The organism is Paenibacillus larvae subsp. larvae, assembly GCF_002003265.1.
Lineage (GTDB): Bacteria > Bacillota > Bacilli > Paenibacillales > NBRC-103111 > Paenibacillus_H > Paenibacillus_H larvae.
The window spans coordinates 3060001-3117671 of record NZ_CP019687.1 but is presented as its reverse complement, the minus strand read 5'-3'; the positions used below and the strand labels follow the sequence as shown (position 1 = coordinate 3117671).

Annotated in this window: 48 protein-coding genes and 2 pseudogenes (2 of these 50 only partly in view); 44 read left to right on the top strand and 6 right to left on the bottom strand. The window is 46.1% G+C overall.

Features of this window, described 5'->3' with window-relative positions; all coding sequences use genetic code 11:
- From fliD to argH, 17 genes are all read left to right on the top strand, one after another.
- Nucleotides 1–1093 carry the 3' portion of a flagellar filament capping protein FliD gene (fliD, locus tag BXP28_RS16190; RefSeq protein WP_024092916.1) on the top strand. Its footprint begins 425 nt before the window's first position, so only the last 1093 of its 1518 coding nucleotides appear in the window; the start codon falls outside the window, past its left edge; its stop codon occupies nt 1091–1093.
- 13 nt (nt 1094–1106) lie between these two features.
- A complete protein-coding gene (gene fliS / locus BXP28_RS16185) occupies nt 1107–1505 on the top strand; it encodes a flagellar export chaperone FliS (protein ID WP_036655736.1) in 399 nt (132 codons plus the stop codon).
- Nucleotides 1498–1851 (top strand): flagellar protein FliT, encoded by a 354-nt coding sequence (gene fliT / locus BXP28_RS16180; protein ID WP_036655737.1) that lies wholly within the window; start codon nt 1498–1500, stop codon nt 1849–1851. Before fliS ends, fliT begins: the two co-directional genes overlap by 8 nt.
- A gap of 347 nt (nt 1852–2198) precedes the next feature.
- Nucleotides 2199–2396, top strand: coding sequence for a cold shock domain-containing protein (locus tag BXP28_RS16175; RefSeq protein WP_023485092.1), 198 nt, complete (start codon nt 2199–2201; stop codon nt 2394–2396).
- A 322-nt stretch (nt 2397–2718) separates the two neighbouring features.
- On the top strand, nt 2719–3267 hold the full coding sequence (gene hpf / locus BXP28_RS16170) for a ribosome hibernation-promoting factor, HPF/YfiA family (protein WP_023485093.1): 549 nt from the start codon (nt 2719–2721) through the stop codon (nt 3265–3267).
- A gap of 384 nt (nt 3268–3651) precedes the next feature.
- The gene (locus BXP28_RS24470; protein ID WP_235430674.1) at nt 3652–3789 is read left to right on the top strand and encodes a hypothetical protein; all 138 of its coding nucleotides are present in this window, start codon (nt 3652–3654) and stop codon (nt 3787–3789) included.
- A gap of 147 nt (nt 3790–3936) precedes the next feature.
- Nucleotides 3937–4233, top strand: coding sequence for an S-layer homology domain-containing protein (locus BXP28_RS24465; protein ID WP_024092921.1), 297 nt, complete (start codon nt 3937–3939; stop codon nt 4231–4233).
- A gap of 755 nt (nt 4234–4988) precedes the next feature.
- A complete protein-coding gene (gene secA, locus BXP28_RS16155; RefSeq protein WP_023483152.1) occupies nt 4989–7496 on the top strand; it encodes a preprotein translocase subunit SecA in 2508 nt (835 codons plus the stop codon).
- A 43-nt stretch (nt 7497–7539) separates the two neighbouring features.
- Nucleotides 7540–8656, top strand: a protein-coding gene (gene prfB, locus BXP28_RS16150; protein WP_096761233.1) for a peptide chain release factor 2 whose coding sequence is annotated in 2 segments (ribosomal slippage) — nt 7540–7611 and nt 7613–8656 — 1116 coding nt in all. Because the reading frame shifts where the segments join, the coding sequence is not laid out codon by codon here.
- Between the two features lie 132 nt (nt 8657–8788).
- Nucleotides 8789–9604, top strand: a complete 816-nt coding sequence (locus BXP28_RS16145; protein WP_042119400.1) for a YitT family protein — start codon at nt 8789–8791, stop codon at nt 9602–9604.
- A gap of 229 nt (nt 9605–9833) precedes the next feature.
- Nucleotides 9834–10895, top strand: coding sequence for an N-acetyl-gamma-glutamyl-phosphate reductase (argC, locus tag BXP28_RS16140; RefSeq protein ID WP_257125646.1), 1062 nt, complete (start codon nt 9834–9836; stop codon nt 10893–10895).
- Nucleotides 10896–10968: 73 nt separating this feature from the next.
- On the top strand, nt 10969–12195 hold the full coding sequence (gene argJ / locus BXP28_RS16135) for a bifunctional glutamate N-acetyltransferase/amino-acid acetyltransferase ArgJ (RefSeq protein WP_036655745.1): 1227 nt from the start codon (nt 10969–10971) through the stop codon (nt 12193–12195).
- A gap of 57 nt (nt 12196–12252) precedes the next feature.
- Entirely contained in the window at nt 12253–13047 is a 795-nt protein-coding gene (gene argB, locus BXP28_RS16130; RefSeq protein ID WP_036657325.1) for an acetylglutamate kinase, read from the top strand.
- 53 nt (nt 13048–13100) lie between these two features.
- A complete protein-coding gene (gene argD / locus BXP28_RS16125; protein WP_036655748.1) occupies nt 13101–14300 on the top strand; it encodes an acetylornithine transaminase in 1200 nt (399 codons plus the stop codon).
- Nucleotides 14301–14318: 18 nt separating this feature from the next.
- A complete protein-coding gene (gene argF / locus BXP28_RS16120; RefSeq protein WP_023483145.1) occupies nt 14319–15278 on the top strand; it encodes an ornithine carbamoyltransferase in 960 nt (319 codons plus the stop codon).
- A gap of 25 nt (nt 15279–15303) precedes the next feature.
- The gene (locus tag BXP28_RS16115; protein WP_023483144.1) at nt 15304–16530 is read left to right on the top strand and encodes an argininosuccinate synthase; all 1227 of its coding nucleotides are present in this window, start codon (nt 15304–15306) and stop codon (nt 16528–16530) included.
- Between the two features lie 90 nt (nt 16531–16620).
- Nucleotides 16621–18030, top strand: coding sequence for an argininosuccinate lyase (gene argH / locus BXP28_RS16110; RefSeq protein ID WP_036655751.1), 1410 nt, complete (start codon nt 16621–16623; stop codon nt 18028–18030).
- Between the two features lie 174 nt (nt 18031–18204).
- Here argH and BXP28_RS16105 read toward each other — a convergent pair whose 3' ends face one another.
- Together BXP28_RS16105 and BXP28_RS16100 are read right to left on the bottom strand one after the other, a co-directional pair.
- Nucleotides 18205–19185 (bottom strand): VanW family protein, encoded by a 981-nt coding sequence (locus tag BXP28_RS16105; protein ID WP_023483142.1) that lies wholly within the window; start codon nt 19183–19185, stop codon nt 18205–18207.
- Between the two features lie 39 nt (nt 19186–19224).
- Nucleotides 19225–19656 carry a hypothetical protein gene (locus BXP28_RS16100; protein WP_144029608.1) on the bottom strand — a complete coding sequence of 144 codons (432 nt, stop codon included), beginning with the start codon at nt 19654–19656 and terminating at the stop codon, nt 19225–19227.
- Between the two features lie 417 nt (nt 19657–20073).
- Here BXP28_RS16100 and ftsE point away from each other — a divergent pair, with 417 nt between their 5' ends.
- The 5 genes from ftsE (at nt 20074) to BXP28_RS16075 (ending at nt 26053) form a co-directional block, all read left to right on the top strand.
- Nucleotides 20074–20760 carry a cell division ATP-binding protein FtsE gene (gene ftsE / locus BXP28_RS16095; RefSeq protein WP_036655753.1) on the top strand — a complete coding sequence of 229 codons (687 nt, stop codon included), beginning with the start codon at nt 20074–20076 and terminating at the stop codon, nt 20758–20760.
- Nucleotides 20750–21670 carry a permease-like cell division protein FtsX gene (ftsX, locus tag BXP28_RS16090; protein WP_036655756.1) on the top strand — a complete coding sequence of 307 codons (921 nt, stop codon included), beginning with the start codon at nt 20750–20752 and terminating at the stop codon, nt 21668–21670. Before ftsE ends, ftsX begins: the two co-directional genes overlap by 11 nt.
- Before the next feature lie 152 nt (nt 21671–21822).
- Nucleotides 21823–23094 (top strand): murein hydrolase activator EnvC family protein, encoded by a 1272-nt coding sequence (locus BXP28_RS16085; RefSeq protein WP_023483138.1) that lies wholly within the window; start codon nt 21823–21825, stop codon nt 23092–23094.
- 100 nt (nt 23095–23194) lie between these two features.
- Nucleotides 23195–24628, top strand: coding sequence for a S41 family peptidase (locus tag BXP28_RS16080; RefSeq protein WP_036657328.1), 1434 nt, complete (start codon nt 23195–23197; stop codon nt 24626–24628).
- A gap of 138 nt (nt 24629–24766) precedes the next feature.
- Entirely contained in the window at nt 24767–26053 is a 1287-nt protein-coding gene (locus BXP28_RS16075) for a PDZ domain-containing protein (RefSeq protein ID WP_036655759.1), read from the top strand.
- A gap of 648 nt (nt 26054–26701) precedes the next feature.
- Here the strand turns inward: BXP28_RS16075 and BXP28_RS16065 are convergent.
- Together BXP28_RS16065 and BXP28_RS16060 are read right to left on the bottom strand one after the other, a co-directional pair.
- On the bottom strand, nt 26702–27475 hold the full coding sequence (locus BXP28_RS16065; protein ID WP_309555316.1) for a flagellar motor protein MotB: 774 nt from the start codon (nt 27473–27475) through the stop codon (nt 26702–26704).
- Complete coding sequence (locus tag BXP28_RS16060; RefSeq protein WP_024092935.1) at nt 27450–28247, bottom strand: flagellar motor protein; 798 nt, start codon at nt 28245–28247, stop codon at nt 27450–27452. Before BXP28_RS16060 ends, BXP28_RS16065 begins: the two co-directional genes overlap by 26 nt.
- Before the next feature lie 251 nt (nt 28248–28498).
- On the opposite strand from BXP28_RS16060, the gene uvrB reads away from it, so the two are divergent.
- The 3 genes from uvrB to BXP28_RS16045 all read left to right on the top strand — a co-directional run bounded on the left by uvrB (nt 28499) and on the right by BXP28_RS16045 (nt 34269).
- Nucleotides 28499–30493: an excinuclease ABC subunit UvrB gene (gene uvrB / locus BXP28_RS16055; protein ID WP_023483133.1), complete on the top strand. Its 1995-nt coding sequence runs from the start codon at nt 28499–28501 to the stop codon at nt 30491–30493.
- A gap of 185 nt (nt 30494–30678) precedes the next feature.
- A complete protein-coding gene (uvrA, locus tag BXP28_RS16050) occupies nt 30679–33561 on the top strand; it encodes an excinuclease ABC subunit UvrA (protein WP_023483132.1) in 2883 nt (960 codons plus the stop codon).
- A gap of 198 nt (nt 33562–33759) precedes the next feature.
- Entirely contained in the window at nt 33760–34269 is a 510-nt protein-coding gene (locus BXP28_RS16045) for a hypothetical protein (RefSeq protein WP_023483131.1), read from the top strand.
- A gap of 91 nt (nt 34270–34360) precedes the next feature.
- On the opposite strand, the gene BXP28_RS16040 is transcribed toward BXP28_RS16045, so the two are convergent.
- The gene (locus BXP28_RS16040; RefSeq protein ID WP_023483130.1) at nt 34361–35977 is read right to left on the bottom strand and encodes a nitrite/sulfite reductase; all 1617 of its coding nucleotides are present in this window, start codon (nt 35975–35977) and stop codon (nt 34361–34363) included.
- 242 nt (nt 35978–36219) lie between these two features.
- Between BXP28_RS16040 and BXP28_RS16035 the strand changes: the two genes are divergently transcribed.
- The gene (locus BXP28_RS16035; protein ID WP_036655768.1) at nt 36220–36420 is read left to right on the top strand and encodes a hypothetical protein; all 201 of its coding nucleotides are present in this window, start codon (nt 36220–36222) and stop codon (nt 36418–36420) included.
- 191 nt (nt 36421–36611) lie between these two features.
- Here the strand turns inward: BXP28_RS16035 and BXP28_RS16030 are convergent.
- Nucleotides 36612–37569: pseudogene (locus BXP28_RS16030) on the bottom strand (sugar phosphate isomerase/epimerase family protein).
- A gap of 274 nt (nt 37570–37843) precedes the next feature.
- Here BXP28_RS16030 and BXP28_RS16025 point away from each other — a divergent pair.
- The 18 genes and pseudogenes from BXP28_RS16025 to ligA all read left to right on the top strand — a co-directional run.
- Nucleotides 37844–39157 carry a cache domain-containing protein gene (locus tag BXP28_RS16025; RefSeq protein ID WP_052752959.1) on the top strand — a complete coding sequence of 438 codons (1314 nt, stop codon included), beginning with the start codon at nt 37844–37846 and terminating at the stop codon, nt 39155–39157.
- Nucleotides 39158–39286: 129 nt separating this feature from the next.
- Nucleotides 39287–40021 (top strand): methyl-accepting chemotaxis protein, encoded by a 735-nt coding sequence (locus BXP28_RS16020; protein ID WP_051427963.1) that lies wholly within the window; start codon nt 39287–39289, stop codon nt 40019–40021.
- Between the two features lie 145 nt (nt 40022–40166).
- A pseudogene (locus BXP28_RS16015) lies at nt 40167–42708 on the top strand (U32 family peptidase).
- Nucleotides 42709–42862: 154 nt separating this feature from the next.
- Nucleotides 42863–43333, top strand: a complete 471-nt coding sequence (locus BXP28_RS16010; RefSeq protein ID WP_077585132.1) for a DUF4879 domain-containing protein — start codon at nt 42863–42865, stop codon at nt 43331–43333.
- Nucleotides 43334–43345: 12 nt separating this feature from the next.
- On the top strand, nt 43346–43672 hold the full coding sequence (locus tag BXP28_RS16005; RefSeq protein WP_023483122.1) for a YolB family phage-derived protein: 327 nt from the start codon (nt 43346–43348) through the stop codon (nt 43670–43672).
- 368 nt (nt 43673–44040) lie between these two features.
- Complete coding sequence (locus tag BXP28_RS16000) at nt 44041–44883, top strand: ABC transporter ATP-binding protein (protein ID WP_023483121.1); 843 nt, start codon at nt 44041–44043, stop codon at nt 44881–44883.
- Nucleotides 44884–45156: 273 nt separating this feature from the next.
- A complete protein-coding gene (locus BXP28_RS15995) occupies nt 45157–46254 on the top strand; it encodes an ABC transporter ATP-binding protein (RefSeq protein ID WP_023483120.1) in 1098 nt (365 codons plus the stop codon).
- Nucleotides 46254–46970, top strand: a complete 717-nt coding sequence (locus BXP28_RS15990; RefSeq protein ID WP_024095521.1) for an ABC transporter permease subunit — start codon at nt 46254–46256, stop codon at nt 46968–46970. Before BXP28_RS15995 ends, BXP28_RS15990 begins: the two co-directional genes overlap by 1 nt.
- Before the next feature lie 5 nt (nt 46971–46975).
- A complete protein-coding gene (locus BXP28_RS15985) occupies nt 46976–48364 on the top strand; it encodes a GldG family protein (protein ID WP_023483118.1) in 1389 nt (462 codons plus the stop codon).
- On the top strand, nt 48361–49362 hold the full coding sequence (locus tag BXP28_RS15980; protein ID WP_023483117.1) for a DUF4340 domain-containing protein: 1002 nt from the start codon (nt 48361–48363) through the stop codon (nt 49360–49362). Before BXP28_RS15985 ends, BXP28_RS15980 begins: the two co-directional genes overlap by 4 nt.
- 252 nt (nt 49363–49614) lie before the next feature.
- Nucleotides 49615–49845, top strand: coding sequence for a hypothetical protein (locus BXP28_RS15975; protein WP_042119882.1), 231 nt, complete (start codon nt 49615–49617; stop codon nt 49843–49845).
- A 32-nt stretch (nt 49846–49877) separates the two neighbouring features.
- Nucleotides 49878–50867 (top strand): spore coat protein, encoded by a 990-nt coding sequence (locus BXP28_RS15970; protein ID WP_023483115.1) that lies wholly within the window; start codon nt 49878–49880, stop codon nt 50865–50867.
- 168 nt (nt 50868–51035) lie between these two features.
- Nucleotides 51036–51485 (top strand): DUF6130 family protein, encoded by a 450-nt coding sequence (locus BXP28_RS15965; RefSeq protein WP_023483114.1) that lies wholly within the window; start codon nt 51036–51038, stop codon nt 51483–51485.
- Between the two features lie 252 nt (nt 51486–51737).
- Nucleotides 51738–52898: an ABC transporter permease gene (locus BXP28_RS15960; RefSeq protein ID WP_023483113.1), complete on the top strand. Its 1161-nt coding sequence runs from the start codon at nt 51738–51740 to the stop codon at nt 52896–52898.
- Between the two features lie 60 nt (nt 52899–52958).
- Complete coding sequence (locus BXP28_RS15955; protein ID WP_023483112.1) at nt 52959–53795, top strand: ABC transporter ATP-binding protein; 837 nt, start codon at nt 52959–52961, stop codon at nt 53793–53795.
- Between the two features lie 356 nt (nt 53796–54151).
- Nucleotides 54152–54850 (top strand): heptaprenylglyceryl phosphate synthase, encoded by a 699-nt coding sequence (gene pcrB / locus BXP28_RS15950; RefSeq protein WP_023483111.1) that lies wholly within the window; start codon nt 54152–54154, stop codon nt 54848–54850.
- A 148-nt stretch (nt 54851–54998) separates the two neighbouring features.
- Nucleotides 54999–57329: a DNA helicase PcrA gene (pcrA, locus tag BXP28_RS15945; protein ID WP_023483110.1), complete on the top strand. Its 2331-nt coding sequence runs from the start codon at nt 54999–55001 to the stop codon at nt 57327–57329.
- A gap of 88 nt (nt 57330–57417) precedes the next feature.
- Nucleotides 57418–57671: the start of an NAD-dependent DNA ligase LigA gene (gene ligA, locus BXP28_RS15940; RefSeq protein ID WP_023483109.1), read on the top strand. The gene runs 1768 nt beyond the window's last position; 254 of the gene's 2022 nt are visible here — the first part of the coding sequence; the start codon lies at nt 57418–57420; the stop codon falls past the right edge of the window.

Sequence of the window (57671 nt, the reverse complement as noted above, 5' to 3'; positions counted from 1 at the left end):
CGGGGTGAGCATTGACTTCGATCCGAATACAGACACCTTGAATACTATCGTGCAAAAAATCAACGGGAATAAAGAAGCAGGGGTAACCGCTTTTTATAATCCTGATAACGGACAAATCTCATTAACATCCAAAACAACAGGAACCAAAGAAATTTCACTTGGAGGTTCGCTTCTCACAGGTACAGATAATTTAAATCTGAATGAAAAAATCCAGGGAACTGATGCCAAGGTGGTTATCAATGGAGTTGAGGCAACTTATTCCAGCAACCAGTTCAGCGTCAATGGAATTGAAGTAACCTTGCATGCAGCAACCGGCAATCAGCCAAGCATTGTAAGTACAAGCCTTGATGCGGATCAGATTGTAGAAACCATCAAGTCTTTTATTAATGATTACAACGAAGTACTCAAGTTACTGAATGATAAAGTAATTGAAGAACGTTACCGTAAATTTCCGCCTCTTACTGATGAACAGAAAAAGGATATGAAGGAAGCGGATATCAAGCTGTGGGAAGAAAAAGCCAAAAGCGGTATGCTTAAAGGAGACCCCATTCTTAGAAAAGCCATTTCTGAATTGCGTTCTGCTATGACTACCCCGATATACCTCGGACCCGCTGATGCCACTTCGGAGGAAAAGGCTAAAAACAGCATTACATTAGCCGATATCGGCATTGAAACAGGTAAATGGTTTGAGGGCGGGAAACTGACCCTTAAGAATGAAGCCAAACTGAGAGAGACACTAGAGAAGAATCCCGAAAAGTTAATGGCCTTCTTCACCAATAGACCATCCGGGGACAATCCTCCACAAGAACAGGTGGGGGTTTTTAACAAAATGGTTGACAGTCTAAAAGGGACCTTGAAAGACATCTCGGATAAAGCTGGGACATCCCGCTACAGTACGGATAAAGGCAGTACATTAAAAGATCAAAGTATACTTGGTAAGCAGATAGCTGAGCTGAACAAGAAAATTGATCAGACCAATGCTAAATTAAAATCAATTGAAGACCGGTATTATAGGCAATTTACTGCCATGGAAGTCGCTTTAAACAAGTTGAACTCTCAATCCGGAAGTTTGATGAGCTTTATGTCTAAATAAGGAGTGAACTCCGTTGATCCCTTCTCCCTATCAAAAATACCAACAGACCAAGGCGCAGACAGCTTCGCCGGCTCAGCTACTGCTTATGCTGTACGATGGAGCGATCCGCTTTGTTAAATTGGGTATAGAAGGCATACAAGAACACAATATGGAAAAGACAAATACGAATCTATGCAAAGCACAGTCCATTTTACATGAAATGATTGCCTCCCTGAATTTTAACTACGAGATTTCTAACAACCTGCTGCGAATCTACGAATATATGCTTCATCAGCTCATCCAGTCAAATGTGAACAAATCTGCAAAGCCTGCAGAAGAAGTGCTCTCTCAGTTAATGGAATTAAAGGAAGCCTGGACAGAAGCCGGCAAACAGGCTGCAGGGTCTGTAGCGGGGATATCCCAACATGGATAAGCAGAACTCCCTTTCAACCTTAATTGTCGAGTTAAAGATGCTTACAGAGGGTATGTTGGCCCGTCTAAGCAGAGCAACATATGAGGAACTGGAATCCTTCGTAGAGCAGAGGGGGAGGCTGATTCAGGCGATTCAAGGCCTTCCTGTGGATGAAGCAGAGCGGAAAGCCCATTTACCCACAGTTCAGAACATCCTGTCGTTTGACGGAATTTTTATCCAGCGGATGGAGGATTTAAAGGACGAGGCCACAAACGGGTTAAAGCGGATGAATCAGGCCAAATCACAGAAATCCGCTTATGCTGCGGATTATTCGCCGGAAAGTATTTTATTCGACTACCGGAATTAGGACAAATTTCGACCTTCCTGACATCCAGGAAGGCCTTTCTTTATGCCAGGATCCGGCAAAAAGATCTCCAAAAGTTGTGCACTACTTTATCCACAATTATGTGGATAATGTGTATAACTTTGTTGATAACTAATGAAAATAAGCTTTCATAAATAAAAGGGCCGTGTACAACCATGTGCATAGCAGAATTTTCGCAACATTTGAACAGGCAGAAAAAAACCTTTAAAAACCCCGACAGAATAAGGAAATATCTGGGTTGTATGCGTTGACATCTTCTGAATACAGGTGGTATATTCAAAGTGTAGGCTAGGACTTACATTTATTTGAAGACGAAGGGAATGTATTGCATGCAAGGTAAAGTAAAATGGTTTAATGCAGAGAAAGGGTATGGCTTTATTGAGCGTGAAGATGGAGGAGACGTATTCGTACATTTCTCCGCTATCCAAGGCGAAGGCTTTAAAACCCTAGAAGAAGGACAATCCGTAGAATTTGATATTGTGGAAGGCGCTCGCGGACCACAAGCTGCTAACGTAATCAAATTATAATCATTTGGCCTGTCATAGGCCGCTTGAATAGATGATTCGTGGGCCGGACACCCTGAAGGACAGCTTCAGGGTGTTTTTTTGTGCAATTGTAAATAAAGTGAGATTGATTTTAGTGTTCATACGAATCCTTCTTCTGATATACGCATATAGTTTCTTGTGAGGGATGCCAACACCGAGTATTTATTTTTAACCTTTTTGTTATTTTTGTGAAAAGAGATATGAATGAGACAGATTAAAGGGATTTAACATTGTTTTTTGAACCTGAATTTTTTGAAGATTCAGTCTCATTGTAGTATAATGAAGGCAGAAGGGAGGAGTTACAATGAAGTATAAAATTCGTGGAGTTAACATCGAGCTTACCGAGGCCCTTAAAGATTACGTGGACAAGAAAATCAGTAAGCTGGATAAATATTTTGAAGCCCCCCTTGCCTCGGAGGCCAGCGTGACGCTCAGCGTCATCAAGGACATGCATACGGTTGAGGTTACGATTCCGATTTCCGGTGCCCTGCTCCGTGCAGAGGTAAAAAACGACGATATGTATGCCTCGATTGATCTGGTGGTGGATAAGCTCGAAAGGCAAATCCGCAAGTACAAAACGAAAATGAACCGGAGGATCCGTCAAGAAGGCGGTAAGCGGGATCTCTTCGTAATGGAACCGAGCAGTGTTGCTAACACCGTGGAGGAAGAAGAATACGAACTCGTAAGAACCAAACGGTTTACTCTAAAGCCAATGGACGTCGAGGAAGCGATCCTTCAAATGAACATGGTCGGACATAATTTTTTCGTATTTGCCAATATGGACACTGATCAGGTGAATGTGGTCTACAAACGTGAAGACGGCAGATATGGTCTGATTGAACCCGCGATTTAAACGAATTCCCTTCCCATCCAATAATGAAAACACAGGCTTGATCCTGCCCGGGATCAGGCCTTTTATATGTGTTTGCCCGCCTAGCGAAGCTAGGCGCAACTAGCCGGTACCTGAACTGCCTGGATGTGATCTGGGAGAGGAAATTTGCTGAAATCGTGATACGGGTGGATACGCAGGGCTCTTCTCATTTATTGAAAAAAGTTATTTTACAAAATTATATGGATTCAACTAACGATACCCCATTGATTATTTCATTTTTGATAATATGATCTATCCAGAATGATATACATAAATATATAATGTAGTCTATCTAGGATGGTATACAGATCTATGTAGATCAGAAAATCTAAAAAATAAGAACAGTTCCCAGGATGAGAGAAAGTTATGAAAAAAAGTTTATCAATAATTGTTTCCAGTGCTATGGCATTATCTATGTTTTCTTCCGTAGCGTTTGGTGCGAACATTGATGATTTCAAAGATTTAAGTGGTTTGAGTGCAAAAGACAAAGCAAAATTTGAATAAATGATTAATAGAGGCATTTTACATGGTCTTTCAGCCGACTATTTTGGTCTTTAAGAACTTACTAACCGTGCACAATTCGCAAGGGTTGCCGCTGACGTATTTGGCCTGAAAGTCGATACTTCTCTTACCCAATCCAGCTTCTCTGATGTGAGCAAGGATGATCCGGCTAATGGATATGCGCTTCCTTACATTGAAGCTGCTAAAGAAAATAACATCGTATCAGGTTATGAAGATGGGACTTATCGTCCAGCCAATGCCCTGACCAAAATTGATCGTGGAATAATGGCAAATGATTCCGACGGCAGATTCAATAGTACTGAACAGGTTAACCGTTACATGCTGGTACTTAGCACTTACAATGTGATGGTATCCGTTTCTTCCGTAAAAGCTATAGACGCAAATAAAGTAGAAGTTAAATTTACTAACGCAGTTAGGACGGAGTAAATGTTGAACTTAAAAAAAACGATAATACTGTGTGGGTACCAACATTTACTCAAAAGGCCGTATAGGCAAATGACAGGAAATCTGTAATTCTGGAAACCTCTAAGCCAATTCATGCAGGTGATTACGAGGTTCAATTACAGGATTATCTGAAGAGGCTATTAAAGTTCCTGTAAAAATTGAAGCTTGAAGTTGCGAAGTCTATCAAAGTTACAAGAAATATGATTTCAAAGCAAGATGGTAATTTACCCTTTGAGATTCTTGACCAATATGGAAAAGAAATGAACAGTGATGATTATAAACTAGCTGCTTATGCATGTATGATCGTACCCAAAATCTATCCTATTAGCGCAGAGATCGTTAATTCAAACAATCCGCAAATTGAATACAATCATTTTTTCTATAATTAAAGATTCCTTTTAACTGAATGTAAAGCCGATTTTAACGGTTCCTTGCGATTTCATTATGGAAATAAGTCTTGCTGCTGTTTACAAGAAAAATGAAACAAAACGGGGAGTCCTCACGTATATAATAGGATGAATGAATCAATTTTATAATTTAGATTTCCATCCGAACGGGTATAAGATATAGATAAACCTGAACCGTATTTATCTATATCTTCTCGATTAAATGCTCACCAGTTGTATTATGAAATTGATTCTGGATTACAGTGTTAATTTCAGGCAAGTTTTGTTGCGGCTTGTCCTGCAAACTGATACAATTTAAGGCAAACTGACTGTGAGGAAAGGGGTTCACCGATGCTAGGATTGGTTAAAAAGATATTTGGTGATTCCAACGAGCGTGAACTGAAGCGATACTGGAAAGTCGTGGAAGAGATCAACAAATTGGAGCCTATCATAGAGGCTTTATCTGATGAAGAGCTAAAAGGCAAAACGGCCGAGTTCCGCGCTAAGCTGGACGAAGGCGTAGACATTGATACACTGCTTCCTGAGGCCTTTGCCGTGGTAAGGGAAGCTTCCAAACGCGTTCTGGGGAAACGGCATTATGATGTGCAATTGATTGGTGCAATGGTTCTGCATGACGGAAATATTGCGGAAATGAGAACCGGGGAAGGGAAGACGCTGGTCGCCACTTTGGCGGTTTATTTAAATGCCCTTCTCGGCAAAGGGGTACACGTAGTTACCGTCAATGACTATCTGGCCCAGCGGGACAGTGCGGAGATGGGACAGATTTATGAGTTCCTCGGCATGACGGTGGGTGTGAATCTGCATGACCTTTCCCATGAAGAAAAACAGCAGGCATATGCATGTGATATTACCTACGGGACCAACAACGAATTCGGATTTGATTACCTCCGGGACAATATGGTGCTTTATAAAGAGCAGATGGTACAGCGTCCGCTCTATTTTGCCGTTATTGACGAAGTGGACTCTATTCTGGTCGATGAAGCGAGAACTCCGCTGATCATCTCCGGACAAGCAGCCAAATCCACGGATATGTATTATGCTGCCGACCGGTTCGTCAGCAAGCTGAAGGAAGAGGAAGACTACACGGTGGACATTAAAGTCAAATCCGTTGCGCTTACCGAAGCCGGTGTGGAAAAAGCGGAACGGGCTTTTGGCGTAGAGAATTTGTTTGACCATCAGAATATCACCTTAAATCATCACGTCACCCAAGCGTTGAAGGCACATGCCATTATGAAGCGCGACGTAGATTACGTTGTACAGGACGGAGAAGTCCTTATCGTTGATGAGTTTACGGGACGCATTATGACCGGACGACGCTATAGTGACGGCCTTCATCAGGCGATTGAAGCCAAGGAACAGCTGGAAGTTCAGAATGAGAGCATGACCCTGGCGACCATCACGTTCCAGAACTACTTCCGGATGTACCGCAAGCTTTCCGGCATGACTGGTACTGCGAAAACGGAAGAAGAGGAGTTCAGGAAAATTTACGGATTGGATGTAATTGTGGTGCCTACTAACCGCCCTATGATCCGTAAAGACCATCCGGACGTAGTCTATAAAACGGAGAAGGCCAAATTCCTGGCGGTGGTGGAAGAGATCATGAAGCGCCACAAAAATAACCAGCCGGTTCTGGTGGGTACGGTTTCCATTGAAAACTCCGAGCTGTTGTCCGAGCTTCTGAAGCGCAAAGGAGTTCCGCATAAAGTATTGAATGCGAAGCATCATGCCCAGGAGGCGGAGATTGTATCACGGGCAGGCGAGCCGGGTGCCGTAACAATTGCCACCAACATGGCGGGACGCGGTACGGATATTGTGTTGGGTGAAGGTGTAGCTGATATAGGCGGACTGCATATTATAGGTACAGAACGGCATGAAAGCCGCCGGATTGATAACCAGCTGCGGGGACGTGCCGGGCGCCAGGGTGACCCTGGGTCTACACAATTCTACCTGTCCCTTGGAGACGAGTTGATGAAGCGGTTCGGTGCGGAGAACATCATGAATATGATGGACCGTCTTGGCATGGAAGAAGACCAGCCGATTGAAAGCCGGCTGATTACCCGCGCGGTAGAATCTGCACAGAAAAGGGTAGAAGGCAACAACTTCGATGTACGGAAAGTCGTTCTCCAGTATGACGATGTTATGAACCAACAGCGTGAGATCATTTATAAACAACGCCTTGAAGTATTGGAATCTGATAATATCCGCGAGATTGTGGAAGGAATGTTGAATTCCGTAATTGAAAGGGTAGTTGAATCCCATACTAACGAAGATATTCCGGAAGAATGGGATCTTGGAGCCGTTGCTGATTTTGTAAACAAGACATTCTTCTCGGATGAGGATGAGCAGATATCGTCCGAAGATATATGGGGCAAAGAAAAAGAAGAGATCATAGAGTATCTGCAAGAGCTTATCGCTCAAAAATACGACCGCAGGGAAGAAGAGATCGGTACTGAATTCATGCGCGAGTTCGAGAAAGTGGTTGTGCTTCGCGCGGTAGACAGCAAATGGATGGACCATATTGATGCCATGGACCAGCTGCGCCAAGGGATTCATCTTCGCGCTTACGGCGGAACAGACCCTCTTCGTGAATATCAATTCGAAGGCTTCGAGATGTTCGAGGAGATGATTAACAGCATCCAGGAAGAAGTGGCCATGTACATTATGAAGGCTCACGTGGAAAGCAATCTGGAACGGCAAGAAGTGGCTAAAGGACAGGCGGTGGACACCAAAGCCGAGGAGGGCGGCAAAAAGCCGGTCGTCCGGGAAGAACGCATAGGACGTAACGATCCTTGCCCATGCGGCAGCGGTAAGAAATTCAAAAACTGCCACGGGAAATAATATAATACGAATCTATTTAAGCCAGGGTGGGGTGTGATAAAACATGCTGGAACCAGATGTAAAGCACGATCTGCGGGAAACCGCAAAAAGACTAACTCAACTTAGGGGGTCTCTTTGACTTAGACCGGAAGCTTGAGGAAATCGAAGATTATGAAGTGAAAATGGCGGCTCCGGATTTCTGGGATGATCAAGAGAAAGCCCAGAAGACCATAGCCGAACTCAATGCCATCAAGGGCAGCGTTGAACAATTTCAGGCTTTGTCCAGCGAGTTTGGGGATATCGAAGTGATGGCCCAGCTTGCAGAGGAAGAAGATGACGAGAGCCTGGCTGCGGAAGTTGCGGAAAGCATCAAAGGCATTGTAGGCAAACTTGAAGGCTTTGAACTACAGCTGCTGCTCAGCCAGCCTTATGACCGGTTAAATGCCATTCTGGAGCTTCATCCGGGGGCAGGAGGTACGGAGTCCCAGGATTGGGCCGAAATGCTGCTTCGCATGTATCGGAGATGGGCTGAGAAACACGACTTTAAGGTAGAAGTACTGGATTATCTTCCAGGTGATGAAGCCGGGGTCAAAAGTGTGACGCTCCTGATCAAAGGCTACAATGCTTACGGATATTTAAAAGCAGAGAAGGGAGTACACCGGCTTGTCCGGATTTCCCCGTTTGATGCTTCCGGCCGCAGACATACTTCTTTCGTATCCTGCGATGTAGTTCCGGAAATCGATGACGATGTGGATGTGGAAATTCGTTCCGAAGATTTAAAAATTGACACTTACCGGGCAAGTGGAGCAGGCGGCCAGCATATTAATACTACAGACTCGGCTGTCCGGATTACCCATATACCTACGGGGATTGTGGTAACCTGCCAGACGGAACGTTCCCAGATCAAGAACCGGGAAAGAGCCATGAAGCTCCTTCGTTCCAAGTTATATGAGAAGAAAATTGAGGAACAGGAAAAACACCTGGCGGAAATCCGCGGAGAACAATCTGACATTGCCTGGGGCAGCCAAATTCGTTCCTACGTATTTCATCCTTACAGTATGGTTAAGGATCACAGGACGTCTGCAGAGACAGGTAATGCGGGGGCTGTCATGGATGGGGATCTCGATATGTTCATTGATGCCTATCTGCGTCAGCAGATTAACCAAGGTGAAGTTAAATAATTGGGTGCTTTAGAAATCCTACACAGCTGTGTAGGATTTTTGCCACCTTCATCCTTGTAGATTGGAGTGAATCTTTTGGTAAAATCAACAGCTGTATTTTCCCGGAAAAAACGGGTGGGACCTAACCTGGTTATGGAATACATACTATTGTTTATCGGCTCTTTTATTATGGCATGCAGCTTTAATTTGTTTCTCCTTCCTAACCAGATTGCCTCGGGAGGGGTATCCGGGATTTCCGTCGTCCTGCAATCATTCGGTATTGAGCCGGCCTTTACCCAGTGGATGTTCAATATCCCTCTTTATATTTTGGGAGTCTGGCTTTTAGGCAAACAACTGGGAATCAAGGCCGCTGTAGGTTCACTCATCTTTCCGTTCTTCGTCTTTCTCAGCAGCCATTTCCCCCCTCTTACAGATAATACACTTTTGGCGAGCATATATGGTGGAATGGGAGTCGGTCTCGGCCTCGGCCTCGTTTTCCTTGGAAGAGGCTCAACAGGGGGACTGGCGTTAGCCGCGCAAATTATCCATAAATATACAGGGATCACCCTCGGCATTGCGGTGGCCATTATGGATGGTCTTGTTATTGTGTCGGCGGGCTTCGTGTTTACTCCGGAAAAGGCTCTATTTGCTCTGATTGGTTTGTTTGTCACCAGTAAAACCATTGATATTATTCAGACAGGATTCAGCAATACCAAAGTGGCCTATATCATTTCACAGGAGACGGAGAAGCTGAAGGAGGCAATCCTGTTTGACCTGGACCGAGGACTGACTTCATTAAGCGGCTGCGGGGGATATACGGGTGATCCGAGGACGCTTCTCATGGTGGTTATCAACCAAAGCGACGTACCGAAGCTAAAATCAGCAGTGAAAGCAATCGACCCTAATGCGTTTATTATTTTGACGGAAGCCAGCGAGGTATTGGGAGAGGGATTTAAACAACACTCTTAATCCGTTCATCAAGTCGGTCCGGATTTATCAATATTTTGTACTGCGTCCTGATGGAAATCCAGTTTTGAAATTGATTTATTGGCCATTGTTTAATAAGGTCCTTAACCAAATCGGTTAAGGGCCTTTTTTTGATTTTTATGCAGATCTTTATAAAATAGATTGAATTTTTATTACCTTTATATGTATAATAATACATAATTTCTTATGGATGGTTGGGAGGGAAGTGCCGGTGACTGTTTGGAGCAGGGAAAAAGTAAAAGCGGCAATTGTGGGATCGACAGGATATGGAGGAGTTGAATTAATACGTCTGCTGCAAGCGCACCCGCTGGTGGAAATTACATCCGTCGTTTCCTTCTCCAGCAGCGGTCAATTATTAACCGAGGGATTTCCTCATTTAACCAATGTTCTTAACAGGGTATTGGATGAGGTGGATGTCCCCCTTCTTGCAAGTAAAGCGGATGTTGTATTTTTGGCAACCCCTTCAGGGGTTAGTGCTAAGCTGGTGCCTTCCTTTGTAGATGCCGGCATGAGAGTGATTGACTTATCCGGGGATTTCAGGCTTATTACTCAGGAACTTTATAGAGAATGGTATAACAAGGAACCTGCTCCCGCCGATTATTTAAGCCGGACGGTATACGGACTGACGGAAGTATTTGGTGAAGAGGTGAAAGGGGCATCCTTTATCTCGAATCCCGGTTGTTATCCGACTGCCGCCGCATTGGGACTGGTTCCGGCGGTTCAAGAGGGATGGATTGAGCCGTCTTCCCTGATTATAGATGCCAAAACCGAAATATCCGGAGCAGGAAGAGGGCTCGGCCTCCAGGTGCATTATGCGGAAGCCAATGAAAATTTCTCAGCCTACAAAGTAAACCGCCATCAGCACATTCCGGAGATTGAACAGACACTTTCCCGGGTGTTGGGGCAGGGAGTCACCGTCACCTTTACTACTCATCTGGTGCCTATGACGCGGGGAATTATGGCAACTATGTACGGTACACTTCTCGGGGATAAGAGCGATCAGGATTTTATTGACTTGTATCAGTCTTATTATGAAGGGCGGCCGTTTATACGGATCCGGCCGCAGGGGAAATGGCCCGCCACGAAAGAAGTATCGGGTTCCAATTATTGTGACATTGGATTCTCGGTAGATCGGCGGACGGGGAGAGTTACGATTATTTCCGTGATTGATAACGTGGTGAAAGGAGCAGCCGGCCAGGCCATCCAGAATCTGAACGTATCCATGGGATGGGACGAAACAACCGGACTGTTGTTTGCGCCTATATATCCGTAAAGGGCACGTAAAGGACAATAAAGAAAAACAGGCCACTAAATATAGAGAAAAGCAAGGACAGTGAGGGGAACAGATGCAGACGAAACAAGCTGGCTTTACAGAAGTTGCCGGGGGGACGATAACCACCCCGAAGGGTTTTACTGCCGCAGGTTTGCACTGCGGGCTCAAACAGGCCGGCCGACCCGATCTCGGCGCGATCGTCTGTGAGGTGCCGGCCGCAGCGGCTGCGGTATACACGCAGAACGCTTTCCAAGCGGCACCTCTGCACGTGACGCGGGACAGCCTCGCGTCCGGCGGCAAGCTTCAGGCGTTGCTGGTGAACAGCGGCAATGCCAATGCCTGCATCGGCCGTCAGGGACTGGCCGATGCGTATGAGATGCGCTCCGCTATGGCGGAAGCGCTTGGAGTGCCCGCGGCGCTCGTCGGCGTCGCGAGTACGGGCATCATCGGCGAGCTTCTGCCGATGGAGAAGGTGCGCGGCGGCATAGCCCGAATGCCGCGGCAGTTGTCGGCGGACGGCTGCGACTTCAGCCAGGCCATCCTGACGACGGATCTGGTACAGAAGTCCGTCTGCGTCCGCCTGGAGATTGCCGGCAAGACTGTACATATCGCCGGGACAGCTAAGGGCTCCGGGATGATCCATCCGAACATGGCGACTATGCTCGGATTTATCACCACCGACGCCCGTATCGGCTCAGGGCAGCTTCAATCGCTGCTGGGGCAAACTACCGATTCCACCTTCAATATGATCACGGTGGATGGGGATACCAGTACGAACGATATGGTCGTCGTACTGGCAAGCGGATTGGCGGGTCATGACCCTCTGCATCCGGGACATAGTGACTGGTCTGTGTTTGCTGAAGCATTCTGTTATGTGGCCCAATATTTGGCCAAAGCGATTGCCCGGGACGGGGAAGGAGCTGCCAAGCTGATCGGGGTGAATGTACGGGGAGCTTTAAGCAACCGTTCAGCGGGCATCATAGCCAAAACGGTGGTGGGTTCCAGTCTTGTAAAGACGGCCTGCTACGGGGCTGATGCCAACTGGGGGCGCATTATAGCGGCGGTGGGGCGCTCCGGTGAACCGGTAGCTGCCGATTTTGTGGATATCCATATCGGGGAGATCCCGGTACTAATAAAGTCGGCTCCTGTTGAAGTGGATGAAGAGAAAGCCACTCTATACTTGAAGGGAGAAGAAGTGGCGATTTACATCGATTTGCACCAGGGTGCAGGATCGGCAACCGCCTGGGGCTGTGATTTAACTTATGATTATGTACGGATTAATGCGTCATATCGGACTTGAATATACAGTTCATCAAATGATAGAAGATCAATTGTGAAAGGGGGAGAGGGAAAGAAGATGGAAACGGGGAGCTTTGTGATCAAATGCGGAGGCAGTACACTGGCGTCTCTATCAGGCAGCTTTTATGCGGAGCTTCGGGAGCTGCAGCAACATGGACACACTCCCGTGATTGTTCATGGCGGTGGCCCTGCCATATCCGAAACCTTGGATCGGCTTGCGATTGCAACCGAGTTTGTGGAAGGGTTCCGGAAAACAACCGAGGAAGTGCTTGATGTTGTGGAGATGGTATTAGCCGGACAGATGAATAAACAGATCGTCCGAAGCCTGCAAAGAAACGGGGCGAAAGCCGTAGGCTTATCCGGTACGGACGGATTCCTGCTGGAGGCGGAACCGGTCGACAATCATGAGCAGGTTGGTTTGGTCGGTCGGGTTACCCGGGTAAACCGGGAATTGATCACCGGTCTGATCGGCCTTGGCTATATTCCAGTATTGGCGCCGATAGGTACTCATCCCCAAACCGGACAGCGCTACAACATTAATACCGATACGGCAGCAGGTGCGGTTGTATCCCAGACGGGTGCCGGGTGCCTGATTGTGGTGACTGATGTACCGGGGATAAAAACAACCGTCCAGGGCCGCCCCGCTATTCTTCCTTCAGTTACGGTTACGGAAATCGTTGAAATGATAGGCAGCGGGGAAATTTACGGAGGAATGATTCCAAAAGTAAAAGCTGCTGTAGAGTGCATTCAGGGGGAAGTACGGGAAGTCGTCATTATTCAAGGGTCCGAACCGGGATTGTTAACCCGGGCGCTTAACGGAGAAGAAGTTGGAACCCGTATCGTAAAAGGGTAAAACGGCTGACCGTTGTACAGTTTTATATACAAATGGGAGAAGGGGTTGGGCTTATGGTTAAAGAAACAGCAGATGCCCTGTTCCCTACCTATGCAAGATTTCCGATAACCTTGGTAAAGGGAAAAGGTAGCAGGGTATGGGATGATCAGGGAAAGGAATATGTGGACTTCATGTGCGGACTCGCCGTGACCAATCTGGGGCATGCTCCGGAACGGGTAAAGGAACAGCTCGAACATCAACTGGATGAACTTTGGCATGTCAGCAACCTGTTTCATATCCCGGGACAGGAAAGACTGGCAGATAAACTCTGCAGTATCAGCGGATTGGACCGTGTCTTTTTTTGTTCCACGGGGGCAGAGGCCAATGAAGCGGCTATCAAACTTGCCCGCCGTTATTCACGGGTTGTCAAAGGAACGGATCGCTATGAGATCATAACCTTCAAGCAATCCTTTCACGGGCGGACGATGATAACCCTGACAGCAACAGGACAAGAGAAGGTTCAGATGGGGTTCGATCCGCTTCCTCCCGGTTTTGTTTATGCGGATTATAACGATATGGACTCTGTCCGTTCTCTGATCGGAAATCAGACCTGTGCCGTTATGCTGGAGATGGTTCAGGGAGAGGGGGGCATGCTTCCTGCAGAAGCTTCATTTGTCCGGGAGCTTGCCGGGCTATGTAAGGAACGGGACTTGCTTCTGATTGTAGATGAAATTCAGACCGGTATGGGACGGACGGGTTCCTGGTTCGCATTCCAGCATTACGGGATTAAGCCCGATATCATCACACTGGCCAAAGGTCTTGGCTCCGGTTTCCCCATTGGCGCTATGCTGGGTAAGGAAAAATTAGCCGAGGGCTTCACGGCGGGCAGTCACGGCTCGACTTTTGGAGGAACCCCCATTGCAATGGCTGCAGGGGCCGCTACGGTGGATGTTCTCGAAAAAGAGAAACTTCCTGAACGGGCGGCACAGCTCGGCGGCGCTATATTGGAGAAGCTGAATGAGGAATTAGGCTGTCTTCCTTTTATTAAGGACATCCGCGGGAAAGGTCTTTTGATCGGCATAGAATGTGCGGAGCCTGTTGCGGATATTTTACAAAACATTCATGAGCAAGGTGTGCTGGTTGTTTCCGCAGGCCCTAATGTTATCAGGCTGGTCCCCAGTCTGAATATTCCGGAAGAGGATGTTATACAGGCTCTTTCCATTATCTGCAAAGCCATACAAGAGAAAGCCGCAGTACACAGCGGATTGGTATAAAAGAAAGGGTGGATGAGTATGACACTGATAACTTCAAATGAACCTGCCGTACAGCTTAAAGGCAGGGATTTTCTCAGCCTGAGTGATTACTCTCCGGAAGAACTGCACTATCTCTTGCACCTCGCCAAAGATTTAAAGCAAAAACAAAAATCCGGGATTCCCCATCAAAAATTGCTTGGAAAATCCCTCGGCATGATTTTTGAGAAATCCTCCACCCGGACTCGCGTCTCGTTTGAAGTAGGCATGTTTCAGCTTGGGGGCCAGGCGCTTTTTTTAAGTAAAAATGACATTCAGCTCGGGCGCGGAGAAACTATCCATGATACCGCCCAAACATTATCCCGCTATATAGACGGCATTATGATCCGTACCTTCGAACATTCGAAGGTGATTGATCTGGCCCGCGGTGCGACAATTCCTGTAATCAACGGATTAACGGACTCCTCCCATCCTTGCCAGGCTTTGACGGATTATATGACGGTACTGGAACATAAAGGAAAATTGGCCGGCCTGAAAATTGCTTATATTGGGGATGGAAACAATATGGTACATTCTCTTCTTATCGGAGCGGCCAAATTCAGCATGCAGGCGGCCGTAGCTTCTCCGGAGGGCTATATGCCGGATAAACAGGTTATCCAGACGGCCAAAGAAGTAGCTTCACAAACCGGCGGTAGTATTCTGATCACACAGGAACCGAAAGAGGCCATTGCCGAAGCAGACATTGTATATACCGATGTATGGGCGAGCATGGGATTTGAAGAGGAGCAGGCAGCCAGAGAACGGGCTTTTGTGAATTATCAGGTAAATGAGGAGCTTGTTCAGTTCGCTAAGCCGGATTATTTATTCATGCACTGTTTACCGGCCCACCGTGGAGAAGAAGTAAGTGCGGAAATAATTGACGGCAAACATTCCATCGTGTTTGACCAGGCGGAAAAACGCCTGCATGCGCAAAAGGCCGTCATGCTGGCGTTAATGGGATAATTAATAAGGTAGGGAGAGAAACAAAATGGCAAAAGAAAAGATTATTCTCGCTTATTCCGGGGGATTGGATACATCCGTGGCCATTAAATGGCTTCAGGATAATTATGGCTACGATGTTGTGGCTGTAGCTATTGATGTGGGGGAAGGTAAAGATCTGGATTTCGTTAAGGCCAAAGCCCTGCAGGTAGGAGCTGTTGAATCCTATGTAGTAGATGCCAAAGAGCGTTTTGCTGATGAGTTTGTGCTCCCTGTGATCAAAGCGAATGCCATGTACGAAAATAAATATCCGCTTGTTTCGGCATTATCCCGGCCTCTTATTTCCCGGGTTCTGGTGGAAATGGCGGAAAAGACGGGAGCAACGGCGATAGCTCATGGTTGTACGGGAAAAGGCAATGATCAGGTGCGTTTTGAAGTGTCCATTGCCGCTTTGAATCCCGTATTGAAAGTGGTGGCTCCTGTCCGGGAATGGGGCTGGTCCAGGGATGAGGAGATCGAATATGCCAAGAAAAACAGCATTCCGATTCCCATCAATCTGGATAACCCCTATAGTATCGATCAAAATCTATGGGGAAGAGCCTGCGAATGCGGGGTCCTGGAAGACCCGTGGGCAGAACCTCCTGAAGGTGCCTATGATCTCACCTCCAATATTCTTGATACACCGGATATCCCGGAAGAAATAGAACTTACATTCGAGCAAGGGGTACCCATAGCCCTGAACGGGATACACAAGCCTTTGTACGAACTGATTTTGGAATTGAACGGCCTTGCAGGAAAACACGGCATTGGACGAATTGACCATGTTGAGAATCGTCTGGTGGGTATTAAATCAAGGGAAGTGTATGAGACACCGGCTGCGGTTGTGATCATGAACGCCCACAGGGAACTGGAGCATCTGACGCTGCCCCGTGAAGTAGCCCATTTCAAGCCGGTTCTGGAGCATAAACTGGCGAACCTGATTTATGAAGGACTCTGGTTCTCTCCGATCCGGGATGCGGTAATGGCCTTTATCGATGAAACCCAAAAAACGGTATCCGGTGTAGTTAGAGTGAAGCTGTTTAAAGGCCAGGCCGTCGTAGTCGGGCGCAAGTCCGAGCATTCCTTGTATGATCTGGAGTTGGCCACATATAATGCGGATGATAAATTTGAACATCAGTCCGCAATCGGGTTTATCCGGTTGTACGGACTTCCTACGCAAGTGTATGCCAAAGTGAATAAAGCCAAACAGCCGGCCGAGGCCGAAGTGAAGGGTTAGTCCGTTTTAGAACCCGGGGGGGTGGTAACCTGCGGGTTCTCTTTAAGTATTAGGGAAGAGTTCTTGGCTTATAGAAATGGAGTGAGACCTATGTCCAAACTATGGGGAGGACGTTTTACCAAACAAACCAACCAGCTTGTGGAAGAATATACGGCTTCCATCGGCTTCGATCAGGAATTGGCGGAGGAAGACATTCAGGGCAGCCTGGCCCATGTTACCATGCTGGGAAATTGCGGGATTTTGCCGCAAGAGGATGTGAAAGTGATCAAAGAAGGGCTGAATAAGGTGCTGGGCAAAATCAGGGAAGGCAGCCTGGTTTACTCGGTCAGTGATGAAGACATTCATATGAATATTGAAAAAGAACTTATCGAGATTGTGGGCCCTGTCGGAGGAAAGCTGCATACGGGAAGGAGCCGCAATGATCAGGTAGCTACCGATATGCACCTGTACTTGCGGAAGAGGGTTGTGGAGATTGTGGGATTGCTTGAACATCTGCAGGACTCCCTTATCCGTAAGGCAAAAGAGTATTCGGATACAATATTACCCGGATATACACATCTTCAGCGTGCCCAGCCCATCCTGTTCGCCCATCATCTTATGGCGTATGTATCCATGTTCCAGCGGGATATTGAGCGTCTGACCGACAGTTTTAAACGCATCAACCTTCTTCCTCTTGGAACCGGGGCGCTTGCCGGGACTACGTTTCCGATCAACCGTCATGAAGTTGCTGAACTGCTGGGTTTTGACGGTGTATATGAAAACAGTCTGGATGCTGTTAGTGACCGGGATTTTATTGTGGAATTCCTGGCAGGTGCCTCGCTCATTATGACACATCTGTCACGTTTTTGTGAGGAGCTTGTCTTATGGTCAAGCACGGAATTCCGCTTTATCGAACTGGACGATGCATTCTGTACCGGCAGTTCCATCATGCCCCAGAAGAAAAATCCGGATGTGGCGGAACTGGTCAGGGGGAAGACAGGCCGGGTATACGGCCATCTGATTTCATTGCTGACTGTGCTCAAAGCACTGCCCCTTGCTTACAATAAAGATATGCAGGAAGACAAGGAAGGCATGTTTGATACTGTTCGCACGCTGGAAGGCGCTTTGAAGTTGTTTGCACCGATGGTAGCTACAATGATAGTCAATGAGAAGCGGATGAGGCAGGCGGTGGAACAGGACTTCTCCAATGCTACCGATATAGCTGATTATTTAGTGGGAAAAGGTGTCCCTTTCCGTCAGGCACACGAAATTATTGGGCGGACCGTACTTTATTGTATTCAAAACGGCAAGTATTTGCTTGATCTCGAACTGAACGAATTTAAGCAATTTTCCGAGTGGTTTGATGAAAGCATCTATACAATCCTTCAGCCGGAACAAGTAGTAAACGCCCGTGACGTATATGGGGGAACTGCCCAAGTTCAGGTGATGAATGCCATTTCGAGAGCGGAAAAGAAACTTGTGGAGACCCGGAATTGGGTGGAACAGCATCGGCAGGTGTAACTTTTTTGTAATTATTTTTTGGGATCCCCCCGAAAAAACAAAAAGTCCGTCGAACTTTATTCGATAAGGGACGTTCAATCAGCGGTATGGTTCTGATTGAACGCCCATCTGAAAAAGGCACGATTTTACGCGGAAATGGCGAAAAAGTACGGCCTTTTTTCTGTTGTACATTTTTCAATTATCCGGATACACGGGACCTTTAATGCCGTCTTCTACAAAAGGCCTTTCAGGAGAACTTTCGTCGGAAGATCCGGACGGCTTTTTTTCCTGATTCGATGAAATGATTGTAGGCTGGGGACTGTACCGATCCCGGGATATTTTTTCAGTCGCTATCACTTTCCCGTCCTGTTTTTTATACCGGTAGGTCTCTACAATGTAACCCGGCCTGCCGGATTGGATTGTTTTCTGCTGCCCGTCTTTGAGAGCAGGATTATGCACATATTTGATTGTTGGAGGCAGAGTTTCCACCGTTTTGGAGATAATGTCATAGGAAATATTGGGTGGTATCTTTCCAAATAGTTTGACTGTAAGGCCGTTCGTACTGGTTTGAGTGATAATGAGCAGATGGGATCCCGTATTGTTTCGGAATTTAAAATTGATATGGCCGGACGAGAAAGTGGCATCCTGCCCCAATGGGGCATAGCTGATAGGAAGAGAGTGGTTGCGACGCTCAACCACTTCCAATCCGGTCCGCAAAATGGCATTGTACAAGGTAGTCGATACCTGGCAGATCCCTCCGCCAACCCCTGGAACAAGTTTTCCGTTTACAATAACTGGGGCTTCTTTAAATCCGTATTGTTTTTCGGCCAGTTCAATCATTTTTGCATAATCGAATACTTCTCCGGGTTTTAGAAGCTGCTCATTCAGGACAGAAGCCGTGGAACGGACATTATGCAGCCGTCCTTCAGCCTGATCATTGAACGTAGTGCTGTATTCCATAATCTTGCGCTCAATCCCTTGATTTTTCAGGGTGGCTATGGTAGTTTCCGGCTGTTTATCGTAAACAGGAAGCCGGATGTGAATCGGTTTCTGCTCTGCGGATAAGCCTCCTAAAGCAGGTAACTGATTACGTATTTCTTCATAGAGGATATCCATTTGGATTCGGGGAACAGATTTTCCTTCTTCATATCGGATCAGATCGTCAGGTGTGACCAATCTTTTAGCAGAAACAGGCTGGGAATCGTATAATGATTTCTAGACAATTCGAACCGATTGTTCCATTGTTTCTTTCTTTAGAGAAATGTATACAGGAAGATCGGCATAACGGTAATGGAGTTTAGCTTTTGTTCTTTGAAAAATAGATTCTTGAGATAGTTGTGCAATCATGGTTTTAACAGAGGTATCGTCAATGGTGAGGCCTAGTTTGTTGAGAGTGAGTTCGGCTGAATGGACATCAGGACGTGCTGATTGCAGGGAAATGGTTTGGTTTTGCAGAATTTGCAGCTGTCCGTCCCACTTTTGTGCAAAGGCAGAAACAGACATTCCGCCCACTTTCATGCCGGAGACGATTAGGCCATGAGGGACTGAGGGCTTAAGTCCCCACAGAAGAAGCAGTCCGATCAAAATAGCAGCAGCAGTTAAGACGGAAACCGCCACTATAAGGACAGGTTTGCAGCAGATCTTCAAGGCCAAAAACTCCTTTTTTTCAAAAATGAAAGCATGCAAAAGTACACCCGTTCAAATAAAAAGATGATTCTTTTTAATAGGTTGATGAATCAATTTCATAACTTAGATTTTCATCCGAACGGGTACAAGATATAGTTAAATCTGGACCGTATTTATCTATATCTTCTTTATTAAGCGCTCACCAGTTGTATGATGAAATTAATTCTGATAGCTATTTTTTATAGCTCAAAAGTTGCGTGCCTGTACTAAAAAGTGTATCCTTGACCATGACCAATTATTACTATAAATATTTCGTCTGAAAAGTAAGAAAAAGATGATATAATGGGAAAAGGTGTTGAATTTACTAGCTTTTCTAGTGAGAGTTAGTAGTTTTGTCGAATACTAGAAGCTATCAGAATGAACGGGATGTGATTGAATTTGATCGAAATGCAGGATGTATGGAAGACGTATCCCAATGGTACTCATGCCCTGAAAGACATTAGCATCAAGGTAGACCAAAATGAGTTTGTCTATTTGGTGGGGCCGTCCGGTGCGGGGAAATCCACTTTTATGAAGTTGATATATAGAGAAGAACGTCCTACTAAAGGACATATTTTTGTAAATGGTTTTAATATTGAGAAGCTAAAACAAAGGAAAATCCCATATGTACGTCGAAATATAGGAGTAATCTTTCAGGATTTTCGACTTTTGCCTCAATTAACTGTGTTTGAAAATGTCGCATTTGCAATGGAAGTTATTGAAGCTCCCAAGAGGTTAATTAAGAAGAGAACCATGGAAGTACTGGGGTTAGTCAAACTGAAGGACAAGGGGGATTCACTGCCTTCCCAGCTGTCAGGAGGGGAGCAGCAGCGGGTCGCTATTGCCCGGGCAATAGTCAATAATCCGGCCGTTATTATTGCCGATGAACCGACAGGAAACCTCGACCCTGATACTTCTTGGGGAATTATGAAGCTTCTTGAGGAAATTAATTTCCGGGGCACGACCATTGTAATGGCCACGCACAACAGAGAAATCGTCAACACGATGCGCAAGCGAGTAGTCGCAATCGAAGACGGGGTTATTGCCCGTGACGAGTTGCGGGGGGAATATGGCTATGAAGACTAGAACGATGGCAAGACATCTTAGAGAAGGGCTCAAAAGTGTAATCCGTAACGGCTGGATGACCTTCGCCTCTATCAGTTCCATTTGTATCTCATTGTTTATTCTGGGAATGTTTCTGCTGCTAACACTGAATGTGAATCATATAACCAAAAATGTCGATAACAAGGCAGAAATTAAGGTTTATATGGATACTAGCGTTGCCAGAGACCAGGATACCGCTTATTCGGACAAAATAAAGGCAATGCCCGAAGTAAAGCAGGTCACTTTCATCACCAAGGAAGAAGGCATCAAGTATATGCGTGAGAAGTTCGGGGAAAGTGCAGGACTGCTTGACGGCCTGGAGGGGGATGAAAATCCTCTGAATGATTCGTTTATTGTGGAACTGAAGCAGCCAAGCCTGCAAGGGCTTGAAACGGTAGCGAAGAAGATTGAAGATCTTAACGGAACCGCCAATCCGAAACCTATTGAGAAGGTGGAATACGGCAAGGGTTCTATTGAGAAATTGTTCCAGATTACCAGTATTGTTCGTAATGTTGGACTTGTATTTGTAATTTTATTGTCAATTACATCTATATTCCTGATTTCCAATACGATCAAGTTAACTATTCTTAACCGTCGCAGGGAAATCTCAATCATGAAACTGGTTGGGGCTACCAATCAATTTATCCGTTGGCCATTTTTCGTTGAAGGAGCACTTCTGGGACTTATCGGTTCTCTTATCCCAATAGGAGTACTATTGTATGGGTATTACGAGATCGTAATATCAACCAGGGAAGATTTGGGGCTTGTCATGATTAATCTGTTGACAATACCTGAAGTGAGCTATATTCTTGTCGGCATTCTTCTTGCCATCGGAATCGTAATTGGGATATGGGGAAGCACCCTCTCAGTCCGCAAATATTTGAAAGTATAATCCATTGAAAATATAAAAATGGGTTCGTCATCAAAGAAAAGATAGCTAGAGAGATAACAACAGCAACAATTTTTCCAAGTGTGGTTAAAACAGGCCGAATCTAACACTAGTCGAAATTTGTAAAAGCGATTTACGATTTAGGAGGAGAACGAATGAAAAAGAAATTTTTATCTTTGGCAGTAGCTTGCAGCCTGGCTTTATCAGCGGTTCCTTATAACGCATTGGCAGCATCATCTGTGACGGAGATTGACAAGCAGCTGGGAGACCTGAAAAATCAGCAGTCCGAGGCAGAAAAGAAATCCAAGGAAGCGCAGGATAAAACAGGGCAGATTCAATCGGAAAAAGCCCAAGTGAATAAAGATATTAATGCCATCATTAACGAATTGAATGCTACCAATGAAAAATTGGATGACTTAAATGTGCAGATCGCTACAGTAACCGGAAATCTGGAAGAAAACGCCAAACAGTTGGATGATGCTGAAAAAAGAGTAGAAGCCCGGGACCAGAAGTTAAAGTCCCGCGTGAAAGTCATGTATCAGACGGATTCTTCTTCCTACATAGATGTGGTACTGAGTTCCACGAGCCTGACGGATTTCTTTGACCGGATGAATGCATTGAAATCCATTGTAGGCCAGGATAAGGACCTCCTGGAAGCCAATAAGCAGGATCGTGATTTAATTGCCCAAAAGAAAAAAGAAGTAGAAAACCAACTGGCTGAGGTAAAAACGCTTTATGCCAAAACGAATGATATCAAGGCTACTTTAGTAGCTCAGGAAAAAGAAAAGCAAGTGAAGGTTGCTTCACTCTCCGCCAGTGAGCAGCAATATGTAAAGGAAACGGAAGAGCAGGAAGCCATCTTCAGGGAGATTGCCAAAAAACAGAAAGCTTTGCAGCAGCAGCGTGTGGCAGCACTTGCAACACCAACCCCGACGCCGAATGTAGCTCCTGCTAAACCTAAACCGGGTACCGGAGGCAGCAGCGGCGGAAGGGTCACTACTAACCCTCCGGTAGGCGGACACTATGGTTATCCGCTTCCGTTCCGTGCTCCAATAACTTCCGATTACGGATACCGCCAAGATCCGTTTGGCGGCCAGTCATCCGAATTCCATAATGGGGTTGATCTGGGAGCACCAAATGGTACCCCTATTTTGGCTGCGGAGTCAGGGACGGTTGTATATGCACGCTGGATGAACGGGTACGGAAACTGTGTCATGATCGCCCACCCAGACGGCAATTATACCCTATATGGTCATATACGTGACGGCGGCATTGTGGTTTCAGACGGGCAGCAAGTATCCCGGGGACAAAAAATTGCAGAGGTAGGTTCGACGGGGAATTCAACAGGAAACCATCTTCACTTTGAAGTTCGTAAAGGCGGTAATGCGAAGGCGAACCTCGTAGATCCTAAACCTTATATTCTTTAATGTTATTTGCGAAGAGAAAAGCATATTCTGGCAAAGCTTGTCCTATAATAGAAGAAATACAAGCTGAAATGGCAAGGAAGGCAAAGGGGTGGATGAAACAGTGCGATTTCGAGGACGCACCGTACTGGCAATGGTCCTGCTGGCCGTGCTTGCAAGCAGTCTGCTGACCTTGACTGTGGTCCGGACGAACGCTTTCGGGCTGGAAGGCAAGGTGACAGGCGCCGCTCCCGCGAAAGCTTCCGGGTTCACGAGCAAGGATGTGGACAAGCTCGCCAGTACGTATCAGGTCATTGAGGAGAAGTTTCTCTCTCCTGTTGACCATGATAAAGTGATTAATGGAGCCATTCATGGTATGGTTCAGGCTTTGGAAGATCCGTATACATCTTATATGGATGAAAAAGAAGCCAAGCAGTTCAGTGAAAGCATCTCGTCCTCCTTCGAAGGGATTGGGGCTGAAGTGACATCGGAGAACGGGAAAATCAAGGTCGTGTCTCCGATCAAGAATTCCCCTGCCGAGAAGGCAGGCATTCAGGCTAATGATATTATTGTTTCCGTGAACGGAGAGAAGCTGGATGGACTTACCGTGAACCAGGCCGTATTGAAAATCCGCGGCGAAAAGGGAACGGAAGCCAAGCTGGAAATCCTCCGGGGCGGATCCGGCGAACCTGTCAGCCTGACCGTAATACGGGATAAAATTGATGTAGAAACCGTTACTTCGAAAATGCTGGACAACAAAATCGGCAAAATTGAAATTACCCAGTTTTCGACCAATACGGCAAAGCATTTTAAGGAGCAGCTGGCTCAGCTGGAATCGCAAGGAATGAAAGGCCTAACTATTGATGTCCGGAATAATCCGGGAGGTCTTCTTGATTCCGTTGTGGACATTGTGCAGCCTTTTGTACCAAAAGGAAAAGCCATTGTTCAGATCGAAAACAAGGAAGGGAAGAAAGTTCCCCAACTCTCTGAAGGAGATAAGACCAAGAATTATCCGGTTACGGTATTGATTAACAAAGGAAGCGCCAGCGCCTCAGAAATTTTGGCGGGTACGTTTAAAGAGGCTGTAGGCAGCCAAGTTGTCGGCGAAACCTCCTTCGGGAAAGGAACGGTTCAAACCAGCAAGGAACTGAGTGACGGCAGCAATATCAAGATTACCCAGTTCAAATGGTTGACGCCTGATGGCAACTGGATACATCAAAAAGGTATTGAACCTACCAAGAAGGTAGACCCCCCGGCTTTTTATAAAGCCGCACCACTCTCCAAAAAATCAGTGCTTAAGAGAGATGAGAACGGTGAGGATATCAAAAATGCCCAGCTTATGCTGACGGCGGCCGGTTTCAAACCGGATCGTACGGATGGATACTTTAGTGCCGCTACAGAGGAGTCTGTCAAAGCTTTTCAAAAAGCCAAAGGTTTGACGGTATCCGGCCAGATTGATGAAAATACGGCTTCGAAGCTGGAACGGGCAACGATTGAAGCGATCAAAGATCCGGCAAATGATACTCAGCTTCAAGCGGCGCTTGATACATTTAAATAACCGTATAAATAAATCGGCAGATTATGGTTTTTTCCCGGAACGGCAGGAAAAAACGGGGTCGGGTCGAAATGTTATAAGAAGGTTGATGGCTCAACCTTCTTATTTTCTTTTATCCTGAGGTAAGGAGATTCCTGTAGGATGAGTATGCTTATCGAATTCTGGAACAAGTTTACAGGCGGATTAATGCAAATTGTGATCAATCCTTTTTATTACTTGGGTATAATTTTCATAGTACTGCAGTACCGGAAACAGATTCAATTTGAACGAAAGTTATTTCATACCCGGCTTCATTCGCTGCTTGCCGAAACATGGCGGACCCTGCTATGGGGCTGGATCGGAGGGCTGATTGCTTCTATTCTGATGCTGTTTATCGGTACGTCCCTCAGCATGGATACGATGATTATACTTTGGGTATTATCTTTTATCCTGATTTTATTTCGGGTCCGGTTTTTCTGTTTTGCTTATGCAGCGGGCCTGTTAGGTGTTCTTCAAGTATTCTTGGTACCTCTGCTGAAAGATAAAGTTACGGATGGCTTCGGCTTGAAGCTGCTTACGGTTCTTCGCGAGACAGACGTTCCCTCGCTCATTGCACTGGTTGGCGTGCTGCATTTGCTTGAGGCCTTTCTTGTGGCCCGCCAGGGAACCCGGTTGTCTACTCCGCTGTTTCTGGAAGGAAAGCGAGGCAATGTCGTCGGCGGGTACCAGATGCAAAACTTCTGGCCTGTGCCGCTCTTCCTTCTTGTGCCTTTCCAGGGGGACAGCAGTGTGCTGCTGCCCTGGCAGCCGCTGTTCGGAGGCAGCCTGGAGACGGGATGGACATTATTGTCCTTCCCCGTCATGATCGGCTTCGCCGAGCTTACCGTGTCGCGTTTTCCCCGCGACAAAACGGTTTGGAGCGCCAAGTTGCTGGCGCTCTATGGAACAGCGGTGCTGCTTACAGCCGTGCTGGCCCACCTGTGGGGGCCGCTGACGATTGTGGCAGCCCTCCTCTCCATTGCGCTGCATGAAGGCCTCGTCTGGTACAGCCGATGGGATGAAACGCAGCGCAGCCCTATATTTGTTCACGAACGGCGTGGACTGAAGATCCTGGCTATTCTGCCGAATAGTCCGGCAGAAGAAATGAGTCTTGTGCCCGGGGAACTGGTACACAAGGTCAATGGGATTCGTGTCCATACGAAAGAGGGACTTCATCAGGCACTGCGTATCAATGCGGCCTTCTGCAAGCTTGAAGTTGTGAACCTTCAAGGGGAAATCAAGTTTTTGCACCGGGCTGTGTTCGATACGGACCATTATCAGTTGGGCATTTTACTATCCCCGGACCAAAACGCTATGTATTACGTGGAGACAACGCAGGTTACTCTTTTTGCTTACTTGGGAAGCAAATTAACCGGTCTTCTCAGGAACAACACCGGCAAGTCAGCATAAGTACTGATTGAACGGGTAGGAGCGTGTCCCCCTTCTCTTGCGTTGCCCTAGCTCCACTATGCCTTTTGTTCAGAAAATAGGCATGATACCCCGGGGAAATGTACGTTGAAAGTAACGGTAATCTGTTTCTGAGTGAAGGGGAGAGTGACGCTAAGGAGAACTAAGGGACAAGTTAAGCAGGCTAAGGGGTGGGCGAGTTTATTCAATCTTGATAAGTCAAATTTCGAATATTGGAAATCAGGAAGGCTCCAAAAACCGGATAATCAATTGGATATCATATGAAGATGTAAAAGATAAGAATCAAAACGAATGAAAATGGAGTTAATCCGGTTCCAACGGATAAAAACATACTCATGACTTTGCCAATCATATTAGCCTCGGTAGTCGTTTGCATATAGGCAAATAAAGGGACATTTATCAGCTGTATAAAGAAGCCTATAATCAGAAGTAAAACTATGGATGATGGAAGATGCCGGACAAACCCAAGCGAGAAGTATGCCGAAATCATCACAAGAAGTGAGCATAATATAGCTAAACCGGGTCTTGTAAACGATTTTCGTAATGAAAATATAATAAAAGCCAGCCGCACCCTTTTTTGGGGCCAGGCTGGCTTAATTTTGAATAATCAGAGATACCGAATTTCACTTGTTACCTTAATATAACAATTTCAACCCGGCGGTTTTTGGCCCTGTTTTCCATACTATCGTTAGGAGCAACCGGTATAGTATCTGCATATCCGGTTGACATGAATTTGCTGTCACTTATTTTTGGATCTGCTTTGGTTGTGAAATAGCGCAATACTGAAAGTGATCTGGCATTGGATAATCCCCAGTTGTCCTGAAAAGGCGAGCCTGTCCTTACAGGGATGTTGTCCGTATGGCCTTCAATACTGATCTTGGTATCCAGCGTCGGGAAGAGGGAAGCAAGTTTGTTCAGTACCGGATAGGCTTCCGGTTTAAGCTCCGCCTTTCCAAGATCGAACAGGAAGAGGTCTTTTAGCGTTACCGAAACTCCTCTTTCCGAATTGCCGACCGCTATCTGGGCTTCCAGATGATTTTCCTCTATGTAAGCTTGTACCGTTTTGAGAATATCCTGCAGCTCTTTTTCCTTGCGCTCCATGTCAGCGGCTGCGGCTTGCCGTTCTTTCGTTTTCTTGTCCGTGATTTCACCGACTGTAGATTTTGGCGGCATATTTTGACCGGAGACTCCGCTATTCATAGAAAGAATCGAATTGCTCTCCTTGAATTGCAGGCTTAATGATTGAGCCAGGACCTCATATTTATTCACATCCACTTTACTCATGGCATACATGATCACGAAGAACGCCAGTAAAAGTGTTATCAGGTCCGCATAGGTTACAAGCCATCGTTCATGGTTTACATGTTCTTCCGGCTTCTTAGATCTCCGTGCCAAGGTTAGCACCATCCTCTCCTTGTGCCTGTTTTAATTCTTTTTCGTTCAGGAAGGAGGTTAGTTTCTTCTTGATTAATTGCGGGTTTTCTCCGGCTTGTAAAGCCAGGATCCCCTCCAGCATCAGTTCCATCTGGGAAATTTGTTCTTTACTGCGAATTCTGATCTTATTGCCAATCGGAAGATAAATAACGTTCGCTGCCATAACCCCGTACAAAGTAGCCGTAAAAGCAACAGCAATAGCCGGACCAAGAGCAGATGGATCTTCGAGATTTCCAAGCACGTGAATCAGACCCATCACTGTACCAATAATACCCATCGTGGGTGAATATCCGCCGGCCGACTCGAACATTTTGGTCATTCCCTCATTTTGCTGTTCGATAGAGTCCATTTCCAACTCTAGAATCTGTCTGGTCAGTTCCGGATCGGTACCATCTACAACCATCATAAGACCGTCACGCAGGAATTCATTTGGATGTTCCTGTGCGCGTTGTTCAAGGGCCAGGACACCTTCCCTCCTGGCAATGGTTGCCATATCCACGATGTCATCGATAGTTTCAATAGGATTGGTATTAGCCGGCTTGAAGGCAATGCCCAGCGCTTTTGGTATTTTTTTCAATACGGAGCCAGGAAAGCTCACTACTACCGCACCAATTGTACCTCCGAACACAATCAGCATCGCACTAGGTATGACTAGGGAGCTGAGGTGTCCACCATCCCATAAAAACCCCCCAATCAAGGCTCCAAGCCCAATTATCAATCCTAATAATGTAGCTAAATCCACGATTGTACCACCCCTGATCCACTATAAATGTAAACCTCCGTCTGTTTTTTTTCGCCCAGGTGAAAAAGGAGTAAAACAAAGACAGAGGAAAATTTTGACCGTTTGCAACAAAAAGAGAAAAAAGGTATAATATTACGGGAACACATATTCTTATTTTGGTTTGCCGGAATGTCTAATTTAATATCGGAAAAAGTAAATGGAAAGTTTATAGTCCTTCGAATCCTGAACTGCGGGTGATATAAGTGAGTGAAATGGAAATTGTAAAAAGCGATAAAAAGTTTGAGCTTGTTTCTGAGTACAGTCCGCAAGGTGACCAGCCTAAGGCAATTGCTGAGCTGGTAGAGGGTGTAAAACAGGGTAAAGCTCATCAAACACTTCTGGGAGCGACAGGAACAGGGAAAACTTTTACGGCTGCCCAGGTGATCGCTCAGTTGAACCGACCCACGCTGGTTATTGCTCATAATAAAACTTTAGCCGCACAGCTGGCCAGCGAATTCAAGGAATTTTTTCCGAACAATGCGGTTTCCTATTTCGTCAGCTATTATGACTATTATCAGCCCGAAGCGTACATTCCTTCGTCTGATACTTATATAGAAAAGGACTCGAGCATTAATGATGAGATTGATAAACTTCGTCACTCTGCTACGAGTTCATTGTTTGAGCGCAGGGATATCATTGTTGTGGCGAGTGTATCCTGTATTTACGGTTTGGGTTCCCCTAAGGAATACGGGTCTTTGCTGCTTTCTTTGCGTGTTGGTATGGAGAAATCCCGGAATGACATTCTTCGCCGCCTGGTGGATATCCAATATCAGCGTAATGATATGAACTTCGTCAGGGGTACTTTCCGGGTTCGCGGGGATGTGATTGAGATCTTCCCGGCATCCCGGAGTGAACAGGCCGTTCGGGTAGAATTGTTCGGCGATGAGATTGAACGTATCACGGAAATTGATGTACTCACCGGAGAAATTCTGGGGGAACGTGAACATATTGCGATCTTCCCCGCTTCTCACTTTGTTACGCACGAAGATAAGACGAAACTGGCCGTCAAAAATATTGAACGGGAATTGGAAGGGCGATTGGAAGAGCTTCGCGGCCAAGGTAAGCTGTTGGAAGCCCAGAGACTGGAACAGCGGACCCGTTATGATATGGAAATGATGCTGGAGATGGGTTTTTGCTCCGGGATTGAGAACTATTCCGGTCCTCTAACTTTCCGTGAAAGGGGATCTACCCCTTATACACTTCTCGATTATTTTCCGGATGACATGCTTGTGATGATCGATGAATCTCACGTGACGCTGCCTCAAATCCGGGCGATGTACAACGGAGACCAGGCCAGAAAAACGGTTCTGGTTGAACACGGGTTCCGCCTGCCGTCAGCACTGGATAATCGGCCGTTGAAGTTAGAGGAATTCGAGCAGAAGGTAAAGCAGGCTATTTATATCTCGGCAACACCGGGTCCTTACGAATTGGAGCATTGTCCGGAGATGGTGGAACAGATTATCCGTCCAACAGGTTTGCTTGACCCAATTATTGAAGTCCGGCCTACCAAGGGACAGATTGATGATCTCCTTGCCGAGGTCCAGGACCGCATAGCCAAAGATGAGCGGGTATTGGTGACAACACTGACCAAGAAGATGGCGGAAGATTTAACGGACTATCTGAAGGAAGTGGGGATTAAAGTCCGATACCTTCATTCGGATATTAAAACTTTGGAAAGAATGCAGATTTTGCGTGATCTAAGGCTAGGTACCTTCCACGTTCTTGTTGGAATCAACCTTCTCAGGGAAGGCCTTGATTTGCCTGAAGTATCCCTTGTAGCTATTTTAGATGCGGATAAGGAAGGATTCCTCCGTGCAGAACGTTCACTTATCCAGACGATTGGCCGGGCCGCACGTAATTCCGAAGGCCGGGTTATCATGTATGGCGATAAGATTACGGATTCCATGGATAAAGCGATTCGTGAGACAGAAAGGCGCCGGGCTATCCAGGAAGCTTATAATAAGGAACATGGTATCACGCCGACAACCGTTGCAAAGAAAATTCGTGATGTAATTGAGGCTACGAAGGTAGCTGAACAGAAAACGGAGTACTTGGCTGAGGTTAAGACAGCGAAGATGTCCAAGCGTGACCGCATGAAGCTGATAGAACGTCTGGAGGCAGAAATGAAGGAGGCGGCCAAGAATCTGCAATTTGAACGGGCAGCTGAACTTCGTGATGCCGTCCTTGAATTGAAGGTAGAACTGTAGAAGCCTGAACGGAGTGCAAACGGCGATAGAAGCTGTTTGCACTCCTTGTATAGAATAAGGCCCCTTTGCTTCGATCAAATTGGACTCCCTGGGTTAAAATGGGGGTATTTTCGTCCAAACTGGTAATAAAGGGAAGCCAAATAATTCTGTATTGATAAGTTTAGTTAGGAGAGGAAGGTACCAAAGTGGCCAGAGACAATATCGTCATAAAAGGAGCAAGAGCTCACAATCTCAAGAACATTGACGTGATCATACCCCGTGACAAATTTGTAGTGTTGACCGGGCTCAGCGGCTCAGGGAAATCTTCCCTGGCTTTTGATACGATTTACGCAGAAGGGCAGCGGAGGTATGTGGAATCCCTATCGGCCTATGCCCGCCAATTTTTGGGTCAGATGGATAAGCCCGATATGGATTCCATTGAAGGATTATCTCCGGCAATTTCGATTGACCAGAAGACAACAAGCAGGAACCCGAGATCTACAGTAGGTACAGTCACCGAAATTTATGATTACCTTCGGCTGCTTTTCGCCCGGATCGGGCATCCCCACTGTCCTGTTCACGGAACAGAGATCACATCCCAAACCATTGAACAAATGGTGGATCGTATTATGGAATATCCCGAAAGAACGAAACTTCAGATTTTGGCTCCAATTGTTTCCGGACGGAAAGGCGAGCATACGAAACTGTTCGCGGATATTCAAAAGCAGGGGTATGTGCGTGTGCGGGTTGACGGGGAAGTTATGGACGTTTCCGATAAAATATCCCTGGAGAAAAATAAAAAGCATACGATTGAAGTCGTTGTCGACCGAATTGTGGTGAAACCGGATATAGAAACCCGTTTGGCTGACTCATTGGAGACAGCTCTGAATTTAGCAGGGGGTCGGGTCATTGTCGATGTGATGGAGCAGGAAGAACTACTGTTCAGTCAAAACTTGGCCTGCCCAATATGCGGTTTCAGTATTGACGATTTGGCTCCCCGCATGTTCTCTTTCAATAGTCCCTTCGGGGCTTGTCCGGAGTGTGACGGACTGGGCAGTCAAATGATTGTGGACCCGGACCTTCTTGTTCCCAATAAAAATAAAACGATTGAAGATGGGGCTTTTGAAACCTGGGCGGGAAGCACATCCAATTACTACCCGCAGTTTCTTAAAGCGGTATGCACCCACTACAATATTCCTACTGATATACCTGTATCAGAACTAACAGACGAACAGATGAAAATCCTGCTTTATGGAACTGGAGGGGAAAAGGTCCGGTTCCGTTATGAAAACGACTTTGGCGTTACGAAAGATGCCCTGGTACCTTTTGAGGGGATCGTGCGCAATCTGGAGCGCCGCTATAGGGATACGTATTCCGATGGCATCCGGGAACATATCGAAGGATATATGAGCACGAAACCATGTCCGAAATGTAAAGGGCAGCGGCTTAAGCCCGAGACGCTTGCCGTTACGATTAACGGCAAGAATATTGCCCACGCTACCTCTCTTTCTATTGGAGAGGCCCAGAAGTGGTTTGAAAGCCTGGAGCTTTCCGACCGCGAATTGGCCATTGCGAGGCTGATTCTTAAGGAAATCAGATCCAGACTGGGATTTCTGGTCAACGTTGGACTTGATTATTTGACCTTGCACCGTTCAGCGGGAACCTTGTCTGGCGGTGAGGCACAGCGGATTCGCCTCGCAACCCAAATCGGATCCAGCCTGATGGGAGTGCTATACATTCTGGATGAGCCGAGTATTGGACTTCACCAGCGGGATAATACCAGATTAATTCAAACACTGGAACATATGAGAAATCTGGGTAATACCCTTATTGTGGTTGAGCACGATGAGGATACGATGCTGGCTGCGGATTATATCATCGACATCGGTCCCGGAGCAGGGATTCATGGAGGACAAGTAGTATCCCAAGGAACTCCCGAAGAAGTGATGAAGGATGAGAAATCCTTAACTGGCCAATATTTGAGCGGCCGCAAATTCATCGCTGTCCCGGCTGCGCGCCGTAAACCTAACGGCAAATGGATCGAACTAAAAGGTGCTAAGGAGAACAATTTGCGGAATGTGAATGTAAAAGTGCCATTAGGGGTATTCACTTGTGTGACTGGGGTATCCGGATCAGGTAAAAGCACATTAATTAATGAAATTTTATATAAAACGCTGGCCCGCGAATTAAATGGCGCCAAGACACGCCCAGGTGAATTCAAAGAGATAAAAGGGTTGGAACATGTTGATAAAGTCATCGATATCGATCAGTCCCCCATCGGTCGGACACCACGTTCTAATCCTGCAACGTATACGGGAGTGTTTGATGATATCCGGGATGTCTTTGCCAACACTACGGAAGCTAAGGTTCGTGGTTATAAGAAGGGCCGGTTCAGCTTTAACGTCAAAGGCGGTCGTTGTGAAGCTTGCCGCGGGGACGGCATCATTAAGATAGAAATGCATTTCCTGCCGGATGTTTATGTCCCATGTGAAGTATGTAAAGGCAAACGGTATAATCGGGAAACGCTGGAAGTAAAGTATAAGGGCATGAACATTTCAGATATATTGGATATGACGATCGAGGATGCCTGCGAGTTCTTCAAAAATATCCCGAAAATCCAACGCAAGCTGCAAACCATTCTTGATGTTGGTCTTGGATATATGAAACTGGGACAGCCGGCTACTACTTTGTCCGGTGGTGAAGCCCAACGGGTTAAACTGGCTTCGGAATTATACCGGCGCAGTACCGGAAAAACCATTTATATACTTGATGAGCCGACTACAGGGCTTCATATTGATGATATAGACCGCTTGCTGAAGGTACTCCATCGTTTGGTGGAAAATGGGGATACTGTGCTTGTAATTGAACATAATCTGGACGTTATCAAAACTGCGGATTATCTGATCGATCTTGGCCCAGAAGGAGGAAATCGCGGAGGAACTATTGTTGCAACAGGAACTCCAGAAGATGTAGTACAGGTAGAAGGATCCTACACGGGTCAGTATCTCAGCCCTATATTGGAGAGAGACCGTCAACGTTCAGAAGATTATCAGAAAAGGGTACAACTGTTGGAAGATGCGGCTGGATAAACCAATCGAAGCCTGAGAAGAGAAAAGTCTCTCCTCAGGCTTTTTAGGTTTTTAGCAATTTCTAACGGTATAGTACAGCAAAAGAAAGATTGTAAACAGATCGTAACAAAGTTAGATGGAAAATTTTATTATAATGGAATAAACAGCAAATAGAAACGTTTCAGAACGATCCAAACGGAAGAGTACGGAGGGCAGTCCATGATGAGAAAAGCAGTAACCATCCTGACATTCGGTCTTTTTTTCATTATTGCCTTGATTGCGATAGACTTGTCTACCAGCCGGGAGGAGGAGGCTGCTTCTCAAGGTTTTATGGAATACCATAATGAAAAAGCAGGCTTTTCTCTAAATCTGCCCAAGTCATGGGAAGGAAAATATATAACCCGTGAAAAGGAGCATACTCTTGATGTCCCTAATTCCCCCGGTTCTTATCATGAGGTACAATTTCTGCTAAAAGATAATACGAAGAAGGGATGGCTGCTTACTGTTTGTGCCTTTCCCGAGTTGCTGTGGAATCAGATCAGCGAGGAAAACAAACAGCAATATCTCAAAGGGGAAGGGGAGCAGCAAACTTGGACAAAAGACGGCAAAGTCCTTGTCGTAAGCGCTCCTATGGAAAATAACTTTACCAAAATGGATAAAGGCTGGAAGTATTATCTGCAGATGATGCTGCCTAAATCCGGTATCCAACAGCTTTTCTTCCCCAAATAATGATAGTCCGAACCTGCAGAAAACCGCCTTTCCTGAATTAGGAGGCGGTTTTCTGCAGGTATGAGCACTAGTACCCGGAAATCAGTCCTTATTAGACCATCTGCGTTAGAGCCTGGTCCAGCTGTTCCTGGAAAGGAGAGATGCCGACACGTTTATAGAACTGATGGAAGGTCTCTTCCTTTTTCCGGTTTTCTTTAAAAAACGTGATCAGCCGGACCAGAACAGGTCCTACATCATCTCCTTTCACTCTTCCTTTCAGACGTTCGTTAAACGTGGCACCTGGTCCAAGAATACCTCCGACAGCAATGTCAAAGGCATCGACCATACCTTCCTGCGTTTTCACGAGTGTCCCCTGAAGACCAATATCAGCAATATGCTTCTGCCCGCAGGCATTCGGGCATCCTATAAAATGGATGCGGACTTCCTTATCAAGTTCAATATGAGTATCCAGATACTCAGCCACGCGCTTTGCTCTTTCCTTTGTCTCGACAATAGCCAGATTACAGAACTCGTTACCTGTACAGGAAACCGTCCGGCTCATAAAGTGTTTGGGAAAGGGGGTCAAACGCTTTAGAACGGGTTCATTAAGAAGCTGTTCTACTTTCCCGTCCGGAATATAAGGCAGCAGAATGTTCTGAGAGACGGTAGTCCGGATGGAGCCTTTGCCATATTCATCCGCAAGCCGCGCAAGTTCTTCCAAATCTGTGCCGCTTAGCCGCCCTACCGGAACATTCAATCCTACATAGTTGTAGCCGGCTTGCTTTTGCGGATGCACCCCATCAAAGTAAGACGCCTTCCAACCCAGCGTTTTGTCTTCCCCCCGTGTTGGAAGTTCCCCAATCAATTCTGTCAGCTTCTCCAGGAATTTTTCAGGTCCCCAATCGGCTACAAGAAATTTCAAACGGGCGTGGTGGCGCTTTTGACGGTAACCGTAATCCCTGAAAATGGTGCTAACACCGATAGCTACATTCAGTACATTTTCCGGCCTTATAAATACGTCCAACTGCTTGGCAAGATGCGGCTTTGCCGATAATCCACCGCCTACCCAAACATGAAACCCGAGCAATTCCTCGCCATCGATTTGATTGACAGCGGGGGTAAAGGCAAGACATTGGATCTCGGCATGTCCAGAGTTGTAAAGATTCGCAGAGATGGACATTTTATATTTACGCGGAAGGTTGGAAAAATCTTTGTTTAATAGGAAGAAATCGTTGACCTCATTGACCAGTGCGGTAGTATCGAATAATTCATCCGGATCAATACCTGCAAGAGGGTTGCCTACGATAGTACGGGGACAATCACCGCACGCTTCAAATGAATATAGGCCGACTTCTTCCAGGCGGCGGAAAATATCGGGCAGTTGTTCAACAGTAAGCCAATGAAATTGGATAGCCTGGCGGGTGGTTACGTCTACAAGATCTCTTCCATAATCCTTGGCAATACGGGCTAGAGCATGAGCCTGGCCAGAGGTCATGATCCCTGAATTGATGCGGACCCGCATCATAAAATAGCCCTCCTTCGGTTTCTGCTCATATACACCGGCCCATTTAAAACGGTTCAATTCATCTTCAGGTATCGCGTCGTATCCTTGGACGGCATAATTTTCAATAATAGTCCGGATCACATCCAATCCGTCCTTCTCCAGCTTGAGCAGCTCCATTTTATTCAAGCTGGAAGGGTCCCTGTCCCAAATCGGTTCGTAAGCCATCTCTTTATCCCTCCAAAATATATTATTCCGATGAATTTAGTATGATTATATAACAGAATATCCTGATATTGAAAGAGGTTTATGAGAATCTGTAAAAAACGTCACGAAAGGACGGTAAAAACTTGTCAAACTTGTTACATATGGAGAAAACAGGTTGCGAAAATGATTGAAAGCGACTAACATAAGGGGTAATAGGAAAAATGTAGAAATGCACGTGTGTGGAGAACGAAGGAGGTCCCGGGATGTTAACAGCAGCTGAAGCGGCAAGTGGAAGTACATTTACTTATTTTGATATTTTCATGTTAGCCATTACTTTGGTGATTTTGATCGGACTAGTCCGTTTGGTGATCAATCCACGAAAAAATTATTTTGCAATTGGATTTGCGTTTGTCAGTTTTGCCGTGTTTGTATTTATGGATGTAGTCATGATCAAAGGCTGGTAGCAAAGCATACCGTACTCACAACCTTTAAGTTCTGCAGGCTTGACGCAAAGTTGTGATGAGAACCTTTGAGCTGTTATGTTTTAAGGGTTTTATTTATGAAGACGGCTCTCCGTCCGGTTTGGACAGGAGAGCCGTTTTTGCTATATATAACCTTTTCTTAAATCCAATTCTGCCTTTATATCACAAATAAATTATACCCACCACATATCGCCAAGCGGTTCTTCTATGAGAACTTGTTTCAGGTTTTCAACCGCTTTGGTAAACCCTTCATTGACCGACATCAATCCATCCTCATGCTCTATGCTGACAACATAGTCATACCCTACCAGACGAAGGGCACTGATGATATCTGCCCAGGTTTTGTTATCATGACCGAATCCGACAGTCCGGAATTGCCATGCGCGATCCAGCATCATGGTATAAGGCTGCATATCGGTTACACCGTGTTTATTCACATTGATTGGATCAATGGCAGTGTCTTTCGCATGGAAATGATGAATAGCACCGGCACGTCCGAGGATTTGAACAGCTTGAACCGGATCAATTCCCTGCCACCACATATGGCTTGGGTCCAGGTTGGCTCCGATCACTTCTCCAACCGCTTCACGCAGGCGGAGAAGAGTTCCCGGGGTGTGAACGGAGAATCCTCCGTGAAGTTCAAGCCCGATTTTTACATTATGATCACTTGCCAATTGGCCGGTTTCTTTCCAGTAAGGGATAATTTTGTTTTCCCATTGCCAAGCGAGAATTTCCTGGAAATCATTTGGCCACGGGGCTATTGGCCAGTTCGGGTATTTTGCATCTTCATGGTCGCCAGGGCAGCCGGAGAATGTATTCACAACCGGCACTTCCAGACGTTCGGCCAGCTTTACAGTTTTTACGAACACATCATGGGCTTCTTTGGCGATTTGCTTTTGCGGGTGCAGCGCATTGCCATGACAGCTTAAAGCACTAATGATTAAACCACGTGATTCTACCGCTTTCTTAAACGTTTTCAACTTGCCTTCGTCTGCCAGCAGTTCATCCGGTTTGCAGTGGGCATCCCCCTGTGCCGATTTCAATGGCTTGAAGACCTTTGGATGCGATAAAATCAAGTGCTTCTTCTAAAGATTTTTGACCGAACAGTACGGCAAATACCCCTAGTTTCATATATGTACACCTCCGTATTTGGTTGGCAACAGACTCGCTTCGATTATAGCACCCCGTATAGCGGAGGAAAAGAAAGATGAATCATAATGCCACAATGGGCAATAAAGTGAACAAAAAAACATAAAGTTTGTGTAAAGACCTCCAAAATATTGGAAGTTTTTCCGATATACTAGGTACATATGCCTATTTTTCAGAAAACAGGTTTATTTCCCGAACAGGTCGACCTAGTCGTTCTGCTTACGGTATGTCAAGACTTAAGGGGTGTAAAAAAAGAGTGAGTAAGTGGAAGAACTACGTAAAAAGAAAGAACCAGACAGTGAAAACACCCATGAAGGACAAGACATCACAGTCGTGGAAAGATCGCTTGAACCGCCTTGGCATCAAAAGGCTAAAGGGAGTTAAAGGGGAAGAGCCCAGGGAAAATCGCAAACCATTTTTTACAACGCTGGGAACTAAACTGTTCTTTGCTTTTTTTTGCGGAATTCTTATTGCCGTTGCTGCTGTAGGAACGCTGTCCTATCAAACCTCGAAATCGACCATCAAAGCAGAGGTTGCTAAAGCAACCGAACAAACACTTAACCAAACCACTTCCAAAATGGACATGATTTTTGCCAATTATGAAGCGACAGTCAATAAAATGATGCTTGATTCCAAATTCAGGGATATGATGTCCTTACTTGAAAAAGAATCCGGCACTCCGGCAGAACAGGCAGAGGGAAAGAGACTCTTCAGCCTGATAGCTACCCAGTATGTACTGGCAGATGAAAGTCTCAGCAGCGTATCCCTCATTCCGGTTAAAGAAGGTAAAACTCTCTTATCCAATGCGGAATCATTTAAAGGAGAAGTAAAAAAGGAAGAGTGGCAGGACCGGGCAATAAAAGCCGATGGAGTGCCAATTTGGATGGACTCCAGACAGGGCGGATATATCGGGAAGGCTAACAAACCCACATACGGCATGGCCAGGTTAATCCGTCAAGATTCCAGAGAAGCTGAGTATATTCTGGTGCTGGAGATCAAGTCTTCCCAGCTAAGGGATTCCCTTAAAAGCATCACAATCGGGGAGAGCGGGCATGTTGTAATGGTTAACGGCGGGGATACGCTCATAGAAGCACCTAATCTGGAAGATATCGGCAAGAAGCATACTATAGAACTGCCTAAGGAGAATGCCGGACTCAGCGGAAGCTTTACTTTAAATCAAAATGGGCAGGACGAACTAATCGTGTACAGCAAATCAGCAAAAACGGGCTGGTTCCTGATTGGCTCCGCTCCTACTCAAGAATTATTGAAAAGTACGGACCGGATTTTTGCGATTACTGTCTGGGTAGCTTTTGGAGCGGCCATTATAGCCATTCTGATCGGCTATGTGGTAGGAAGGCTAATTGGGCGGTCCATGGCCCGGCTTAGAGATTTAATGCGGGAAGGTGAACAAGGTAACCTCACCGTAAGAATGCCGGAAAGGAAAACCGGCGATGAAATCAGTCAGGTCGGCATAAGCTTTAACCGGATGATGGAACGAATAACTACACTGGTTAGACAAACCAATGACTCGGCAAAGCAGGTATTGGAGACGGCAGGACAACTGACTTAAGCATCCAGGCAAACTGCCCTCTCAGCCAAAGAAATCGCCGCAGCTACAGAAGATATCGCCGGTGGCGCTTCCAGTCTGGCTTCTGCTGCTGAGAATGGGAATGACCTCACGTCCCAAATGGGTGATCAAATGAAGTCTGTTATTCAGACAAACCTTCTAATGGCCAAATCAGCCGCGGAAGTGCAGCGTGTGAGTATGGAAGGAAGCACCCAGATGAACGGATTGTCCGAAAGCACGGATTCCACGGAAAAAATCTTTCGCGTACTGGCAGAAAAAATCGAAGAGCTCAAAGAAAGCTCCTCTTCCATTCATAAGATTCTGGAGGTGCTTGGCAGCATCACGAAGCAAACTAACATTTTATCTCTGAATGCTACTATTGAAGCGGCAAGAGCGGGTACGGCCGGCAAAGGATTTATGGTAGTGGCTGATGAAATTCGCCAACTGGCTGATCAATCCAAACAGTCGATTCAGGTGGTAGGGGAGATCACCTCGCGCATTCAAAAAGAAATGGAAGCAACGACACAAATTTTGAATGAGGCTTATCCGGTCTTTGCCAAGCAAACCGATTCTGTTAATGAGACAACCCTTATGTTTGAAACGGTCCGCTTAAGTATGGACGAATTCGTCGGCCAGCTTGATCATGTATATGTTTCTATTCAGGAGCTTGAGCAATCACAGGATGTGCTGGCTGAAGCTATGGCTAGTGTCAGTGCAGTTGCCGAGCAGTCTTCAGCGACTTCAGAAGAAGTAGCTTCCCTTTCCAGCGAACAGCAGCATGTAAGCCAGAGATTAGTCGGACTATCCGAGCATCTGCAAAATGTATCCCGTGTACTGGAAGAGTCATTGTCCAAGTTTAAGGTATAAAACAATAACTGACCCGTCAGCAGACGCTCCTCTGCCGGCGGGTTTTTCATATAAAGATAAAAATAAAACAAATGGAAATTTGTCCGAAAAAACGATAGACTATAAGAATTGAACAAGGAATGGAAGGAATTTGGTGAACATAAACATGCGAAAAATACGCAGGGAAGACATAGAATTGCTTGCCCCGGCCGGAAACTGGGATTGTCTAAGAGCAGCTGTAGCGAACGGGGCAAACGCAGTTTTTTTTGGAGTTGAGAAATTTAATGCCCGGGCAAGAGCCGATAATTTTCAAATTGATGAACTTGCAGAGATCATGTCTTATTTGCACAAATACGGGGTCAAAGGATTTTTAACTTTTAACATTCTTGTATTTGAGGAAGAACTCAAGGACGCGAAGGAACTGATTGAGGCTTGTGTAGAAGCGGGAGTGGATGCGGTCATCGTTCAGGACCTGGGTCTGGTTAAAATGATCCGGGAGATTCCGCCGGACTTTCCGATTCATGGTTCCACATAGATGACGATCACCTCTCCGGAAGCGGTGGAATTTACCAAGCCTTTTGATATAGAGAGGGTTGTACTGGGCCGTGAGAATAATTTGAAACAAATCGCGGCCATTGGCAAACAGGCCAAACTTCCGATGGAAGTATTCGTACACGGGGCACTTTGTGTTTCCTATTCAGGTCAATGTCTGACTTCGGAAATGTGGGGAGGGCGGTCGGCGAACCGTGGAGAATGCGCCCAGGCATGCCGTCTTCCCTATGATCTGATGGTGGATGGGGAACAGAAACCGATGGGAGATATCGCCTACTTGTTGTCTCCCAAGGACCTTGCCGCTTTGGAGCTTGTTCCGGAACTGATGGAAGCGGGTGTCACTTCTTTTAAAATTGAAGGAAGAATGAAAAGTCCCGAATATGTGGCTAACGTAGTTGGCAAGTATCGGAAAGCGATTGACCGGTATTTCGAAGGTGACCGGAGAGCTCCGGAAAAGGAAGAAATCCGGGAACTGGAGCAGAGCTTCTCCCGCGGATTTACTCATGGGTTCTTGAAGGGGACTAACAATAAGCAGCTGGTAGAAGGAATATACCCGAAGAGCCGGGGGGTTTTCCTGGGCTGTGTGAAACAGGTACTTAGAGACGGCGTGCTCTGTGAGCTGGAAGCTCCGCTGAAACGGGGGGACGGAATTGTTTTTGATGCAGGAGACCCGACCCAGAAGGAGGAAGGCGGACGGGTCTATGATTTACGCCGCAGGGGCAGGAAGCTGGAAGGGGAAGCTGGGGGAGGCCTGGTCGAGATCGTACCTGGACGAAACGATGTGGATCTGGGACGCGTCCATATCGGCGACCGGATCTGGAAAACCAGTGATCCCCACTTGGACAAACGGCTCCGGCAAACCTATGAGACGGACAAACCGTATCGCGTTTTTCCGGTAAATATACGTATAACGGGAGCCGAGGGACAGCCGCTTAAAACCTGGTGGACCGATCCCCAGGCCGGCCATACAGTTTATGTGCAGTCGGAACAGCTGCTTGTTCCGGCTGAGAAACGTCCGATGAACGAAGCTTTGTTCATCGGACAGTTCGGCCGCCTGGGCGGTACCATCTTCGAGCTGGATCAGCTCGAAGCGTATCTCGCCGGCGGCCTGATTGTGCCGCTGCGCTGCGCGCGGCAAAGGCATCGCCGTAAACATCGATGGAGCGGTGCTGGTACTCGGGCGCCTTCCGGCGCTCCGTTTCCAGCAGCTCCACCGCCTTGCGGCGGATGCCTTTGCCGCGCGCAGCGCAGCGGGCCCTCGGCGCGGGAAGCAGGCGAAGCTGACGGCTTTGTGCCGCAGCATCGGGCAGGTCCGCGCCGCGTTGGAGAGCGAAGCCGACTTCATCTATGCCGACTTCGAGTTTATCAAGCAGTTTCCGGCTGCAGTGGAAGCTGCCCGGGAAGCCGGGAAGCGGATTGCACTTGCCACTCCGCGGATTCATATGCCCGGAGAGACCGGCTATTTCCGCAATATCCTCAAATTGAAGCCCGACGCTGTCCTTGTACGTAATACGGGCACGTTATACTTCTTTATGAAGTATTATGCGGAGCACCCGGATGAAAAGCATCCGGAACTGATAGGTGATTTCTCCTTGAACATCGCGAATCACAAGGCAATGAACGTTTTCCTGGAAGCGGGGTGCTCTACGGTTACACCGTCGTACGACCTCAACATCCAGCAGATGGTGGACCTGCTCTCCCGCACGGATACGTCCAAGGTTGAACTGGTTATCCATCAGCATTTGCCGATGTTTCATACAGAGCACTGCGTATACTGCACGTTCCTGAGTGAGGGGACAGATTATACCAACTGTGGCCGTCCATGTGAACAGCATCGTGTATCGCTGCGGGATCGGGTAGGATTCTCTCACCCTGTCCGGGTTGATGAAGGATGCCGGAATACCGTGTATAACGCGATTGACCAATCGGGAGCTGAGTATCTTGGCCATTTTATGGAGCTTGGGGTTTCATCTTATCGTGTGGAATTTCTGGAAGAGACGCCGGAACGGGTGAAGGAAGTATTGGTCTTATACCGGAAGGCAATGAACGGAGATATCAGCGGCACTAAAATCTGGAAGACATTGAAAGCAACCAATCAGTTGGGAGTAACCCGCGGACAGCTGGTAAAGTGGGGCCGTGTGGACCAAACCGATTAAAGCACAAGACCTGGGCAGTATATGGCTCAGGTCTTGTTTTTATATAAATAGTCTGTTTATTTGAATTATTAACCAGAAATTGGATTGAAATATAAATTATTTGGTATATATTACCGATAATTAAAAGTATAGATAAACAAAGGAGGTTATGACAATGAAAAAACGGTTTCTTGTCTTTCTGACACCTTTGTTTATCTTAGCACTAGTTTTTTGTGAGTCATCCGCTCTCGCAGCCCCGGCACCAAGATTGACCAACATACAATTTATTGGCATCACTTCTGACGGCAATCATAACATCATGGAAAAAATTTACAAAGGGCAAATAACGGCAAAAAGGCCTTTAAAAGGTAGCAAATTAAGGGTAGCCGTTTATGTTGAGGGAACGGAAAAGACTTACTCATTACGGTTTTATACCAAAGGAGGTGTAGATGTAACAAAACAAGGAGAAGAATTTAAACCAACGCAGTATTTATCAGGCCCTAATCGTATAATATACGGAAAAATTGTTTATATGGAATTTCCGTTAGGATTGTTCAGTGCAAATATTATAGTATCTGCTGAGGATTGGGCACCACCCCATCAGAAAAAAACAGCCTTTTTAGGTTTTTTAAAAAGTTCGCAATAATAGGAGGCCAGTATGGACATAACTTTTCAAAATCCTGCTTATGCAGCTTATTTAGATGTAACCTTGGTTAATGATTTTATTAATAACCGGGAAAACTTTGGAAAGGGCCCCCAAAACACCATGTCTTTTGAGGAGTTTCTCAAAAGAATTGAAAAGAACGAAGTGGTAGATCCGGGTAATGTTCGTCCCCTTTCTCAAAGGGAATACCAGGATAAACTTATAAATATTCAGTATGGCGGTAATAGTAAGTTTCAGAATCAGGAGTACGCTTTTATCGAAAGAGCATACAGCTTAGGAATGTTGGACCGCAATGGAGTCTTAATTAACTCAAAAGCGTAACAAAAACAGGGGAAAGGTTTGTGTGCCAGATCCCCCTTCATACTAACGAGCCTTGGAATGGATTTTCCAAGGCTCGTTTTTCTTTGTATCCGAGCGCCAGGATTCTTTTTTTATCATGCTATAGATTCCCCCGGCTGCCAGGGGTTATCTACATAGCGGGGCCGATAAACAAACGGATTTTTTTCCGGTTAAATACGTCAGGCGAAAGATTCATAAGAAGTTGGTGATCTTCCTTGATCCGGAGCAATCCTTTTTGTAAATAGAAAAACCTTATTGACACAGGCAAATAGAAAAAGTATGCTTTTAAAAGATATAATTGATAATGATTCTCAGTTTCAATATAAGCGAAATGTAAGGGGGAAGCTGCTATGAACCGGTTGTTTGCTGAACGGCTGGCTATTGCATATGGAGAAAGAACAATTGTCCCGGATCTGTATCTGAGAATTCCCGATGGCAAGGTGACTGCTCTGGTAGGGGCTAACGGTTCCGGGAAGTCTACGATTTTAAAAGCGATGGCCCGCCTTCTGCGGCCTCAGGCGGGAAACATATTTTTGGACGGTAAATTGATCAGCCAGATGCACACCAAGGAGGTTGCCAAGCTGCTCGCCATTCTACCGCAAAATCCCGTTTCTCCCAAGGGGCTGACAGTAAGTGAACTGGTGGCTTATGGAAGATTCCCTCATCAAAAAGGCTTCGGTTCACTTAAGAAAGAAGATAGAGACGTGATTCGATGGGCTCTGGACGTTACAGGCATGGGCGCGTTAGCTGACCGCCCTATTGGACAAATGTCCGGAGGACAGCGCCAGAGAGCCTGGATTGCGATGGCTTTGGCCCAAGAAACAGATATTTTGTTTTTGGATGAACCGACAACGTTCCTGGATATGGCTCATCAGCTTGAGGTCCTGAAACTGCTGGAACGCTTGAATCGGGATGAAAACAGAACTATTGTGATGGTCGTGCATGATCTCAATCATGCTTCCCTATATGCCCATCATATTGTAGCTATCAAACAGGGGGAAATTGTCTGCGAAGGGAGTCCCCGTGAGGTAATCACTACGGAAATGCTTCGTCATGTTTTTGGTATTGAATCGGATATTCTTTCAGATCCCCGTACCGGTTCACCACTTTGTTTTCCTTACGGACTGGCAGAGGAAGCCGAAGATGAGGCAAGTAAGGAGGAACGTGTTCCTGTCCTGGCGGCTAATGCCTGATAGGGTTCCTTAAAGGGCATGGTAAATAGTTGAGATCCGCCCTGTTTGTATCTTTTTGTTAAACAAAAGAAACCTTCTCTTAATGAATTTGTGGCTATCAAAATATGCCGTCAAAGGAGAGGTTTCTTTTTTTAGGTAATTTTTCCATTCCGATTTGTTCACAATTTAGACACATTTTTTAAGCTCAATTTCATTTTTGGTTAATGTGTGTTTATTGTTCTTTTTATATAGTGTGTCTTATCTTCTGAAAAAGTACGAAATGGAGGGGACCACGTGCTCGAGGTCAAACAGGTAAGTAAATTATACGAGAACCAGCGAGGGGTTAAAGAGATTGACTTCTCTATGCAAAGAGGGGAAATCGTTGGTTTTCTCGGGCCCAATGGGGCCGGAAAGACGACTACAATGCGGATGATCACGGGATATATCAACCCTACCAGAGGAAGCATTCACGTGGACGGTTTATCCATGGCTGATCATCCCAAGAAAGCGAGGAGAAAAATCGGATATTTACCCGAGACTCCCCCGTTATATCCGGAAATGTCCGTGCTGTCTTATTTGAAATTTATTGCGAAAATCAAAGACGTGCCGGCAAGAGATCAAAAGAAAAGAATTGAGGAAGTCGTGGACAAACTGGGATTGGCCGGACGGGAAAGGCAGATTATCCGGCATTTATCTAAAGGTTACAAGCAGCGGCTTGGGCTGGCTCAGGCTATTATCCATAAACCGGATTTGCTTATTCTGGACGAGCCTACTTCAGGGCTTGACCCTAAACAGATTATTGAAATTCGCCAGTTGATCCGGGAACTTGGAGAGAATCATACTGTTCTCCTCAGCACCCATATTTTGCCTGAGGTGAATGCCATCTGCAACCGGGTGCTGATTATTAACCAGGGCCGGATTGTCCTGGATGAGAATCCGGAACATCTTGGTCAGACGATGGCCGATTCCTTCGAGGTCTCCCTTGATGTCAAAGGGCCTGCGGATGTCGTGATACCGCTTGTGAAAAGTGTTGACGGTGTTGGTACGGTAGAGGAAAGACGCGGAGAAGAAGCCTCTTCGGGTGAGGTTGTTCACCTTCATGTGAAATCGGCAGACCAGACGGATATTCGGGAACAGCTCTTTTATACCCTTGCAGAGGCCAAATATCCGATCATGGAGATGAGAAGAGAGCGGATATCCCTGGAGGACGTATTTTTAAGGCTGACTACAGACGAGCAAGGGCTTCAAGCTGCGGAAAAAGAACTGGAACTTGAGCATAAGGAGCTGCAGGCACTGTTTAAACAGGAGAAACATCGCGGCAAAAAGAGAGCCGAGCAGGCTGCCTCTGCACAAGAGCAGGAGAACGGAGATAACAAGGGGGGTGAAGGATGATGCGTAGAACCTGGTCCATTTGTACCAAAGAACTTCAGCAGTATTTTTATTCCCCGACTGCCTATATCGCGTTTGCTTTTTATGTGCTGGTATCCAGTTTGATGTTTTACCTGAATTTTGTCCTCATCCAGCCGAGCCTGATTGATGTGAGATATGTGATCGGAAACACATCTTTCATTTATTTATTTGTGATCCCGCTGCTTACTATGCGGCTGGTAGCGGATGAGTTCAAGCAGGGGACAGATGAGCTGTTACTGACTTCTCCGGTCGGGATCGGTGAGATCGTACTGGGGAAATACTTGGCTTCGCTTCTTACACTAGGAGTACTGACGCTAATTACCCTGGTATATCCTTGGATCATGTCCGCTTTCGGGGATTTCGATCTCCCTGTCTTTTTCCTTTCCTATCTGGGCATGTTTCTGCTTGGGGCCGCGATGATGTCCATTGGACTGTTCGCCTCCACACTTACCAACAACCAGATGGTGGCTGGAATCGGAGGCTTTGCTATTCTGCTCCTCTTTTGGATGATGAATTATTTGGCAGACCTGTTTGACGGGAAATTCAAAGACTGGATTGTTCAGTTTTCCTTACAGGACCGGATGTTAAATCTGCAAAAAGGCGTGCTTCACGGCGCTGATATCTTGTTTTTCATTACTCTTGCCGCCGTGTTCTTGATTCTTAGCGTGCAATCCTTGGAAAGAAAACGGTGGAGGTGAGAAGGATGAAAATGAACAAATGGATTCGCGGCACTAATGCGACAGTGCTTTCTCTTGCAGTAATCGGGATTTTCGTCATCCTTACCTTCTTTTTGAATTCACTAAGTGGCTTTCAACTGGATTTGACGAAAAATAAAAATTTCACCTTGTCGGACCAGACCGTAAACATGCTAAAAAGTCTGGATAAAGACATTCACATCACAGCTTTTACACTGCCGGAGGATCAAGAGTATTTTACTCGCCAGGTATCCGATCTGGTACAGGAGTATAAGAAGAGAAGCGGAAAAATAACCTTTGACCAGTACGATCTTAGAAAAGAGCCTTCCAAAGCCCAGCAGTACAATTTACGGGGGAGCTCACTGGTGATAGAAGCCGGGGACAAGAACGTGACACTGGGCTATACGGACATGTTTAACTTCAACCAGCAGCCGTACTCATTCTCCGGAGAGGAAAAAATCACCCAGGCGATCAACAGCCTGATATCGGGAGAAAAGCATACGGCTTACTTCCTGAGCGGCCATCAGGAAATCCCGCTGACAAAAATGAATGACTTCAAGTCCAGTCTTGAAGGCGATAATTATACGGTAAAAGAGCTGAATTTGCTCAAAGAAGGGAAAGTTCCCGATGATGCGGAAATCTTGTTTATCATCGGAGCGCAAAATGACCTTAGTGACAAGGAGGCAGAGCTTGTAAAATCTTATATGGACGGGAACGGAAAGCTCTATCTGGCACTCGGGTTTAATAAAGACATGGTTACGGCCTGGAAAAATCTCGATGGCATTATGAATCAATATAGCATTCAGGATCAGCATGCGATAGCTGTAGAGAACAGCAGCAACAGAACCGTACAGGATCCGCTTACCATATTCCCGGATTACGGGGCTCATGACATTACCAATAAACTCAGCGAATACAACATGCTGACCATGATGTCCCTCGGCATCAGCCTGGACGCCAAAGAATCGGATACATGGAAAGCGTCCCCGCTCCTCCAAACATCCAATGACGCCTATGGAGAGACGGATATTGAGTCATTAATGAAGCCACAGCTACCTAAAAAAGATGACAAGGATGTTGCCGGGCCGCTCAAACTGGGTTATGCCGTTGAAAACAAGGATGGAAAACCGAAGGCCGTCATCATGGGAGGTTCTACCTATTTAGTAGATCAGGATTTCAGGCAGCAGGGTAATAAGGACTTTGCTTTAAACAGTGTAAACTGGCTGCAGGAGAAAAAGGATCAGGTGACCATTCGTCCGCGTGAGGGGGATAATACGCAAACCGCTCAGCTAAGTGGGGGACAGGCCAAAACTATTTTCTGGACAACTGTCGTATGCTTCCCTCTGTTCTTCCTCGCGCTTGGAGGACTGATCTGGTGGAGGAGGAGAAAAGGATGAGGAAATTTATCCCCACTCTTTTGGCTTTGGCCGTATTTATCGGGTTGTTCTGGTATGCGTCCGGCCACTCCTTTTTCAAAAAAGAAGATGAGACGGCAGAAAAAACCTCACCTGTCTTTAGTATGAAGAAAGAAGACGTGCAGGGGATTTACGTAAAAACAGATAAAGGAGAAACAGAGTTATCTCTGAAAGACGGGAACTGGACGATGCAAAAACCGCAGGAACAGCCGATCAACAGCAATCTGGTCGGCAGTTGGCTGGATACTTACGTATCTCTAAACCGTGAAGATATTGTAGAGGATCAGGCATCTGATCTTGCCAAATACGGCTTGGATAAACCTGCTGCAGAGTACCGGGTAACGCTCAAAGACGGAACGTCGAAGGTTTTGCAAACCGGAGAGAATCTTCCAACGGGGGACTCCGTGTATGCGAAGCTGGCTGGCTCGGACCAGGTGTTTCCGGTGACCGGACAAAGCCTTGAGCAATTGAGTAAAGCGCCGATTGATTTCGTGGATTGTAGTCCGGCAAAATTTGATTCTGATAAAGTGACCAAGCTGGATTTTAGCTGGAATAACCAGACATGGACTCTGATCAAGCAAGAGCCGGGTAAGTCGATGGCTGAAGCCAAATGGACGTTAAACAACGAAGAGATTCCAGGAACAATGGTGAGCAGCAGACTGGATAAGCTGTCATCCCTCTCAACGGAAAAACTTGTGGAGCCCGCTTCCAACCATACGGACATTAAGGGTGAACTTCGTATTGAAGTGACCGAGGTTAAGGATGGACAGGAAACGAAATCGGTATACCTTGGCCAATCCAGCAAGGATCTGGTTTGGATGATGAAGGAGGGCGGTCCATGGGCATATGCCATTCCGGTAAGTGGAGTTCAGGACTTGGCCTCCCAGGGGAAACTGACGGATGAAGAGAAGAAACAAATCGAGGAGGAAAAGACCGCGACAAGCCCGTCTCCATCTCCATCCGCAACACCGACCCCATAGAAGGTATAGAGCCGATATGGACGCGTTTTTGCTTCAATAATAGAATCATAGCTGGCATGAGATCTAGGATGGATGAGGAAAGTCCATCCGGTTCTCGTGTGAAGGCTGCTGCCCAACCGGATGTCCGGAGGTGGCGGCTTTTTTTTGCAGCTTGTACGGGGATCAGGCAGAACATTCCTTTTTAATTGCAGGCACATACATTTCCTGTTTTTTGGGCACGGTAAAGGAAAACCATGGAAAGGGGTGAAGCGGATGAACCCGTCCTCCAAAAGCGGACTAACGGCGAAAGAACTGTCTTACATAACAGACAGCATGAAAAATGAAGAACTGCTGACCAAGCTGTATGTACAGGGGGCAGTGGAAAGTACCAAACCTGAACTGAAACAGGTGATGGATCGGCATGCCAGAGAACGGCTCAAACAAGTGGAGCAATTAAATGGTCTCTTTAGCACGTTTGGCGCCCAATCACCATCCAACCAATAAATGGGCGCTTTGCCCTATAGGAGTGTGAAATTATGATCCAAAGCAAAACGGCCCAAAATGAAGCTTCCTCCTTCAGGATGGAGGAACAGGATCAGGCCAATGTGATTCTATCGGAATTAAAACGGACTGCGCGTGAATATACTACGGCTGCTCTGGAGGCCAACCATTTGCAGGTACGTGAGCAGTTTACGACTTTGTTAAATCAGACATTGAAGCATCAGGCAGAACTTTATGAGGCTATCCGCAGTCTGAATGCCTATGGCAGCGTTCCGACGGCAACTGCGCAGGAAATCCAGTCCGAAAGCCAGAAGCAGACCAAGTCAGCTGCGAAATTAAGGGCTTTGGTCCATCAATTTACATCCGCATCCTCCGCATCCGTGAGCGGGGGTTCTTCAGCACAGGGAGCATCCAATTTTGTCCATGCCGGTTCTGTAACGGTGGATGAAGCGGACCGGCAAGACAGCCTAACCAATACAGAAGGGCCGCTGGCGCAGGGACAGTCATTTGCTCAAGCACAAGGATCCGCTTCCCAAAAAGAAAAATCGTTGTCTTCTGCGCCTACTGGTACGGAAGTGCCGGCTTTTTCCGCATCCAGGGTCCTGGAGGCAGAAGCAAACCGTTTGACCGGACAGCCGGATGCCGATATGGCTTTGTCACACCAAGGTCATGGAGAGCACAAGAAGCCGCAGCCAGGTGCTGTGCTGACGCAGCAGCTTTACCCGAATGCGGTCTATCAACCGCATTCCTCCCAGGGGGCGCCTGCAACCAGCGGGCAGGCGCCGCCCTACCAGAGCCAGAGCCCCTATATCGGCTCTGGCCAGGGTTACCCCGCAAGCGATATAACGCAGAGGGGCATAACCCGTCCCGGACAACCTGCCGGGTCAGCCTTCCAGGGCCCGTCCTATCCGGGGACGGGCCACGCCTCCCCCGTCTATATCCCCTATGGCGGTATAGGCGGGGGCTCCGGTGGCATGCAGCCGCTGCCGCCGCATGGCAGTCCCGGCGGACGGTTCATGCCGTGACTGTATAAACCAGCCGCCTTTCTGGCAAGGCGGCTATGACGAAAAAGGAAACCTTCACGTTTATCCCGGCGGGTATGAAGGTTTCCTTTTTTTATAAGCATGAATATCCGTTTGTCCACATATAACATCCCTAGGATGTCCAAATCAGGGAGCGGGAGGTAGTTGATTATGATGAAAAACAGATGGTTTGCCATGGCCAATACCTTACTACTGACAGTAGGAATTGCCGCCGGATGCACGGGCATTTACCATCCGGACGCGATGGGAAATCATGTTTTGGCAGGAGGGAATCCGATTGCCCAGCCTGTTTATGCCGCCGTACCGGAGCTGGAGGCACAGCTGATCAAGGAAGGGAATAAAGCAACCATTTCTTATACAGTGAAAAACTTCAAGCTGTCGGCCGAACATTTCGGTAAAAAACACGTTTCCGGAGAAGGCCACCTGCACCTGGTTGTGGATGGAGAACCTAAAGTGATGATGAAAGAGCAGTCCCGGATTATTCTCGAGAACATCCCGCCGGGTAAACATACCATTAAATTGACCCTACAACAAAACGACCATAAACCGCTTCATGTGGAAAAAGAGTTCCATATTGAAGTGAAGGGAGGAGGGGGTTAGGAATGCCTGGCTTGGTGAATGTAATGAGGGGATTCCTTTTTATAAATAAACAGTAAATTTCATAAAATGAAAGTATCATAGTTCGTTAATAAAATAGCTACATCTTAGCAAAATTATGAGAATTCTAATGAAGAAATGAAATGTAGAAATAAACAATTTGTTCCTTGATAGAAAGTGGATTGGGCTGTAATATTTTCTTGCTGCTTAAGTTCGCTTGGTTAAGCCATTTTTCTTTCAGACAAGGGGCATAACATGTTGCGTTTAATGAAATTTCAAGCTCTAGAGTTTATGCGAAAACCTGTTTGGTTCGTTCTTTTTCTTGGAGCTATTGGTGTAGCTGTATTTTTGCCAAGTGAGAATTTAACCGATTTATACATTATTCCAAGTTTGATCTATATGATCATGATGATGACGCTATTATTTTTTCTCTTTGGAGCGGAAGAAGCCAGAGCAGAGCAGATGAATAACCAAATTGAATTCTATAGAACGACTCCAAAGTTAATTAGCTTATTAGTTAGTAAGCTCCTGTACTGGCTCATTCTGGAAACGGTCGTGTATTTTATTTTATATCTTACAGTAGTGGGCTACATTCAGTTTACCCACCATAACGTGACCATCAAATTAATTGGGGAATCTTTTACATATACTGTGTTTTGCTGGCTGCTTCCTTTTTATTTTTCACTTCTGTTGGGTTATTTATTTTATTCTATTTATCCCAGTTTGTTCAGTTATTTAGGAATAATAGTTTTATGGTTTCTAACCACACCGTATAATTCGATGCTCGGATTTATCCCTTCTTGGATAGGGGGTTGGTTAATTAACGGAGATACCAATGTCCAGCTAACCGCCACCAATATTTATCCTCTGGAAAAGATGCTCCCCAATACAGGGGTCTATATTCAGCGATTATTCATGTGTTTATTGCTTCTTTCCTTGTTTGGCTTAATAAAAGCTTATCAAAAAGTACAGCTAAAAAGGGTATGTGGGGGTCTTGTAATAGCAGTGTGCACCCTCCCTATATTTTCCCCTTATGTGCCGTATATAACGGATCCAGAACGTACGGGATTGCAGGATAGTGTTTTTACCCTTCCACAGGGGAATCTTTCCAATAAATTGGATTATAAAATCAGTGATTATCATATTGATTTTGTTCATGGCCAAAATAATCATGATTTCAACTACACGGTAGATATAAGCCTAACCAGCCAGAAACCTGAAATAGTGCTTGCTTTATGGCAAAGTTTGAGGCCGGAACAAAACTTTAAGGAATTGAATCTATTTCAAAGTTTTTATTTCGGCGATATTGAAAACAAAGATGCACGCCCCATGTATGAACAAGAGTACGGGGTACCGTTTATGGATCTGATTTACAATAAATATGCTCCTCTGACAAGAAAAGCAGAAACTTATTGATAAATGGTATGAACAAACACATGGGAAACTAACGGTTCAACAAGTTATGGAGGATCTCTGATGCTTATTTTAAAGCAAGTCACAAAAAAATATGGAAAAAAACTGGCCTTGCATCCAGTCAATGTACAACTTGACAAAGGGGTAATAGGCCTGCTTGGCCCCAATGGTGCTGGAAAAACAACCTTATTGCGCATATTGGCTACCTATCATTCTGCCACAACAGGAACAATCTCTTTGAATCAAGTTGCCTGGGCTGCAGATATTGAAAAAATCAGGACTATGATTGGATATTTGCCGCAGCATATAGGTATCTTTCCAAATCTGACAGTACATGAATATTTGGAGTATATGGGTACGCTTAGAAATATGGATAATCAGACACTAAAACAAAAAATACCTTCTATTTTGGAAGATGTCCGTTTGCAGGACCAAGCCCGTAAAAAGGTCAAACAGTTGTCTGGCGGGATGAAACAACGACTAGGCATCGGCCAGGCTATCCTGCATGAACCCGAGCTGCTTTTGGTAGACGAACCGACGGCCGGCCTTGATCCGGAAGAAAGAATCCGTTTCCGGCATTTGATTAAACGCTTGTCAACCAATCGCATCGTTATTTTGTCCACTCACATTACGGAAGATGTTGCCGTGACCTGTGATCAAGTGTTATTGATGAATAAGGGAAAGCTAGAAAAATATGAGAGTGTTCAGCAAGTTACAGACAATGCGCTGCACAAAGTCTGGCTGGTTGAAGCTAACTTTAGCGAATACGAAAGATTAAGAAATAATCAAGATATGTTTATAACCAATGTAACGGAACATAAAGGGCGCTATCAATTAATGGGTACATTTACAGGCGGGAGCGGCCAAAGTTCTCTATATTATGCAGTGGTACATACCTAAATCGTCGACAAATCCGGATGATTTTAGGACGGCACAGCTTATTGCCGGAATCGTTTGTTGTTTGATTAATGTTTATTTCATCAAAAAGCGGAGCCGTTTCCATATTCTAAAAGAATAGCTGACGTTTTCTCTTTGCCACATCTTGTTTGCACCCGATATTCGGGTGTATTTTTTTATACTGTTCTATTTAAGAGACTTCTGTCTTTTTAATTTCCCAAGCTCTTTAATGAATTGCGAACATACGTTCTAAATAGTATACTGAAGATAAAGACTTTCTAGATTTGACACGGCTAGCAGGGTACCTTAGACTGAGTTTATTAACAGTATGATTTACGGCAATTAATGGAGGGAAAGCCTTGATTGTAGATATAACCCATTGGAAGCATGCTTTTAAGCTTGACCCTGACAAAACGATTTCAGACGAAGCCCTGGAGCAGATATGTCTGTCCGGAACAGATGTGATTCTGGTGGGCGGTTCTTCCGGAGTTACCTTTGAGAATACAGTCGAGCTGCTATCCCGGATCAGAATGTATGAAGTTCCTTGTGTACTGGAAGTATCCCATCTGGAAGCGATTGTTCCAGGGTTTGATTTATACCTGATTCCCAGTGTTTTGAATGCGGGAGATCCGGAATGGATTCTTGGCCAGCATCATAAAGCGGTCAAAGAGTATGGTGCCGTCATGGACTGGAAAGAAGTTCTGGTAGAGGGATACGTAATTCTTAACGGGGAATCCACAGCCGCCAAAGTATCTGAGGCGGATACGGATCTTACCACCCGGGATGTCGTAGCGTACGCCCGAATGGCCGAGCGTATGTTCCATCTTCCTATACTTTATCTGGAGTATAGCGGTACTTTTGGTGATATGAAACTGGTAAGTGCGGCCAAATCTGTGCTTAGCCGTACCCGTGTTTTTTATGGCGGAGGTATCGATGGGCCGGACAAGGCCTCTATAGCGGCGTCCGCAGCCGATACGGTAGTAGTCGGCAACCTGATTTATACGGATTTGCACAAGGCTCTTGCGACCGTAACTTCGGTTGCTTCCATTGATTCTTAACCAGTCCTTTTCACAGAATCAAAAAGTTACCGATAAAACGGAATTGAAGATAACCCCGTGTTTATTTTCACACTAAATACTGACGCTTATGTAAAGGCATGCAGCTTAATTATAGATTTTGCAAAATTGAGATAGGAAGGGTTTAACGATGAACGAAACTAAGAATATACTGGATGCGATTCAGCGGTTAAATCCGCAGCAGTGCAAAGCGGTGGAGACCACGCAAGGCCCCTTGCTGATTATGGCGGGAGCAGGCAGCGGAAAGACGAGGGTATTGACTCACCGGATTGCCTATCTTATCGCTTCTCGTAAAGCAGCTCCCTGGAGCATTCTGGCTATTACCTTTACGAATAAGGCTGCCCGTGAGATGCAGGATCGGGTCGGGAAACTGGCTGGTCCTGCAGCGGAAGATATATGGGTGTCTACTTTTCACTCTATGTGTGTACGCATTTTACGGAAAGATATTAGCCGGTTAGGATTTACTTCAAATTTCTCCATTTTGGATTCTTCAGACCAGCTGTCAGTTATTAAGACCTGCATGAAGGAACTTAATATAGATACGAAAAAGTTTGAACCGAAGGCGATACAGGCCGCTATCGGGACCGCCAAAAATGAACTGGTTACTCCTGCCCGCTATGACGAAAGGACCGGGGATTATTTTAAGGGTATTGTATCCAAAGTTTACGCCTTGTACCAGAAAAAGCTGAAGCAGAATAATTCCCTTGATTTTGACGATCTGATTATGACTACCATTGAGTTATTTAAAGAAGTGCCTGAAGTGTTGGACTTTTACCAGAATAAATTTCAATATATTCATGTTGACGAGTATCAGGACACGAACAGGGCCCAGTATATGCTCTGCCAGATGATTGCCGATAAGCATAAAAACATTTGTGTCGTTGGGGACAGTGATCAGTCGATTTATCGTTGGCGCGGGGCCGATATTACCAATATCCTCAATTTTGAGCAAGATTATCCGGATGCAGTTACGATTATGCTTGAGCAAAATTACAGGTCAACCTCCAACATTTTAAATGCAGCCAATCAGGTTATCAGCAACAACTCAGGACGAAAGCCTAAAAATCTCTGGACAGACAAAGGCGAGGACAGCAAAATAAAGCTTTACAATGCCGATTCTGAGCATGAGGAAGGCTACTTCATCGCCGGTGAGATCAACAAAAATATCAGGAACGGGAAGCAGTACAGTGACCATGCTATTTTATACAGAACGAACGCCCAGTCGCGGGTGATCGAGGAAATTCTGATTAAATCAGATATTCCGTACCAGATCGTGGGCGGAATAAAATTCTATGACCGTAAAGAGATTAAAGACATTCTTGCTTATCTGCGCCTTATTTCTAATCCGGATGATGATTTAAGCCTGAGGCGGATTGTGAATGTACCGAAGCGTGGAATTGGAGATACTACAATGGACAAAGTGGCGGATGCTGCTGCTAAGAGAGGCATGTCCTTATATGCTCTTTTATCTGAAGTGGATTCACTTGAAATCAGTACCCGGGCTAAGAATGCCCTTAGAGATTTCTATGACATGATTTCCAATCTGAACCGTATGGTAGAATATGTGTCCGTAACCGATCTTACTGAAAAGATGTTGGAGATGACGGAATATCGCATCGAACTCCAACGTGAGAATACATTGGAATCAAAGGCAAGACTGGAAAACATCGATGAGTTTATATCCGTGACTATGGATTTTGAGAAACGCAATGACAACAAATCGCTTGTATCGTTCCTGACAGATCTGGCCCTAATTGCCGATATCGATACAATGGATAAAGAGGATGCCCCGCAGGATGCTGTTGTTCTCATGACTATGCATAGTGCTAAAGGCTTGGAATTCCCAACCGTGTTCATAATCGGGATGGAAGAGGGGGTATTTCCCCACAGCAGGGCGTTCACAGATGATGAGGAATTGGAGGAAGAACGCCGATTAGCCTATGTCGGCATCACGCGTGCCGAACAGGAGCTTTTTCTGACCTGTGCCCGGATGCGTACTCTTTTCGGGAGAACAACGGCCAATGCGCCTTCCCGTTTCTTACAGGAACTGCCAGAGGAGGTTACAGAACGGATCTCCTCCGGGGAGCGCTTCGGACGAAGTGCGGGGACAGGCTGGGGCCGTCCGGCAGCTGGAGGACAGGGTTTTGGGGCCAGAGACGCGAGCTTTGGATCTTCGTCTTCCGTATCCTCCGGTTGGGGACAATCATCCTTAAAGGGACGAAATGGAGCTCCGTCCTCGGGCCCCGGTAAAGCCGCCGTCCGTATTAAGCAGCCTTTGGGAACAAATAATCCCGGTGATTTTAATATGGGGGATAAAGTATCACATGGCAAATGGGGCACTGGTGTCATTGTGGCTGTAAAAGGAAAGGGAGATGACACAGAGCTTCAGATTGCCTTTTCGGCACCGGTAGGTGTGAAACGCCTTTTGGCTAAATTCGCCCCGATAAAAAAAGAAAACTGATTAAATTCTGCAAATTTATACTCATTTCGACTTGTTTCTCGTGGAACAATAATCGTAAAACCAGATTGAAGGTGAGGGAGATCCCTGCATGACCGATGTCATTTCGGCAATGAAAATCCTGATCGAAGAGATCAATAAACATAATTACCACTATTACACCTTAGATGAGCCCACTATAACGGATCAGGAATATGATGCTCTTTACGATCGGCTTTTGAAGCTGGAGAAGGAAAGCGGAACAGTATTGCCCAATTCGCCTACTCTACGTGTCGGAGGAGATATTCTGAAAGGCTTTGAGCCGCATCGTCATCGATCTCGTCTTTGGAGTCTGGATAAAGCCCA

Bases quoted from the DNA above. Each gene is read 5' to 3' on its own strand.
- BXP28_RS15975 (WP_042119882.1), top strand. From the start codon at position 49,615: ATGAACCCGTCCTCCAAAAGCGGACTAACGGCGAAAGAACTGTCTTAC.
- fliT (WP_036655737.1), top strand. From the start codon at position 1,498: ATGGATAAGCAGAACTCCCTTTCAACCTTAATTGTCGAGTTAAAGATG.
- argB (WP_036657325.1), top strand. From the start codon at position 12,253: ATGGAAACGGGGAGCTTTGTGATCAAATGCGGAGGCAGTACACTGGCG.
- argH (WP_036655751.1), top strand. From the start codon at position 16,621: ATGTCCAAACTATGGGGAGGACGTTTTACCAAACAAACCAACCAGCTT.
- BXP28_RS15970 (WP_023483115.1), top strand. From the start codon at position 49,878: ATGATCCAAAGCAAAACGGCCCAAAATGAAGCTTCCTCCTTCAGGATG.
- secA (WP_023483152.1), top strand. From the start codon at position 4,989: ATGCTAGGATTGGTTAAAAAGATATTTGGTGATTCCAACGAGCGTGAA.
- ftsX (WP_036655756.1), top strand. From the start codon at position 20,750: ATGAAGACTAGAACGATGGCAAGACATCTTAGAGAAGGGCTCAAAAGT.
- BXP28_RS24470 (WP_235430674.1), top strand. From the start codon at position 3,652: ATGAAAAAAAGTTTATCAATAATTGTTTCCAGTGCTATGGCATTATCT.
- BXP28_RS16040 (WP_023483130.1), bottom strand. From the start codon at position 35,977: ATGGCTTACGAACCGATTTGGGACAGGGACCCTTCCAGCTTGAATAAA.
- BXP28_RS15965 (WP_023483114.1), top strand. From the start codon at position 51,036: ATGATGAAAAACAGATGGTTTGCCATGGCCAATACCTTACTACTGACA.
- BXP28_RS16020 (WP_051427963.1), top strand. From the start codon at position 39,287: ATGAAGTCTGTTATTCAGACAAACCTTCTAATGGCCAAATCAGCCGCG.
- BXP28_RS15985 (WP_023483118.1), top strand. From the start codon at position 46,976: ATGAAAATGAACAAATGGATTCGCGGCACTAATGCGACAGTGCTTTCT.
- BXP28_RS16145 (WP_042119400.1), top strand. From the start codon at position 8,789: ATGGAATACATACTATTGTTTATCGGCTCTTTTATTATGGCATGCAGC.
- BXP28_RS15990 (WP_024095521.1), top strand. From the start codon at position 46,254: ATGCGTAGAACCTGGTCCATTTGTACCAAAGAACTTCAGCAGTATTTT.
- BXP28_RS16175 (WP_023485092.1), top strand. From the start codon at position 2,199: ATGCAAGGTAAAGTAAAATGGTTTAATGCAGAGAAAGGGTATGGCTTT.
- argD (WP_036655748.1), top strand. From the start codon at position 13,101: ATGGTTAAAGAAACAGCAGATGCCCTGTTCCCTACCTATGCAAGATTT.
- BXP28_RS16000 (WP_023483121.1), top strand. From the start codon at position 44,041: ATGAACCGGTTGTTTGCTGAACGGCTGGCTATTGCATATGGAGAAAGA.
- BXP28_RS16005 (WP_023483122.1), top strand. From the start codon at position 43,346: ATGGACATAACTTTTCAAAATCCTGCTTATGCAGCTTATTTAGATGTA.
- pcrA (WP_023483110.1), top strand. From the start codon at position 54,999: ATGAACGAAACTAAGAATATACTGGATGCGATTCAGCGGTTAAATCCG.
- BXP28_RS16045 (WP_023483131.1), top strand. From the start codon at position 33,760: ATGATGAGAAAAGCAGTAACCATCCTGACATTCGGTCTTTTTTTCATT.
- hpf (WP_023485093.1), top strand. From the start codon at position 2,719: ATGAAGTATAAAATTCGTGGAGTTAACATCGAGCTTACCGAGGCCCTT.
- uvrB (WP_023483133.1), top strand. From the start codon at position 28,499: ATGGAAATTGTAAAAAGCGATAAAAAGTTTGAGCTTGTTTCTGAGTAC.
- BXP28_RS16010 (WP_077585132.1), top strand. From the start codon at position 42,863: ATGAAAAAACGGTTTCTTGTCTTTCTGACACCTTTGTTTATCTTAGCA.
- argJ (WP_036655745.1), top strand. From the start codon at position 10,969: ATGCAGACGAAACAAGCTGGCTTTACAGAAGTTGCCGGGGGGACGATA.
- BXP28_RS16115 (WP_023483144.1), top strand. From the start codon at position 15,304: ATGGCAAAAGAAAAGATTATTCTCGCTTATTCCGGGGGATTGGATACA.
- BXP28_RS16035 (WP_036655768.1), top strand. From the start codon at position 36,220: ATGTTAACAGCAGCTGAAGCGGCAAGTGGAAGTACATTTACTTATTTT.
- BXP28_RS15955 (WP_023483112.1), top strand. From the start codon at position 52,959: ATGCTTATTTTAAAGCAAGTCACAAAAAAATATGGAAAAAAACTGGCC.
- argF (WP_023483145.1), top strand. From the start codon at position 14,319: ATGACACTGATAACTTCAAATGAACCTGCCGTACAGCTTAAAGGCAGG.
- BXP28_RS16085 (WP_023483138.1), top strand. From the start codon at position 21,823: ATGAAAAAGAAATTTTTATCTTTGGCAGTAGCTTGCAGCCTGGCTTTA.
- BXP28_RS15980 (WP_023483117.1), top strand. From the start codon at position 48,361: ATGAGGAAATTTATCCCCACTCTTTTGGCTTTGGCCGTATTTATCGGG.
- BXP28_RS16075 (WP_036655759.1), top strand. From the start codon at position 24,767: ATGAGTATGCTTATCGAATTCTGGAACAAGTTTACAGGCGGATTAATG.
- BXP28_RS15960 (WP_023483113.1), top strand. From the start codon at position 51,738: ATGTTGCGTTTAATGAAATTTCAAGCTCTAGAGTTTATGCGAAAACCT.